Origin of the sequence: Burkholderia sp. BCC1644, assembly GCF_902833225.1 — a bacterium.
Lineage (GTDB): Bacteria > Pseudomonadota > Gammaproteobacteria > Burkholderiales > Burkholderiaceae > Burkholderia.
This window is the reverse complement of the sequence record NZ_CADFEI010000022.1, coordinates 56388-113008: the sequence shown is the minus strand read 5'-3', so window position 1 is coordinate 113008 and position 56621 is coordinate 56388. Positions and strand designations below refer to the sequence as shown.

General features: G+C 67.3%; 56 protein-coding genes (2 of these 56 cut by a window edge). 22 read left to right on the top strand and 34 right to left on the bottom strand.

All coding sequences use genetic code 11. From position 1 onward, the window contains the following. Positions 1–317, bottom strand: the beginning of a protein-coding gene (locus HWX87_RS32550; protein WP_176051048.1) for a sugar transporter. 880 nt of this gene lie to the left of the window's left edge; 317 of the gene's 1197 nt are visible here — the first part of the coding sequence; its start codon is at positions 315–317; its stop codon lies beyond the left edge, outside the window. Between the two features lie 228 nt (positions 318–545). On the opposite strand from HWX87_RS32550, the gene HWX87_RS32545 reads away from it, so the two are divergent. Beyond that, a complete protein-coding gene (locus HWX87_RS32545; protein ID WP_176051047.1) occupies positions 546–1220 on the top strand; it encodes an HAD family hydrolase in 675 nt (224 codons plus the stop codon). A 28-nt stretch (positions 1221–1248) separates the two neighbouring features. Here the strand turns inward: HWX87_RS32545 and HWX87_RS32540 are convergent, their stop codons facing one another. The 8 genes from HWX87_RS32540 to HWX87_RS32505 all read right to left on the bottom strand — a co-directional run bounded on the left by HWX87_RS32540 (position 1249) and on the right by HWX87_RS32505 (position 9364). Continuing rightward, positions 1249–1491, bottom strand: coding sequence for a DUF6566 family protein (locus HWX87_RS32540; RefSeq protein ID WP_176051046.1), 243 nt, complete (start codon positions 1489–1491; stop codon positions 1249–1251). 58 nt (positions 1492–1549) lie between these two features. Further along, positions 1550–1792, bottom strand: a complete 243-nt coding sequence (locus HWX87_RS32535) for a hypothetical protein (protein WP_176051045.1) — start codon at positions 1790–1792, stop codon at positions 1550–1552. Between the two features lie 119 nt (positions 1793–1911). Then, positions 1912–2073 (bottom strand): DUF1328 family protein, encoded by a 162-nt coding sequence (locus tag HWX87_RS32530; RefSeq protein WP_176051044.1) that lies wholly within the window; start codon positions 2071–2073, stop codon positions 1912–1914. Between the two features lie 161 nt (positions 2074–2234). Next, positions 2235–3668 (bottom strand): RNA polymerase factor sigma-54, encoded by a 1434-nt coding sequence (gene rpoN / locus HWX87_RS32525; RefSeq protein ID WP_176051043.1) that lies wholly within the window; start codon positions 3666–3668, stop codon positions 2235–2237. Positions 3669–3955: 287 nt separating this feature from the next. After that, entirely contained in the window at positions 3956–6262 is a 2307-nt protein-coding gene (locus HWX87_RS32520; RefSeq protein ID WP_176051042.1) for an ATP-binding protein, read from the bottom strand. A gap of 36 nt (positions 6263–6298) precedes the next feature. After that, the gene (locus tag HWX87_RS32515; protein ID WP_176051041.1) at positions 6299–7666 is read right to left on the bottom strand and encodes a sigma-54 dependent transcriptional regulator; all 1368 of its coding nucleotides are present in this window, start codon (positions 7664–7666) and stop codon (positions 6299–6301) included. Positions 7667–8215: 549 nt separating this feature from the next. Beyond that, on the bottom strand, positions 8216–8680 hold the full coding sequence (locus HWX87_RS32510) for a DUF1269 domain-containing protein (RefSeq protein WP_176051040.1): 465 nt from the start codon (positions 8678–8680) through the stop codon (positions 8216–8218). A 45-nt stretch (positions 8681–8725) separates the two neighbouring features. After that, positions 8726–9364, bottom strand: a complete 639-nt coding sequence (locus HWX87_RS32505; protein ID WP_176051039.1) for an NAAT family transporter — start codon at positions 9362–9364, stop codon at positions 8726–8728. Positions 9365–9486: 122 nt separating this feature from the next. Here HWX87_RS32505 and HWX87_RS32500 point away from each other — a divergent pair, with 122 nt between their 5' ends. Further along, complete coding sequence (locus HWX87_RS32500; protein WP_027792503.1) at positions 9487–9705, top strand: DUF6566 family protein; 219 nt, start codon at positions 9487–9489, stop codon at positions 9703–9705. Positions 9706–9754: 49 nt separating this feature from the next. On the opposite strand, the gene HWX87_RS32495 is transcribed toward HWX87_RS32500, so the two are convergent. Then, positions 9755–10132: a DUF5594 family protein gene (locus HWX87_RS32495; protein ID WP_176051038.1), complete on the bottom strand. Its 378-nt coding sequence runs from the start codon at positions 10130–10132 to the stop codon at positions 9755–9757. A 42-nt stretch (positions 10133–10174) separates the two neighbouring features. Beyond that, the gene (locus HWX87_RS32490) at positions 10175–11707 is read right to left on the bottom strand and encodes an FAD-dependent oxidoreductase (RefSeq protein WP_176051037.1); all 1533 of its coding nucleotides are present in this window, start codon (positions 11705–11707) and stop codon (positions 10175–10177) included. 233 nt (positions 11708–11940) lie between these two features. On the opposite strand from HWX87_RS32490, the gene HWX87_RS32485 reads away from it, so the two are divergent. Continuing rightward, complete coding sequence (locus tag HWX87_RS32485; RefSeq protein WP_176051036.1) at positions 11941–13101, top strand: NAD-dependent formate dehydrogenase; 1161 nt, start codon at positions 11941–11943, stop codon at positions 13099–13101. A gap of 34 nt (positions 13102–13135) precedes the next feature. On the opposite strand, the gene HWX87_RS32480 is transcribed toward HWX87_RS32485, so the two are convergent. From HWX87_RS32480 to HWX87_RS32455, 6 genes are all read right to left on the bottom strand, one after another. Further along, complete coding sequence (locus HWX87_RS32480; RefSeq protein ID WP_176051035.1) at positions 13136–14560, bottom strand: PLP-dependent aminotransferase family protein; 1425 nt, start codon at positions 14558–14560, stop codon at positions 13136–13138. Positions 14561–14850: 290 nt separating this feature from the next. Beyond that, a complete protein-coding gene (locus tag HWX87_RS32475; RefSeq protein ID WP_176051034.1) occupies positions 14851–15105 on the bottom strand; it encodes a hypothetical protein in 255 nt (84 codons plus the stop codon). Between the two features lie 35 nt (positions 15106–15140). Beyond that, complete coding sequence (locus tag HWX87_RS32470) at positions 15141–15596, bottom strand: DUF1269 domain-containing protein (protein WP_175844718.1); 456 nt, start codon at positions 15594–15596, stop codon at positions 15141–15143. A gap of 69 nt (positions 15597–15665) precedes the next feature. Next, positions 15666–15863 carry a hypothetical protein gene (locus HWX87_RS32465; RefSeq protein WP_176051033.1) on the bottom strand — a complete coding sequence of 66 codons (198 nt, stop codon included), beginning with the start codon at positions 15861–15863 and terminating at the stop codon, positions 15666–15668. Positions 15864–15915: 52 nt separating this feature from the next. Then, positions 15916–16365 carry a phosphate-starvation-inducible PsiE family protein gene (locus HWX87_RS32460; protein WP_176051032.1) on the bottom strand — a complete coding sequence of 150 codons (450 nt, stop codon included), beginning with the start codon at positions 16363–16365 and terminating at the stop codon, positions 15916–15918. Beyond that, positions 16362–16709, bottom strand: a complete 348-nt coding sequence (locus HWX87_RS32455; RefSeq protein WP_176051031.1) for a LysR family transcriptional regulator — start codon at positions 16707–16709, stop codon at positions 16362–16364. The genes HWX87_RS32460 and HWX87_RS32455 overlap by 4 nt, the downstream gene beginning before the upstream one ends. A gap of 376 nt (positions 16710–17085) precedes the next feature. Between HWX87_RS32455 and HWX87_RS32450 the strand changes: the two genes are divergently transcribed. The 5 genes from HWX87_RS32450 (at position 17086) to HWX87_RS32430 (ending at position 25207) form a co-directional block, all read left to right on the top strand. After that, the gene (locus tag HWX87_RS32450; RefSeq protein ID WP_176051030.1) at positions 17086–18153 is read left to right on the top strand and encodes a Dyp-type peroxidase; all 1068 of its coding nucleotides are present in this window, start codon (positions 17086–17088) and stop codon (positions 18151–18153) included. Further along, positions 18146–18961: a family 1 encapsulin nanocompartment shell protein gene (locus HWX87_RS32445; protein WP_176051029.1), complete on the top strand. Its 816-nt coding sequence runs from the start codon at positions 18146–18148 to the stop codon at positions 18959–18961. Before HWX87_RS32450 ends, HWX87_RS32445 begins: the two co-directional genes overlap by 8 nt. A gap of 110 nt (positions 18962–19071) precedes the next feature. Next, the gene (locus tag HWX87_RS32440) at positions 19072–19341 is read left to right on the top strand and encodes a hypothetical protein (protein WP_176051028.1); all 270 of its coding nucleotides are present in this window, start codon (positions 19072–19074) and stop codon (positions 19339–19341) included. Positions 19342–19964: 623 nt separating this feature from the next. Further along, positions 19965–22805, top strand: coding sequence for an AAA family ATPase (locus HWX87_RS32435; RefSeq protein ID WP_176051027.1), 2841 nt, complete (start codon positions 19965–19967; stop codon positions 22803–22805). Positions 22806–22927: 122 nt separating this feature from the next. Then, complete coding sequence (locus tag HWX87_RS32430) at positions 22928–25207, top strand: FdhF/YdeP family oxidoreductase (RefSeq protein ID WP_176051026.1); 2280 nt, start codon at positions 22928–22930, stop codon at positions 25205–25207. A 101-nt stretch (positions 25208–25308) separates the two neighbouring features. On the opposite strand, the gene HWX87_RS32425 is transcribed toward HWX87_RS32430, so the two are convergent. Further along, positions 25309–26730, bottom strand: coding sequence for a cytosine permease (locus HWX87_RS32425; RefSeq protein ID WP_176051025.1), 1422 nt, complete (start codon positions 26728–26730; stop codon positions 25309–25311). Between the two features lie 401 nt (positions 26731–27131). Between HWX87_RS32425 and HWX87_RS32420 the strand changes: the two genes are divergently transcribed. Then, positions 27132–28055: a LysR substrate-binding domain-containing protein gene (locus HWX87_RS32420; protein ID WP_059241999.1), complete on the top strand. Its 924-nt coding sequence runs from the start codon at positions 27132–27134 to the stop codon at positions 28053–28055. 57 nt (positions 28056–28112) lie between these two features. On the opposite strand, the gene argE is transcribed toward HWX87_RS32420, so the two are convergent. The 6 genes from argE to HWX87_RS32390 form a co-directional block, all read right to left on the bottom strand. After that, the gene (gene argE / locus HWX87_RS32415; RefSeq protein WP_176051024.1) at positions 28113–29276 is read right to left on the bottom strand and encodes an acetylornithine deacetylase; all 1164 of its coding nucleotides are present in this window, start codon (positions 29274–29276) and stop codon (positions 28113–28115) included. Next, the gene (locus tag HWX87_RS32410; RefSeq protein WP_176051023.1) at positions 29269–29946 is read right to left on the bottom strand and encodes a DUF1028 domain-containing protein; all 678 of its coding nucleotides are present in this window, start codon (positions 29944–29946) and stop codon (positions 29269–29271) included. Before HWX87_RS32410 ends, argE begins: the two co-directional genes overlap by 8 nt. 8 nt (positions 29947–29954) lie before the next feature. Continuing rightward, the gene (locus HWX87_RS32405; RefSeq protein ID WP_176051022.1) at positions 29955–30392 is read right to left on the bottom strand and encodes a RidA family protein; all 438 of its coding nucleotides are present in this window, start codon (positions 30390–30392) and stop codon (positions 29955–29957) included. Positions 30393–30476: 84 nt separating this feature from the next. Next, a complete protein-coding gene (locus HWX87_RS32400) occupies positions 30477–31799 on the bottom strand; it encodes an NAD(P)/FAD-dependent oxidoreductase (RefSeq protein ID WP_176051021.1) in 1323 nt (440 codons plus the stop codon). Positions 31800–32022: 223 nt separating this feature from the next. Next, positions 32023–33072 carry a DUF6396 domain-containing protein gene (locus tag HWX87_RS32395; RefSeq protein WP_244137800.1) on the bottom strand — a complete coding sequence of 350 codons (1050 nt, stop codon included), beginning with the start codon at positions 33070–33072 and terminating at the stop codon, positions 32023–32025. 189 nt (positions 33073–33261) lie between these two features. After that, entirely contained in the window at positions 33262–33912 is a 651-nt protein-coding gene (locus HWX87_RS32390) for a hypothetical protein (RefSeq protein WP_176051020.1), read from the bottom strand. A 579-nt stretch (positions 33913–34491) separates the two neighbouring features. On the opposite strand from HWX87_RS32390, the gene HWX87_RS32385 reads away from it, so the two are divergent. Then, complete coding sequence (locus HWX87_RS32385; RefSeq protein ID WP_162838121.1) at positions 34492–34647, top strand: hypothetical protein; 156 nt, start codon at positions 34492–34494, stop codon at positions 34645–34647. Positions 34648–34856: 209 nt separating this feature from the next. After that, positions 34857–35870: a tryptophan--tRNA ligase gene (trpS, locus tag HWX87_RS32380; protein ID WP_176051019.1), complete on the top strand. Its 1014-nt coding sequence runs from the start codon at positions 34857–34859 to the stop codon at positions 35868–35870. A 9-nt stretch (positions 35871–35879) separates the two neighbouring features. On the opposite strand, the gene HWX87_RS32375 is transcribed toward trpS, so the two are convergent. Beyond that, positions 35880–36293 (bottom strand): VOC family protein, encoded by a 414-nt coding sequence (locus HWX87_RS32375; RefSeq protein WP_176051018.1) that lies wholly within the window; start codon positions 36291–36293, stop codon positions 35880–35882. 159 nt (positions 36294–36452) lie between these two features. Here HWX87_RS32375 and HWX87_RS32370 point away from each other — a divergent pair, with 159 nt between their 5' ends. Further along, positions 36453–36893, top strand: coding sequence for a nuclear transport factor 2 family protein (locus HWX87_RS32370; RefSeq protein ID WP_176051017.1), 441 nt, complete (start codon positions 36453–36455; stop codon positions 36891–36893). A 17-nt stretch (positions 36894–36910) separates the two neighbouring features. Here the strand turns inward: HWX87_RS32370 and HWX87_RS32365 are convergent, their stop codons facing one another. The 5 genes from HWX87_RS32365 to HWX87_RS32345 form a co-directional block, all read right to left on the bottom strand. Continuing rightward, complete coding sequence (locus tag HWX87_RS32365) at positions 36911–37297, bottom strand: VOC family protein (protein WP_176051016.1); 387 nt, start codon at positions 37295–37297, stop codon at positions 36911–36913. 41 nt (positions 37298–37338) lie between these two features. After that, entirely contained in the window at positions 37339–37932 is a 594-nt protein-coding gene (locus HWX87_RS32360; RefSeq protein ID WP_176051015.1) for an SMI1/KNR4 family protein, read from the bottom strand. Between the two features lie 89 nt (positions 37933–38021). After that, positions 38022–38942, bottom strand: a complete 921-nt coding sequence (locus tag HWX87_RS32355) for a bestrophin (protein WP_176051014.1) — start codon at positions 38940–38942, stop codon at positions 38022–38024. A 163-nt stretch (positions 38943–39105) separates the two neighbouring features. Continuing rightward, a complete protein-coding gene (gene cydB, locus HWX87_RS32350; protein WP_176051013.1) occupies positions 39106–40113 on the bottom strand; it encodes a cytochrome d ubiquinol oxidase subunit II in 1008 nt (335 codons plus the stop codon). Between the two features lie 3 nt (positions 40114–40116). Continuing rightward, positions 40117–41517 carry a cytochrome ubiquinol oxidase subunit I gene (locus HWX87_RS32345; protein WP_124456324.1) on the bottom strand — a complete coding sequence of 467 codons (1401 nt, stop codon included), beginning with the start codon at positions 41515–41517 and terminating at the stop codon, positions 40117–40119. A 405-nt stretch (positions 41518–41922) separates the two neighbouring features. Here HWX87_RS32345 and fdhD point away from each other — a divergent pair, with 405 nt between their 5' ends. The 5 genes from fdhD to moaD all read left to right on the top strand — a co-directional run bounded on the left by fdhD (position 41923) and on the right by moaD (position 46260). Beyond that, positions 41923–42795, top strand: coding sequence for a formate dehydrogenase accessory sulfurtransferase FdhD (gene fdhD, locus HWX87_RS32340; RefSeq protein WP_176051012.1), 873 nt, complete (start codon positions 41923–41925; stop codon positions 42793–42795). Further along, positions 42792–44006 (top strand): gephyrin-like molybdotransferase Glp, encoded by a 1215-nt coding sequence (glp, locus tag HWX87_RS32335; protein WP_176051011.1) that lies wholly within the window; start codon positions 42792–42794, stop codon positions 44004–44006. The genes fdhD and glp overlap by 4 nt, the downstream gene beginning before the upstream one ends. 199 nt (positions 44007–44205) lie before the next feature. Then, complete coding sequence (moaA, locus tag HWX87_RS32330; protein ID WP_176051010.1) at positions 44206–45330, top strand: GTP 3',8-cyclase MoaA; 1125 nt, start codon at positions 44206–44208, stop codon at positions 45328–45330. A gap of 47 nt (positions 45331–45377) precedes the next feature. Beyond that, positions 45378–45950, top strand: a complete 573-nt coding sequence (locus HWX87_RS32325) for a molybdenum cofactor biosynthesis protein MoaE (protein ID WP_176051009.1) — start codon at positions 45378–45380, stop codon at positions 45948–45950. Between the two features lie 52 nt (positions 45951–46002). Further along, complete coding sequence (gene moaD / locus HWX87_RS32320) at positions 46003–46260, top strand: molybdopterin converting factor subunit 1 (protein WP_176051008.1); 258 nt, start codon at positions 46003–46005, stop codon at positions 46258–46260. Positions 46261–46430: 170 nt separating this feature from the next. Here moaD and HWX87_RS32315 read toward each other — a convergent pair whose 3' ends face one another. Continuing rightward, a complete protein-coding gene (locus HWX87_RS32315; protein WP_176051007.1) occupies positions 46431–47855 on the bottom strand; it encodes a PLP-dependent aminotransferase family protein in 1425 nt (474 codons plus the stop codon). Positions 47856–48303: 448 nt separating this feature from the next. Here HWX87_RS32315 and HWX87_RS32310 point away from each other — a divergent pair, with 448 nt between their 5' ends. Beyond that, positions 48304–48444, top strand: coding sequence for a hypothetical protein (locus HWX87_RS32310; protein WP_176051006.1), 141 nt, complete (start codon positions 48304–48306; stop codon positions 48442–48444). Continuing rightward, positions 48437–50611, top strand: a complete 2175-nt coding sequence (locus HWX87_RS32305) for a DUF4132 domain-containing protein (protein WP_176051005.1) — start codon at positions 48437–48439, stop codon at positions 50609–50611. The genes HWX87_RS32310 and HWX87_RS32305 overlap by 8 nt, the downstream gene beginning before the upstream one ends. A 221-nt stretch (positions 50612–50832) precedes the next feature. Here HWX87_RS32305 and HWX87_RS32300 read toward each other — a convergent pair whose 3' ends face one another. After that, on the bottom strand, positions 50833–52245 hold the full coding sequence (locus HWX87_RS32300) for a PLP-dependent aminotransferase family protein (protein WP_176051004.1): 1413 nt from the start codon (positions 52243–52245) through the stop codon (positions 50833–50835). A gap of 231 nt (positions 52246–52476) precedes the next feature. On the opposite strand from HWX87_RS32300, the gene HWX87_RS32295 reads away from it, so the two are divergent. Both HWX87_RS32295 and HWX87_RS32290 read left to right on the top strand, forming a co-directional pair. Beyond that, positions 52477–53706, top strand: coding sequence for an FAD-dependent oxidoreductase (locus HWX87_RS32295; RefSeq protein WP_176051003.1), 1230 nt, complete (start codon positions 52477–52479; stop codon positions 53704–53706). Between the two features lie 38 nt (positions 53707–53744). Next, on the top strand, positions 53745–54896 hold the full coding sequence (locus HWX87_RS32290) for a branched-chain amino acid ABC transporter substrate-binding protein (RefSeq protein ID WP_176051002.1): 1152 nt from the start codon (positions 53745–53747) through the stop codon (positions 54894–54896). A gap of 31 nt (positions 54897–54927) precedes the next feature. Here the strand turns inward: HWX87_RS32290 and HWX87_RS32285 are convergent, their stop codons facing one another. Further along, positions 54928–55845 carry a hypothetical protein gene (locus tag HWX87_RS32285; RefSeq protein ID WP_176051001.1) on the bottom strand — a complete coding sequence of 306 codons (918 nt, stop codon included), beginning with the start codon at positions 55843–55845 and terminating at the stop codon, positions 54928–54930. Positions 55846–55914: 69 nt separating this feature from the next. Then, positions 55915–56238, bottom strand: a complete 324-nt coding sequence (locus HWX87_RS32280) for a TfoX/Sxy family protein (protein WP_176051000.1) — start codon at positions 56236–56238, stop codon at positions 55915–55917. Between the two features lie 286 nt (positions 56239–56524). Here HWX87_RS32280 and HWX87_RS32275 point away from each other — a divergent pair, with 286 nt between their 5' ends. Next, a protein-coding gene (locus HWX87_RS32275; protein ID WP_176050999.1) for an SMI1/KNR4 family protein crosses the window boundary here: on the top strand, positions 56525–56621 show its beginning. It continues 1934 nt past the right edge of the window; the window shows 97 of its 2031 coding nt (coding positions 1–97); the start codon lies at positions 56525–56527; the stop codon falls past the right edge of the window.

Below are 56621 nucleotides of genomic sequence, written 5' to 3'. Positions count from 1 at the left end.
ATCAGTACCGTGAAATTCCATGCGACGCCGGTCACGATGTGGCTGCCGATGAACACCAGCAGCGCGCCGACCAGCAGCTTGCGGCGTTCGACGTGACGCGTGACGAACGTCAGCGGCAGCGATACGACGGCAACGGCCCACGCGTAGATCGTCAGCATCAGGCCGACGGCGGTCGGCTGCATCTGCAGGCTGTCGCCGATCGCGCTGAGCAGCGCGACCGGCACGAATTCGGTGGTGTTGAAGATGAAGGCGGTGAGTGCCAGGGCCAGTACGCCCCACCACGAGTGCCTGGAACTGATGGCGTCCGGTGTTGCCATGCGTGGAATCGACGAGACGAGGGTTGGGGGCGCATACGGTACATGTGGCTCGGACCCGATGAGGAAGGCCCGGCGCGGCACATCGGCGCGATTGTACCAGCGGCACATGACACGACGCGGCAGGGCCCGGCGGCGGGACATGGCGATGACACGGCCGTGCGCCGATAATGTGTCGACCAGCATTCTTGCGGGCGCTTCGCCCGATTGTCACCGGACCAGGAGAATCACATGCGCATTGAAACGTCATTTCTGTTCGATCTCGACGGCACGCTCGTCGATAGCGTCTATCAGCACGTGCTCGCATGGAAGGAGGCGCTCGATGCCGAGGGCATCGAACTGTCGGTGTGGCGCATCCACCGCAAGATCGGGATGAGCGGCGGCCTGTTCCTGAATCAGCTGCTGCGCGAGACGGCGGGCGACATCGACGCCGAGCGCGTCGAGCGGCTCGCGCGGCTGCATGCGGCCGCCTACCAGCGGCTGCGCGCGCAGGTGCGTCCGCTGCCCGGTGCGCGCGAGTTGCTGGCCGCGCTGTCGAGCGCGGGCATCCGCTGGGCGATCGCCACCAGCGGGCGGATGGAAACGGCCGCCATCAATCTCGAGGCACTCGGCGTCGATCCGGCGAAGCAGGTGGTCGTCACGCGCGACCAGGTCAAGTATGCGAAGCCGGACCCCGACCTGTTCCTGACCGCGGCCGCGCAGCTGAACGTGCCGATCGAACACACGGTCGTGGTCGGCGACAGCATCTGGGACATGCTCGCCGCGGCCCGCTGCCGCGCGCTCGGCGTCGGGCTGCTGTCTGGCGGCTACGGCAGCGACGAACTGGAACGCGCGGGCGCACTGCGCGTGTATGACGACCCGGCCGACTTGCTGTGGCATCTCGACGAGATTGCCGCGCGGCCCTGAGCCATCGGGTTCGGCGAAACCCGTCCGGTCAGTCGTCGTCGATGCGCTTGTCGATCAGGTAGCGGCCACGCTCGACACCCGCGAGCAGCGCCTCGTTCTCGGTCAGCCACTCGGGCCCGGCGGCCGGCGGCGCGGCCAGCTCGATGCGCTCGCCGCGGACAAACACCTGCACCTCGTCGCGCCACGCGCCGCTGTCGTTGCGCCGTGCCCACACGCGGATCTCGTGGCCGCGATACGGGTCGCGAATCTGTGCGTCCTGTTGCTGTTGCATGATGGCCCCCAGTGCCTGTCCGAGACGACAAGGCAAAAATGCGCGCCGCTTGCGTGCGTCATGCGTCGGTGATGTCGGCCCCGGACTCGCTCTCGTCGTGCCGCTGCACGCGCTGCACACGCCTCACGACCGACAGCCCGCTGGCCGTCAGCGCGGGCCGGCGTTCGCCCGACGCATGGTCGCGTTGCATCACGATCAGATGCTGCTCGACCAGCGCGACAACGTCCTCGCGGTCGATCTGGATCTGTTCCGGCGCGCGATACGCGAGGAACAGCGTGGCAAGTTCATGGGCAGTCAGCATGTTCGTTTCCCCGTTGACGGCTTCGCGCGACGCGGCAACGGCGCAGCATCGACGTGCAGCGCCATGCGTGCGTGCGTGCTAGCATTCCGCGACGCGCTGCGAGCGGTCGGGCGTCCGGCTCATCGTCGCACGACGCCCAGCAGCAGCGTGACCACGAAGATCACGACGAAGATGTAGAACAGGATCTTCGCGATCTCGGCCGCACCGGCCGCGATGCCGCCGAAGCCGAATACGCCCGCGACAATCGCGATGATGAAAAAGATGATCGCGTATCGAAGCATGGATACCTCCTGGATGACCGCGCTCGTCACCGCACGTCGTCTTCGGTCACGCATCGTGCGGGTGTCCCGGTGTGCCGCGCACCGGCGCGGCGGCGATTGTCCCCGGCTCGTTCCTGCTCATCGAGCCGATCGGCTGTTTCTTCTGCATGGCGGCACGCCAGTCACGCGGCGTCGCGCCGACGCAGATCCGCCGGCGGAATCTTCATCGCCTGGCGATACTTCGTCACGGTGCGGCGCGCCAGCAGAATGCCGCGGCCCTCGAGGTTGTGCGTGAGCGCGACGTCGGACAACGGATCGGTATGCCGCTCGGCCGCGATCATGTCGCGGATCAGCACCTTCGCGGCCGCGGCCGAGCACACGCCCTTGCCGGCCGCCTCGAGCTTGCGCGGGAAGAAATGCTTGAACTCGAACGTGCCGTGCGGCGTGGCCATGTACTTGTTGCCGGTCGCGCGCGACACGGTCGATTCGTGCAAATCGAGTGCTTCCGCGATGTCGCGCAACACGAGCGGCTTCAGCGCGATCTCGCCGTAGCGGAAGAAGTCGCGTTGCCGCGCGACGATGCATTCGCCGACGCGCTGGATCGTGTCGAAGCGCTTCTGCACGTTGCGGATCAACCAGCGCGCCTCCTGCAATTGCTGGCCGAGCGGCGAATCGCGCTCGCCGCTCGACTGCGCGAAGAGCGTCGCGTAGCGCTCGTGCAGGCGCGCGTGCGGCAACACGGCCGGGTTGATCGTCACGATCCAGTCGTCGCGCACCTGGCGCACGATCACGTCGGGCACCACGTAGTCGCCGCGCGTACTGCCGTAGTGATCGCCGGGGCGCGGGTCGAGCCCGCGCACCAGTGCGCAGGCCGCCTGCATCGTCTGCTGGGTGCAGCCGATGCGCCGCTGGATCTCGGCGGTCTCGCGGCGTGCAAGCCGTTCGAGATGCTCGGATGCGATCGCTTTCGCTTCCGCGAGCGCCGGCGTGCCGGCCGCCATCGCGTCGAGCTGCAGCACGAGACATTCGGACAGCGACCGCGCGGCCATGCCCGGGCGGTCGAGCATCTGCACGAGGCGCAGCGCGATCGCGAGATCCTGCTCAGACAGCAACAGCGCCGGGTCGGCCGCAATCAGCAGTTCAGGCAACGTCTGCCGCAGGTAACCGTCGTCGTCGAGCGCATCGATCACGATGCGCGCGGCTTCGCGATCGCGCTTGTTCAGCGGGTAAAGACGGAGCGCATCGTGCAGTTGCTGATGCAGAGACGGCTCGGCGGCCATCCATTCGCCGGGAGACAGGCCCTCCGCGTCGTCGCCCTGGCGGCCCGAGCCGCGCGGCGCGGGTGCGGCCGTCAACGGGACCTCGCCGTCCGGCGGGCGGACTTCGCCGGATTCGGGCGCCGCTTCGGGCGCGGCTGCTTCGGTCGGCTGCACGGTTGCATCGGCACGGGTTTCCTCGTCGCCCTGGCCGTCTTCGAGAAACGGATTCATGTCGAGCGCCTGCCGCAATTCCTGTTGAAATTCGAGCGACGACAACTGCAGCAGCCGCAGCGACTGCTGAAGCCTCGGCGTAAGTGCCAGATGCTGACGCACCTGTAGCGCAAGCGTGATGGACATCGAAAGTCCTCCTGACGGTTCGTTCGCGATATTTCGTCTACAGGATTCACGCAGCTTTCGTGCCAATCCGGCCAAGCACGTCGTGTCGCGGCTCTCGCGGGTTCGTACCCCGTCGCGCAACGTATCAGGGCCGCTTTTTTACAAGTCGTCGGCAAGTTTTGGGCACGCATTTCGCGCGTCGGCTGATTCTCGTTTCGACACGCACACGCTCGAACGCGTGTCGCAATCGAAGCGGACGTGAGGACCATGTGCCGCCTCGGCACGCGATCGGCCGAACGACCGCGGCATCACGCGTCGTGCCGCGTCACGCGCACGATCTTGTCCGCCAGCGCCCGCACGTCGACCGGCTTGCACAGATAGCCGTCGAACCCGGCGTCGAGCGCGCGGCGTTCGTCGGCGAGGCCGGCATGAGCGGTGACGGCCAGCACGCGCACGTCGGGCGAACCACCGTTGCCGTTCGTGCCCTTGCGCCGCAACGCATCGAGCAGCCAGAAGCCGTCGCCGTCCGGCATCGCGAGATCCGACAGCACGACCGTCGGTTGCATGCCCGCGGCCACGGCGAGCGCCTCGCGGCCCGTCGACGCGATCGCGACGGCCGCACCGAACGTCGTCAGCGCGGCCGTGAGGCTTTCGCGTGTCGTCGCATCGTCGTCGACGATCAGGATGCGTTGCGTGTCGAGCAGCGGCGCATCGCGGTGACCGTCCGCACGGGCGATCCCCCACGCTGTCGCGCCGTTCGCGTGCCAGCCGGCCGGCAGCGTCACCGTAAACGTCGCACCGCGATTGCGGCCCGCGCTCCTGGCGGTCACGCTGCCGCCATGCAGCTCCGCGATATGCCGCACGATCGACAGGCCGAGGCCCAGCCCGCGCCGCGGCGACGCCGGCGAATCGTCCGCGCGGCGGAACATGTCGAACACGTACGGCAGGAATGCCGGCACGATGCCCTGCCCCGTGTCGGCCACGGTCAGCACGGCCTGCGTGCCCTCGCGCACGAGCCTGACCGTCACGCGACCGCTGCCCGGCGTGAACTTGAGCGCATTCGACACGAGGTTCGACAGCATCTGCCGCAGCCGCTCGGCATCGCCCGACACGACGCAGGTCGTTGCCGCGCAGTCGAACTCGAGCGCGATGCCGGCCGACGACGCGGCCGTCTGGAACGCGCCGACCGAATCGGAGAACAATTTCACGAGATCCACCGGCATCGCGTCGAGCTGCAGCTTGCCGGTCGCGAGCGACGATGCATCGAGGATGTCGCCGACCATCCGCGTGAGCGAACGGGCGCTACGGTCGATCGCATCGATGGCCTGCTGCTGCAGCGCGCTGTCGCCCGAATTGCGCAGCACCTCGACCCAGCCGTAGATCACGTTCAGCGGCGTGCGCAGTTCGTGCGACACCGTCGCCAGCAGTTCGTCCTTCAGGCGGTTCGACGTAGCGGCCTGGTCGCGCGCATCGCGCGCACCCTGCAGCGAACGTTGCGCACGCAAGTCGCGGCGGCGTTGCGCACCGGCTTCGCGCAGCGTCAACGACAGCGCGACGCGTGCGCGCGCGTCGCCGTGCACCGGGCCCGCCGACACCGTCGCGCGAAAACGCCGGCCGTCACGCCGCACGCACAGCAGGTCGATCGGCCCGACCGCTTCGCGCATGTCGTCGAGCGCTTCTGCAAACGGCTTGCGCTTCAGCCAGCGCATCGCGACCAGCGATTCGAATGCGCGCCCGCGCGCATCGCCTTCCTTGTAGCCGAACATGCGCTGTGCGGCCGGGTTCCAGCTGACGACGCAGCCGTCGATGTCGATGCCGACGATCGCGTCCGGCGATGCGTCGACGACGGCGCGCTGCAACCGCGCCGCGTCGGCACGCGCGCGATCGGCGCCGGCGTTGCGCAGCAGCAGCACGGCGCCGTCGACGTTGCCGTCCGCATCGCCGAGCGGCGACGCGACCTCGACGACCGGCACGGGCTCGCCGCCGTCCGCCAGCAGCCAGTGGCGATCCGACACGACACCCGCGCCGCCGAGCGCAAGATCGAGCGGCGTCGCGCCGACGCGCCGGCCATCGCGATCCACGATCCGCAACACGTCGCGCGCGGCGCGGCCGATCGCGTCCTCCGGCCGGCAACCGACGAGCGCCGCAGCCGCCGCGTTGAGGTAACTGAGCCGCCCGTTCGTGTCGGTGGCGATCACGCCGTGCGGCAGCGCCTGCAGCACGGCATCGAGCCGCCGGCGCGAAGCCGCTTCACGCCGGCTGGCGGCGTCGTTGGTGAGTCGCGCGTGACGCAGCATCGACGCGATCGCACACGCGAGCGCGCAAACCAGCACGAAGGTGCCGAGGCGCACGAGCCGCTCGGGCAGCGGCTGCGTATAAGCGGCGGGATCGGACAGGAACAGCGTCCAGACGAGCAGGCCGCTGACCACGGTCGCGACCATGCCGAACAGGAACGACGTCGCCCATGCGACGCCCGCAAGCAGCGGGTAATACAGCACGAGCGGCAGGTTGACGCCGCCGAAGCGGATCGCGAGCGCCTGCAGCACGGTCGCGATCGCGACCAGCATCACGGGCGTCACGTAGTTGCCGGCGCGTGTCCGCGAGAGATCAGTCATCGGTCGCGCTCCTGCCGGCCGGTTCGGTGGGCGGCATCAGGAATCCGGCTTGTCCGCTTCGTCTTCGAGCTGCGCGAGCCGGTTGTAGATCGTCTTCAGGCTGACGTCGAGCACCTCGGCCGCCTGCGCCTTCACGCCGCCGCATTGCGCGATCGTACCGAGAATCAGCCGCCGGTCGACCTCCTCGAGCGGCGTGCCGAACGGCACGGTCACGCGATCCTCGTGCGAATCGGCCATGCTCGACAGTTCGTCCATGATCGGCGGCGGCAGCGTGTCGATCACGTCGCCGTCGCTGAAGATGCTCGCACGCTGTACGAAGTTGCGCAGTTCGCGCACGTTGCCGGGCCATGCATGGGTTTTCAGTGCGTCGCGCGCGGCCGGTGCGAAACGCAGGTGCCGGCCGCTTTCCTCGTTGAACTGCTGCAGGAACGCATCGGCCAGCATCGGGATGTCGTCGCCGCGATCGCGCAGCGACGGCAGCGGGATCGGAAACACGTTGATCCGGTGGAACAGGTCGGGCCGCAGCTTGCCGTCGGCCATCGCGGCTTCCGGATCGCGGTTCGTCGCGGCGACGATGCGCACGTCGACGTCGATCTCGCGCGTCGAACCGAGCCGCGTGAGGCGCCCCGTCTCCAGCACACGCAGCAGCTTGACCTGCGATTCGGGCGGCATCTCGGTGATCTCGTCGAGAAACAGCGTGCCGCCGTCCGCGCGTTCGAAAAAGCCCTTGTGCTGCCGCTCGGCGCCGGTGAAGCTGCCGCGATCGTGGCCGAACATCTCGCTCTCGACGAGGTTCGCGGCGATCGCACCGCAGTTCACCGCGAGAAACGGGCCACGGCGGCGCAGGCTCAGGTCGTGCACGGTTTGCGCGGCCAGCTCCTTGCCGGTGCCCGATTCGCCGGTGAGCAACACCGATGCCTCGGTACGCGCGACACGGCCGATCGCGTCGTAGACGGCCTGCATGGCAGGCGAGCTGCCGAGCATGCGGCCGAAGCGGCCGAGACGCATCAGTTCCGAGCGCAGTTCGGCGATTTCCTCATGCAGTGCGGTCGTGCGCGGCACACGTGCGAAGATGCTGTTCAGCCGCTGCATGTTCAGCGGCTTCACCAGGTAGTCGGTCGCCCCGCGCCGCAGTGCGTCGATCGCGGTTTCGAGGCTCGCGTGGCCGGTGGTCAACACCATTTCGCAGTGCGAACGCTTCGGCAACGCATCGAACAGATCCATCCCGTTGCCGTCCGGCAGCACGAGATCGCACAGCACGAGGTCGGGGGGGTGCGTCGTGACGAGCGTGCGCGCTTCTTCGAGCGTCGCGGCCGTATCGCACGCGAGTTGCTGCGTGCGTGCAAGCGCCGCAAGCATCGTGCGCGTGTCGGCGTCGTCTTCGACGATCAGGACATAAGGCATCGTCGCTCCTTGTGAGGCGGCCCGGCGCGCAGATCGGCCGGGACCGCGGCCGGTTGCAGCGCGGTCCGGCCGCCGCTTGCGCGACGACACTTCACGATCGATGCGCTCGTGCGGACTGGCTGTCCTCCCGTGAAAAGCGGTCCTTGTCAGTATAGAAGAGGCATGTCGCGCATTCGCCGATCATCGAATAAATCTATCCATGCGGGCGGCCTGCATTGCCAGAATCAATGCGTCACGATCGGTAAGAACGTCGTCGTCGTTGAACGAATCATGCGGTGTTTAGCCAGTTCCGATGCCGCGTTTACGTGTTTCGTCGCGCCGTCAGGTCAAACTTTCCGGCGTGGCATTTCGCATGTCGAGAGCGCGCGGGGCGCGTTTTCGTTCGATTCCGACCCTGCGCTTCGGACATCACACGCGTCGGCCTGCTCGAATCGCCGATGAGCGTCGCCGTCGTGGCCGCGACCGGCAGCCGCGCGATCGGCGTCGGAATCGGCGTCCGAATCGGCGTGCAGCCGAGCCGCTGTTCGGCGCGTCGAAGGGTTCGGCGCGTCAGCCGCTCGCAGCGCCGCTGCCGCCGTCGCGCGCGTTCGAGATCGCTTCGACGAGTTTCAGTTCGTCGTCGATCGACAGCGTCGTATCGATCACCTCGCCGCCGAACGGCGCGAGCGCCGCACTCAGCGCGTAGATGTCGAGTTGCGTCGCGGCGAGCCCGAGCGATACGGTGCCGGGGCGCGCCTTGCGCGCGACGCGGTCGGTCAGCGCGTCGTCCACCGGCCGCTCGCGCCACGCGTCGAGCGACGATTCGATGTGCTCGACCACACTGTCGAGCAGCGATCCGGACGGCACGCGGCCGGGATCGACCGAATGCGTGCGCAACTGTCCGTCGGTCGTGCACTCGACGATCACGACGCCCGACAGCGCGACGACGTGCCGGTCGCGCAACGTCCCGAGTTCGGCCATCACGCGGCGGGCCGCGTCGAGATCGGGATAGGACAACACGATCAGCGTGTTCATCAGCGACTCCATGCAATCGAATGGCCGCGTTCCGCCACGCCGCGCTCAATGCGGCAGCCCGAACGCGGCCTTCAGGCTCGCGACGATCATCTGCATCGCGATCGCCGCGAGAATCATCCCCATCAGCCGCTGCGTGACGGCCGTCACGCGCGGCGACAGGTAGTGGCCGATCACCGGCGCCGACAGCAGCGAGACGGCCAGCAGCACGAGAAACGCGGCCAGCCCGAGCGCGAACGCAAGTTCCTGCCCGGTCGAGAACGCACTGTGCCCGAGCACGATCATCGTCGCGATCGTGCCGGGTCCGACCAGCAACGGGATCGTCAGCGGATAGATCGCGACGCTCTCGGCCGCCGCCGGATCGGCGCCCTCGTCGTCGCCCGGCGCATGCTGGCGGCTCGGCGAACCATGCAGCATCGACAGCGCGATCAGCAGCACCAGCAGCCCGCCCGCGAGGCGGAAGTCGTCGATCGTCAGGCCGAACACGTGCAGGATCGCGCCGCCCGCGACGGCCGACACGATGCAGCCGACCGACACGCCGATCGAGGCCGTCAGCGCGACCTTGCGGCGCACGCCGTCCGCCGCGCCTTCGGTCAGCGACAGGAACACCGGAATGTTCGCGATCGGGTTCATGATCGCGAACAGCGCCGCGAACACCTTGATGGAGAAGGTCAGGTCGAAGGCCACAAGGTCGCTCCCGTATCGTGCGGCAGGTCGAGGACGGATTCGGGCCGGTTTCCGGTGCGCGGCGCGCGCCGTGCTGATACGATCGACGCACCGCGTTCACGCACGACGGAGGGCCCCGACCGATGCAAGCCACCGACACTTTCATGGATCACGAGATTCGCGTCGAAGCGACGCGCAACGCGAACGGCGCGTGGGTCGCGCAGGTGCGGATCTTCCGCGACGGCGCGCCGGTCGACCTGCCCGCGCCCGAGCTCGTCACGCCCGAATGGCTCACGTGCGACGAGGCGCTGCGCGGCGGCATCGACCAGGGCCGCGTGATCATCAAGACGCGCGACCGGTAACGTCGCGCGGTTCATCGCCGCATCGTCGGCCGGCATCGCACCGTGCGTTTCATGCATCGAAATCGAGGTCGCCGATCAGGATCTCGCGGTCGCGCTGGGTCCGTGAGCTGAAATCCACCGGCAATTCCATCTGCCAGCGCTCGATCGTGACCGGCAGCGCCGCGAGATAGCGGTCGAAGCGGCTGCGATCGGGCTCGGCCAGCAGATCGGCGATCGCATCGTCGCGCCACGCGAGCCGGGCATTCAGCCGGTTCGGCAGCCCGACCGTCGACGTGAGGCCGATGACGTCGACGCAGGTCGGGCTGCCCTGCCCGTCGTGCGGCACGACGTCGACCTTCACGTCGCCGGGTTGGTACAGGCCGAGCAGGCGCGCCGCGATGCGCGGCGCGAACTCGGTTTCGAAACGGGCACGGACGTCGGGGTTCATCGCTTCTCCACTCAAGATTCGGATCGTGTCGTCACGCCGCTGTCACGCGGCTGCAATCTGCTGCTCGAATGCCGCTTCCGCTTCCAGGCTGGCGCGATCGCGGCCAACCGTCACGACCGCGAGCCGCGTGTTGCCGCGCCAGTACGCGATCGAGCAGTCGTGCGCGCCGAGGTCGCCGTCGATCTCGACGCGATCCCATTGCTCCGCATGCCCGACATAGTTGATCGTCAGGTCGTAATGCTGGCTCCAGAAAAACGGCACCGCATCGAACGGCCGCTGCTGGCCGAGCATGTTGCGCGCCGCGACGATGCCCTGCCGCTCGGCGACGACCCAGTGCTCGACGCGAATCCGCTCGCCCGTCAGCGGATCGGGCCAGCGTGCGATGTCGCCGGCCGCGTAGATGCCGGGCGCGCTCGTCTGAAGGAAACGGTCGACCGTCACGCCGCGTTCGACGGCGAGCCCGGCGTCCTGTGCCAGCGCCACGTTCGGATGCACACCGATGCCGACCACCACGACATCGGCCGGCAGCACGTCGCCGGTCGACAGCGTCACGCCGTCCGGTGTGATTTGCGCGGGTGTCGCGCCGAGATGGAACACGACGCCGTGCGATTCATGCAGCGCCTTGATCGTATCGCCGAGCGCGTCGCCAAGCACGCGCGCCATCGGACGCTCGTCGGGCGCGACGACCTGCACGTCGAGCCCGCGCGTGCGCAACGCGGCGGCCGCCTCCAGGCCGATGAAGCTCGCGCCGACCACGACGCAGCGGCGCGCCGTTTTCAGCTTGCCGATCAGCGCGTCGCAATCGGCACGCGAGCGCAGTACGCATACGTGCGGCAGGTCGGCGCCAGGCACGGTCAGCCGGTTCGGCTCGGCGCCCGTCGCGAGCAGCAGCGCGCCGTATCCGACGCGGCTGCCGTCGGCCAGCTCGACCGCATGCTGCGCGGGATCGATCCGCACGACTCGAACGCCGCACCGGACGTCGATGTGCCGGTCGGTATAGAACGACGGCGCGCGCAGCGGCAGCCAGTCGGCGTCAGCCGTACCCGCGAGGTAATCCTTCGACAGATTCGGCCGGTCGTACGGCGGATCGGCATCGGCGCTCAGCAGCGTAACGGGATGCGGATAACCTTCCTGCCGCAGCGTCACGGCCGCCGCGATCGCAGCGGCGCCGCCGCCGACAATCACGACCGACGCAGGCAGCCCGGCTGCTGTCAGCGCAGGCGGCACCGCGGCCGGCCGCGCATCGAGCACGACGGCGCGGCCATCGCGACGTTCGACGCGCCAGCACGTCAGGCCGTCGAGCGCCGGCGCGCGCTGCAGCTCGCCCGTGCGCAGGCAGAACGCCGCGTGATGCCACGGGCAGCGGATCGTGTCGCCGACCAGCAGGCCGTCGGCCAAGGGGGCGCCGTAGTGCGGGCAATTCGCGCCCACGGCGAACAGTTCGTCGGCACGGCGCACGAGCAGCACCGCTGCCTCGCCGACATGGCCCTCGATCATCGCGCCGTCGGCGATATCGTCGAGCGCAATGCCGGCCGCGAGATCGGGGCGCGAAGACGAATCGTCGCTTGCAGTCATGACGTGGCTCCCGGAAAGTCAGGTAACGATCCCATTATCGACATCCCTCCTGAAAAGAACAGGTACAGACGCCCCGCAGCGCACGCAAACACGGACTGTAGCTTGCATGCGATCCATGACGGGCGTAGAACGTCATCAACGTTGCGGCGCAACACGCCCGCCGCCCGCGGGGCACGTCGCGTGTCCCGCGCAATCCGCGTGCCGCCTTCATACCCTCATCAGGAGCGCTCCCGATGGCCACCGTCCTGTGCGTGCTCTACCCCGATCCCGTCGACGGCTATCCGCCGCGCTACGTGCGCGACGCGATTCCGGTCATCACCCGGTATGCGGACGGCCAGACCGCGCCGACGCCGGCCGGCCCGCTCGGCTTCCGGCCCGGCGAACTCGTCGGCTCGGTGTCCGGCGCGCTCGGGTTGCGCGGCTACATGGAAACGCACGGCCACACGCTGATCGTGACGAGCGACAAGGACGGCCCCGATTCCGAATTCGAGCGCCGGCTGCCCGAAGCCGACGTGGTGATTTCGCAGCCGTTCTGGCCCGCGTACCTGACGGCCGACCGGATCGCCCGCGCGCCGAAGCTGAAACTCGCGCTGACGGCCGGGATCGGCTCCGATCACGTCGACCTGGACGCCGCGGCGCGCGCGCACATCACCGTCGCCGAAGTCACCGGCTCGAACAGCATCAGCGTCGCCGAACATGTGGTGATGACGACGCTCGCGCTGGTGCGCAACTACCTGCCGTCGCATGCGGTCGCGCAGCAAGGCGGCTGGAACATCGCCGATTGCGTGGCGCGCAGCTATGACGTCGAAGGGATGCATTTCGGCACGGTCGGCGCCGGGCGCATCGGGCTCGCGGTACTGCGCCGGTTGAAGCCGTTCGGCCTGCAGCTGCACTACACGCAGCGCCACCGGCTCGACGCCGCCGTCGAGCAGGAGCTCGCGCTCACGTATCACGCCGACGCCGCGTCGCTGGCGAGCGCCGTCGACATCGTCAATCTGCAGATCCCGCTGTACCCGTCGACCGAGCACCTGTTCGACGCGGCGATGATCGCGCGGATGAAGCGCGGCGCGTACCTGATCAACACCGCGCGTGCGAAGCTGGTCGACCGCGATGCTGTCGTGAATGCCGTCACGTCAGGGCATCTCGCGGGCTACGGCGGCGACGTGTGGTTTCCGCAGCCGGCGCCGGCCGATCATCCGTGGCGCTCGATGCCGTTCAACGGGATGACGCCGCACATCTCGGGCACGTCGCTGTCCGCGCAGGCGCGCTATGCGGCCGGCACGCTGGAGATCCTGCAATGCTGGTTCGACGGCAAGCCGATCCGCAATGAATACCTGATCGTCGACGGCGGCACGCTCGCGGGAACGGGCGCGCAATCGTACCGGCTGACTTGACGCGACGCGCTACGCGCGGCGCACGACGGTACGTTCAGTCGAGACAGTGCGCGGCGAGCTTGCCGACGGTCACGACCGCCTGCTCGATCTCCGGCGACCACGGGCTGCTGTAGTTCAGCCGGATGAAGTTCCGGTAGCTGTCCGCGATCGAGAACATGTAGCCGGGCCCGATCGTGATGCCCCGTTCCAGCGCGAGCTGGTACAGCCGCATCGCGTCGACCTGCGCGGGCAGCTCGATCCACAGCACGTAGCCGCCCGCCGGGCTCGAAATGCGCGTGCCTTCCGGGAAGAACCGCGACACCATCGTCCGCATCAGGTTCGCCTGCTGCGCGTACGCCTTGCGAATCCGCCGCAGATGATGCTCGTAGCCGTCGCGCTCCAGAAACTCCGCGATCGCCAGTTGCGGCAGCGACGGTGTCGCGAGCGTGTTCAGGAATTTCAGCTTCTCGACCTGCTCCCGATAGCGGCCCGGCAACGCCCAGCCGATCCGGTAGGCGGCCGTCAGGCTCTTCGAGAACGACGAGCAGTGCAGCACGATATCGTGGCGGTCGAACGACTTCAGCGTGCTCGGATGCATGTTGCCGAAGTACAGTTCGTTGTACACGCCGTTCTCGATGATCGGCAGGTCGGCTTTCGTTGCGAACGCGACCAGTTCGCGCTTGCGCTCGTCGGGCATCTGGAAACCGAGCGGGTTCTGGAAGTTCGGCATCACCATGCACGCGGCGATCGGCTGCGACTTCGCGATCGCGGCCAGCGCCGCGATGTCGATCCCGTATTCCGGATGCGTCGCAACCTCGATCGCCTTCATCCCCATCCGCTCGATCGCGTGCAGCATCGCATAGAACGTCGGCGACTCCACCGCGATCGTGTCGCCCGGCTTCGCAACGGCCTGCAGGCACAGGTTGATCGCCTCCGTCGCGCCGACCGTCACGATGATCTCGTTCGGATCCACCGACATCCCGTTTTCCAGGTAGCGGCGCGCAATTTGGCGAATCAGGCGCGGATGGCCCGGCGGCAAGCCGTCCGTCACGCCCCACAGCGACTTGTCGCGGCCGGCTGCGTACGCATAGCGGTTCAGCTTCTCGAACGGAAACAGGCTCGGGTCCGGATACGGCGAGCCGAGCGGCACCGCGTCGTCCGTGCCGATCGAACGCAGCGTCGACAGCACGAGCCGGCTCACGTCGACCGACGACGAGATCGCGATCGGCTTCGACGGCCGCAGCTCGCGCACCGGCGCGTGACCGTCGTCGCGACGCAGGTTCACGAAATAGCCCGACTGCGGCCGGCTTTCGAGCAGCCCGCGGCTTTCCAGCAGCAGGTAGGCATGCAGCACGGTCGTGATGCTGATCCGGTGCTGCTGGCTCGCCTGCCGCACCGAGGGCACACGATCGCCGTGTCGATATACGCGTTGCCGGATGAGTCTCTCTATGTCGTTTGCAAATTTCTCGTAGAGCTTCATCCGCCTCGCCCCGCCAGCGGTGAACTGGCCTGCGATGCATGGGCGGCACGGCCGCGCCGACACACGAAGCCGGGTAGCCGTGCCCGGGCGCGGGCGTCCCGGTTCGAACCTCGTCCGTTACCGAAATTGAAGGCGGGTAGCAATGCGAATCTCATCAAGACAAGGTTCGGCATCCTACTGCGTCATTTCGACGAATGTAAGTGACAGTTTGGCGAGGAAACCTCAAATCCGGCGCGCGTGGTGAACAGATTCGCACGCGACGGCGCGGGCCTGCACCGGCCCGCATGCACTCACGCGTCGTCGACGTTGTCCGCGTAGTGGTCGATCGCGACCTTGCACTCGTCGAACACCACCGTCAGCAGCGCGACGTCGTTCGACTCGACCCACTTGCGAATCTGCAGGAACTGGCCGGTGCCGAGATCGGCGAGGCGGCCCGGATCGTCGGTCGTCACGTCGACGGTCGCGATCGCGCGGTTGCCGTTGCCGGGCAGCGGCGCCAGCGTCGCCGCGATGTCGAAGCGGCGGTACGATTGATCGATGCGCATGCGGTTCTCCCGAATCAGTTCGAAAAAATGTGTGCTCAACCGAGCGCCTGGCGGAACACCTTGCCGCCGAATCCCGTCACGACGTTGTCGACCGAGAACGGCGTGTCCTCCTTCGCCTCGACGATGACGGCGACGCTGCCGGGTGCGAGCCGCGCGGCCACTGCCTCGACGAAGCTGCCGTCGAGCAGCGCATTGCCGGCCGCATCCGCGAGGATGCCGGCGCCCGCGCCTGCCGCCATGCCGGTGACCACGCCGAGCGGCCCCGCCAGCAGGCCGAGCAGGCCACCCGCGATCGCGCCGATCACGCCGCCCTTGAACGGCCGCGATTCGGCCGCGAGCACCGCGAGCTTGCCGGCCGCGTCCTTCTCGACGACGACACCGTTCTCGATGTGGAATCCTTCATTCTTCTCCGACAGCGCCTCGAAATCGTTCACGGCCTGATGGGCCGTGTCGACGCTGCCGAACACGGCGACGATCAGTTGCTTGGTCATTCGACACCTCGCTCGGTTGGATGATCAGGTGTGGCGGCCACAACGCATGCGGCGCGCCGGGGTTCGCATTCAGATGCCCGTTGCCGCGACGCGTGCGCGGGCCGCATCGGCATGCGTATGCGCGGCCGCCTGCTGCAACCCGGCGACCGATGGCGCACGTGCGCGCGCGGCATCGGCGTCGTACGCGTCACGTGCCTGCCGGTAGGCGTCCGACGATGCGCGCTGCAATTCGATGGCCCGTGCCGTTGCGACGGATTGCGGTTTCATGCAACACCTCCTGCGGAAACATGGTGGGCGCAAGCGTCATGCCGCTTGCCGTTTACCTGCGCGCGTGCGCATCTTCCTCGACATCGTCGACGTCCGCCGGAAAGCGATGCTGGCCGAAACTGAGGATCAGCACGCCGACCGCGAGCAGCACGATCCCGAAGGTCGTCATCAGCATCCGCTCGGGGCTGTCGGTCGCGCCGCGCAGGATCAGGTCGCGTGCAAGCGACGTCATCGCAATGAACAGAGGAAACCGCACCGGCAGCCGGCCGAGCCGCAAGTAGCGCACGTCCATCGCGAGCACTTCCAGATACAGGAACATCAGCAGCAGGTCGGTCAGCGACACCTCGCCCGCGAGCACGACCTTCCACGCTTCCTGCGTCATCGCGAACGCGGTCGCGAGCCCGATCACGATCAACCCGGCCAGCTCGGCCGCATGAAGGAAGTGACCGAAACGGCGACGGATGCGCTCGGCCGGCGAACAGGAAATGGTAGACGTATTCAAGGCGACAGTCGGTGTGAGGGGGCGTAAGCGGCGCCGGGCGGCGGGAAATCGGGGCAATGCGCGGCATCGCAGGCATCCGGCGCAGGCACATGAGCGGCACCGGTCGCCTGCTCGACCGCGGACAGCGTGCGGCGGCAGCACACGTGGAACGCGTCGCCCGCATCGGTGCAGGCCACGTCGTCGTGCTCGCGGCACAGCAGCAGGCGGCAGCCGAGATAGCGTTCGAGCGAATCGATCCGGTCGCTCACCTGCGCCTCGCCGAGCTTCAGTTCCGCCGCGGCGCCGGACAGGCCGCCGTGCTCGACCACCGCGACAAACACGCGCATCGCTTCCAGCAGGTTCATGGTGACGCTCCTCGTCGGCGGCACAGCGGGACCTAATCTACTGCACGCGGCACGCACGCTCAAGAGCACAGCGCCGCAGGCGCCAGGAGTACAGCTGCGCGGGCCCCGCGCAAAATCCGGCCCCGTTTGACGCAATCGAATGACAGTTTGCCGATACGTGTTCCAAAGACCCGCTGAAGCTGCTAGATTGCATGCTCGACGACGTTACGCGGTGCGCGCAGGTCACGCGCCGGGCGGCCGGCCGCCGCTGCTGCGGCCCGTTGCGCGATGCCCGCGCAACGTCCTTCATCCGCATGTCACAAAGAGAACAGTCGCATGACACAGTTCAACCGAACGCCCTCGCGCGCCGCGGCAGCCACGGCCCGTCCGTCCCGACATGACTGACCGGCAGGCCGCGATGCAGACTCCTCCCCCGCTCTCCCAGGCCGTTCACAGCACGATCACGCGCAGCGCGATCTTCCTCGTGGCGACGATCAATCCCGGTGCCGATCACGCTGACACGATTCGTTCATGGTGCGGCGACATCGCCGCGCTCGTGCGCTCGGTCGGCAAGCGCGTGCCGGGCGGCAACCTCACGTGCGTGTGCGGCTTCGGCGCCGACGCGTGGGATGCGCTGTTCGGCGATCCGCGCCCCGCGTCGCTGCATCCGTTCCGCGAATTCGGCGCCGGCCAGCGCGTCGCGGTCGCGACGCCCGGCGACATCCTGCTGCATATCCGCGCCGAAGCGATGGACCTGTGCTTCGAACTCGCGACGCAACTGCTCGGCGCGCTCGGCGATGCGGTGACCGTCGTCGACGAGGTGCACGGCTTCCGCAATTTCGACCAGCGCGCGATGATCGGCTTCGTCGACGGCACCGAGAACCCGGAAGGCCGCGAGGCGGTCGACTTCACGGTGATCGGCGACGAGGACGCCGAGTTCACGGGCGGCAGCTACGTGATCGTGCAGAAGTACCTGCACGACATGGCCGGCTGGAACGCGCTCGCGGTCGAGACGCAGGAACGCATCATCGGCCGCACCAAGCTGTCCGACATCGAACTCGCGCCGGACGTGAAGCCGTCGTGCTCGCACAGCTCGCTGACCACGCTCGACGAAGGCGGCCAGGAAGTGAAGATCCTGCGCGACAACATGCCGTTCGGGCGCCCGGGCGCCGGCGAGTTCGGCACCTTTTTCATCGGCTATGCGCGCTCGCCGGCGCCGATCGAGCAAATGCTCGAGAACATGTTCGTCGGCCGCCCGCCGGGCAACTACGACCGCCTGCTCGACTACAGCCGCGCAGTCACCGGCTCGCTGTTCTTCGTGCCGTCGGCCGACCTGCTCGAAGCGCTCGCCGACCGCGCGGCGCCGGCTGCACACGCCGCCCCGCCGGAATCCTCGTCGTCCGCGCCGCATCGCGACGGCTCGCTGAAAATCGGCTCGCTGAAAGGAACCAAAACCCATGAATAACCTGCACCGCGAACTCGCCCCGATCTCGTCGTCCGCCTGGGAACAAATCGAGGAGGAAGTGGCGCGCACCTTCAAGCGTTCGGTGGCCGGCCGCCGCGTCGTCGACGTCGATGGCCCCGAGGGCCCCGAACTGTCGGCCGTCGGCACGGGGCACCTGACTGAGGTCGCCGCGCCGCGCGAGCACGTGAGCGCACGGCTGCGCGAAGTCCGCACGATCGTCGAGCTGACGGTGCCGTTCGAACTGAGCCGCGAGGCGATCGACAGCGTCGAGCGCGGCGCACGCGACGCCGACTGGCAACCGGCGAAGGAAGCCGCGCAGCGGCTCGCATTCGCCGAGGACAACGCGATTTTCGACGGCTACCAGGCGGCCGGCATCGTCGGCATCCGCGAAGGCACGTCGAACCGCAAACTCACGCTGCCGGCAGACGTCAGCGCGTATTCGGACGCGATCAGCGACGCGCTCGAGGCACTGCGCCTCGCCGGCGTCGACGGTCCGTACTCGGTCGTACTCGGCTCGGACGCCTACACCGCGCTCAGCGAAGCGCGCGACCAGGGCTATCCGGTCCTCGGCCATATCAAGCGCATCGTCAGCGGCGAGATCATCTGGGCGCCGGCGATCAGCGGCGGCTGCGTGCTGTCCATGCGCGGCGGCGACTACGAGCTGCACCTCGGGGAAGACGTATCGATCGGCTACACGAGCCATGGCGACAAGGCCGTGCGCCTGTACCTGCGCGAGACGTTCACGTTCCTGATGCTGACGAGCGAAGCATCGGTGACCGTGGCGCCGCAGGGCAACACGGCGGCCTGACCCCGGTTGCCCGCGCGCGATGCCCGAGCCCGGGCGTCGCGCGCGACCGGCCGCGCTGCCGCGCCGCATGTTCGTCGCCGATCGAGCCCATCCTGCATGGAGAGATTGTCATGAGCGATACGAATGATGCACTGCAGACGCTGCGGGCGTCGGTCGACACGTTGAAGCAGACCGTCGACGCGAACGCGGGCAGCCAGGCCGGCGACACCGCCGTGCTGTTTACCGTCGTGTCGCTGATGCTGGCCGAGCTGCCGCCCGACACGCGCAACCTGATCGAGGATTCGTTCTCCGTCTGGGCCAATGGTCTGCCGAATGCGGCATTGTCGACCGACGTGAAACAGATCGCCCGGCAACGGCTCGCGATGAAACTCTCCGACTGATCGCGGTTCCCCACGGTTGCGCCATGTCCGGCCCGATCCGTGCAACCCGCCCTCTCCTTCGCCGGCCCCACGGCGCGCACCGGCTGCGGCGCGTGCGCGGCCGGACGTAACCGGTTCGCCCACGCCACCGGTGCGCGCGTCATGCCGCGCGCGACCCTCCGCTTCGCCGTCCGAGCGCCGGCGGCCGGCCCCCTGCGCGCCGATGTCGCACCGCGCGCCGTTCGCGTTCCGCTTGCCCCCGCTTCCGGGCACCGCGTGCCCCGTCTCCCGCACACGCCCGCGCCGTCGCGTGCGCGCCCGTCTGTACTCCCTGGCACCCGCGCGTGCATCGATGTGAGGGTGCAATTCACGGCCGGTCCGGCGTGGAACTGTGTCTTGGATGGCCCCCGCCGATTCGCTATTTTGAACGCAGTCGAAGCGATGCCGTGGGCTCCTCGCAGCACTCGCGCTTCCCGCCCCGACCGCGACCGTGCGCCACGCCGGCGCGCGCTGCGCGACCGCACCGGCGCGGCACGCGCGCCGCCGCGCCGCGCGTCGCGTGTGCGCGGTCGGGACGCGCGAGCGCCGCACCGCATCGGGACTTCACCCTTCGACCCACCTTCACAGACAGGAGCCAGACCACCATGCCCGCACTTTGCGATATCTGCCACGCCCGGCCGGCCGTCGCGCGCGCAACCGTGATGCAGGACGGCGAGCGCAAGACGATCTCGATCTGCGATTACCACTTCCGTCAGCTGATGCGGCATCAGAGCATGCTGAACCCGTTCGATTCGCTGCTCGGCGGCGGTGGCTCGTCGTCGCTGTTCGGCGAGCTCGGCGACGAATCGCCGCTCTCCGCCGAGATTCCGCGCGAATCGGTCGACCCGACCGACGCGTTCAGCGAACAGACGCTCGAACTGCTGCAGCGCGCGGCCGAGAAGGCGCACGAGCTCCGCCGCAGCGAGCTCGACTCCGAACACCTGCTGTACGCGCTCGCGGACACCGACGTGTGCGCTGCATTGCTGAAGGAACTGAAGCTGTCGCCGCAGGACATCAAGGCGTACATCGACGAGCATGCGCACACCGGCACGGCCGACCCCGATGCGCCGCTCGACAAGCTGTCGATCTCGCCGCGCGTGAAGAAGGCCGTGCAGTACGCGTTCCAGGCGTCGCGCGATCTCGGCCACTCGTACATCGGCCCCGAGCACCTGCTGATCGGGCTCGCCTCGGTGCCGGACAGCATCGCCGGCACGCTGCTGAAGAAATACGGCGTGACGCCCGAGGCGCTGCGCCAGAAAGTCGTGAAGGTGGTCGGCAAGGGCGCCGAGGACGGCCGCGTCGATGCGCCGACCGGCACGCCGAACCTCGACAAGTTCGGCCGCGACCTCACCGCGATCGCGCGCCAGGGCAAGCTCGACCCGGTGCTCGGCCGCGCACAGGAAATCGAGAGCACGATCGAGGTGCTCGCGCGCCGCAAGAAGAACAACCCGGTGCTGATCGGTGAACCGGGCGTCGGCAAGACGGCGATCGTCGAAGGGCTCGCCCAGCGGATCGTGAACGGCGACGTGCCCGAGGTGCTGCGCGACAAGCGGCTCGTCGAAGTCAACATCAACTCGATGGTGGCCGGCGCGAAGTATCGCGGCGAATTCGAGGAGCGCGCGAAGCAGCTGATCGACGAAGTGACTGCGAAGCAGGACGAACTGATCCTGTTCATCGACGAGCTGCACACGATCGTCGGCGCGGGCCAGGGCGGCGGCGAAGGCGGCCTCGACATCGCGAACGTGCTGAAGCCCGCGCTCGCTCGCGGCGAGCTGAGCCTGATCGGCGCGACGACGCTCAACGAATACCAGAAGTACATCGAGAAGGATGCCGCGCTCGAACGGCGCTTCCAGCCGGTGTTCGTGCCGGAGCCGAGCGTCGAGCAGACGATCGTGATCCTGCGCGGGCTGCGCGACAGCCTCGAGGCGCACCACCAGGTGACGTTCTCCGACGACGCGTTCGTCGCGGCCGCCGAGTTCGCCGACCGCTACATCACGTCGCGCTTCCTGCCCGACAAGGCGATCGACCTGATCGACCAGGCCGCCGCGCGCGTGCGGATCGGCGCGACGTCGCGCCCGGTCGACATTCAGGAAGGCGAAGCGCAGATCGCGCAACTGAAGCGCGAGCAGGATTATGCAACGTCGCGCAAGCGCTTCGACCAGGCGAAGCAGTTCGAGGAGCAGATCAACGAGAAGCAGAAAGCCGTCGACGAGATGATGGAAGCGTGGCAGCGCAAGACCGGCTCCGAGACGCTCGAAGTGACCGTCGAATCGGTGGCCGAGGTCGTGTCGCGGCTGACCGGCATCCCGGTCTCCGAGCTCACGCAGGAAGAGCGCCAGAAGCTGCTGCAGATGGAAGAGCAACTGCGCGAGCGCGTGGTCGGCCAGAGCGACGCGGTGGTCGCGGTCAGCGATGCCGTGCGGCTGTCGCGCGCGGGGCTCGGCCAGACGCACCGGCCGATCGCGACCTTCCTGTTCCTCGGGCCGACGGGCGTCGGCAAGACCGAGCTCGCGAAGGCGCTGGCCGAGACCGTGTTCGGCGACGAGCAGGCGATCATCCGCATCGACATGTCCGAGTACATGGAGCGGCACGCGGTTGCGCGGCTGATCGGCGCGCCGCCCGGCTACGTCGGCTACGACGAAGGCGGCCAGCTCACCGAGCGCGTGCGGCGCCGCCCGTACAGCGTGATCCTGCTCGACGAGATCGAGAAAGCGCATCCGGACGTCTACAACGTGCTGCTGCAGGTGTTCGACGACGGCCGGCTGACCGACGGCAAGGGCCGCGTGGTCGACTTCAGCAACACGATCATCATCGCGACGAGCAACCTCGGCGCGGCGATCATCATGGACAACCTGACGCAGCCCGAAGCCGCGCGCAAGACCGACAAGGCGGTCCGCGAGGAGCTGATGCAGGTGCTGAAGGGCCATTTCCGCCCCGAGTTCCTGAACCGGATCGACGAGGTGATCGTCTTCCACGCGCTGTCGAAGAACAACATCCGCTCGATCGTGCAGATCCAGCTCGACCGCGTGGTGCGTACGGCCGCCGCGCAGGACATCACGCTCGTGATGGGTGGCTCGCTCGTCGATCACCTGACCGAAGTCGGCTACCAGCCGGAGTTCGGCGCACGCGAGCTGAAGCGCCAGATCCGCCAGACCATCGAGACGCGGCTCGCGAAGGAGATTCTTGCCGACCGGCTGAAATCGGGCGACCGGTGCGAAGTCGACTTCGACACGGACAGCGACGAAGTGAAGTTCAACAAGCTCGCCGCTCCGGAAGCGAAAGAGCCGAAGGACGCAAAGAAGGACGCCGACGGCAAGGCCAGGCCGAACGGCAAGGCCGCCAAGGCATCGGGCGACACGAAGGCGGACGACGCGCCCGCCGACGCACCGCCGCCCGCGGCGAAGTCCGGCAAGAAGTCGTCCGGCGCGAAGAAGGACGCTCATTAAAAAACGCGTGCCCTGCCATCCGGGGCACGCATGACCGGCTCCGTCCGCCGGACGGAGCCGCCCCACGCCGCGACATGGCGCAACCGAGCCACCCGAACCGGGCCCGGCTCATGGAGATTCACATGACAAATCGACGCGAAGTGCCAGGCATCAGGAAGTACGATGGGCCCGCCGGCGGTTGGGGCGCGCTTCGCGCGACAGCCGATGCGGTGCGCACGCAGATGGAAACCATCGAGGCGCCGATCGTGCTGATGCGGACCAACCAGCCCGACGGCTTCGACTGCCCCGGCTGTGCGTGGCCCGACAAGGAACACAAGTCGACGTTCCAGTTCTGCGAAAACGGCGCGAAGGCCGTCACGTGGGAAGCGACGACCAAGCGCGTGACGCCCGAGTTCTTCGCGGCGAACACCGTGTCGTCGCTGCTGCGCATGTCGGACTACGAACTGGAGAACATGGGCCGGCTCACGCATCCGCTCGTCTACGACCGCGCGAGCGACACGTTCCGCCCGATCGAATGGGACGACGCATTCGCGCGCATCGGCGAAGCGCTGCGCGCGCTGCCGCCCGAGCAGGTCGAGTTCTACACGTCGGGCCGCGCGTCGAACGAAGCCGCGTACCTGTACCAGCTGTTCGCGCGCGAGCTCGGCACGAACAACTTCCCCGACTGCTCGAACATGTGCCACGAGCCGACCAGCGTCGGCCTGCCGCAGTCGATCGGCATCGGCAAGGGCACCGTCTCGCTGGAGGATTTCGACCACTGCGAGCTGATCATCTCGATCGGCCACAACCCCGGCACGAACCACCCGCGGATGATGGGCACGCTGCACGAGTGCTCGCGCCGCAACGTGCCGATCATCGTGTTCAACCCGCTGCGCGAACGCGCGCTCGAACGCTTCGCCGATCCGCAGGACATGATCGAGATGGCGTCGTTCGGCTCGACGCGCATCGCATCGACGTACTACCAGGTCGACGCGGGCGGCGACGCGGCCGCGCTGAAGGGCATCATGAAGGCGCTGCTGCAGCTCGAAGCCGAGCGCGGCGACGTGCTCGACCGCGACTTCATCGCGCAGCACACCAACGGCTTCGACGCGTTCTCGGCCGACCTCGAAGCGACGTCGTGGGACGACATCGAACGCGCGAGCGGCCTCAGCCAGGCGCAGCTCGAACAGGTCGCGCTCGCGTACGCGAAGTCGAACGCGACCATCATCACGTACGGGATGGGCGTCACGCAGCACAACAAGGGCACGGCAACCGTGCGCCTGATCGCCGACCTGCTGCTGATGCGCGGCAACATCGGCAAGCCCGGCGCCGGCGTGTGCCCGCTGCGCGGCCATTCGAACGTGCAGGGCAACCGCACGGTCGGCATCACCGAGAAGCCGTCGGCCGAGTTCCTGAAGAAGATCGAGGACGTGTGCGGCTTCACGCCGCCCGCGCATCACGGGCACGACGCCGTGCAGGCGATGCAGGCGATGATCGACGGCACCGCGAAGGCGCTGCTGTGCCTCGGCGGCAACTTCGCGGTCGCCCTGCCCGATCCCGAGCTGTCGTTCCCGGCGATGGCGAAGCTCGACCTGAGCGTGCATCTCGGCACGAAGCTGAACCGCTCGCATCTGCTGGTCGGCAAGGAAACCTTCATCCTGCCCGTGCTCGGCCGCACCGAGCTCGACATGCAGGCCACCGGCCGGCAGTCGATCACCGTCGAGGATTCGATGTCGATGGTCCATGCGTCGGCCGGCAAGCTCAAGCCGGCGTCCGACCAGTTGCGCTCGGAGCCCGCGATCGTCGCGGGGATCGCGCATGCGACGCTGCCGAACAGCAAGGTCGCATGGCTCGACCTGATCGCCGACTACGACCGTATCCGCGACCTGATCGACCGTACGGTGTCCGGCTTCGAGGCGTTCAACGAGCGCATCCGCACGCCGGGCGGCTTCCGGCTGCCGCTGCCGCCCACCGAGCGCGTGTGGCCCACGCCGACCGGCAAGGCGATGTTCTCGGTCTACAAGGGCGTGAAGGAAGACGCGGACGTACTCGGCGCCGAGCAGGTATTGCGGCTGATCACGCTGCGCAGCCACGACCAGTACAACACGACGATCTACGGGCTCGACGACCGCTATCGCGGCGTGTTCGGGCGACGTGACGTGCTGTTCATGAACACCGCCGATCTCGCGAAGTACGGGCTCGAGCACGGCGACCTCGTCGACATCGAGACGATCACCGCGTCGGGCCGCACGCTGCGCCTCGAGAAGATCACCGCGATCGAGTACGACATCGCGCCGGGGTCGGTCGGCGCGTACTACCCGGAAGCGAACGTGCTCGTGCCGCTCGACTACATCGACAAGGAAAGCGGCACGCCGTCGTACAAGTCGGTACCGGTGCGCGTCGCACGCTCGGCGGTCGTCTGACCGACGGGCAGGCGCGCGGTGTGTTGTCCACCGCGCGCCTGCCCGACGCCTTCCCTCGGCCGCCGCCACGCCACAACCAACGCGGCGGCCCTTCCCTTCCTTTAACGCGCCGCCGTCGGCGGCAGATGGGCGCCGCCCTGCCGGCGCCGATACGCGCTGTCGCGCGACGCGAGCCAGTAGTACAGCGGCGACGTCAGCAGCAATCCCACGAGCCACGACAGGTCCGCGCCGCCCAGATGCGCGGGAATCGGGCCCGCGTACATCGGCGTGTTCATGAACGGAATCTGCACGAGGATGCCGATCGCATACGCGAGCAGCGCCTGCGGATTGAAGCGGCCGTAGATCCCGCCGTCCACCATGAAGATCGACTTGATGTCGTACTTGCCCTTGTGGATCACGTAGAAGTCGATCAGGTTGATCGCCGTCCACGGCACCAGCACGACCAGCAGCGCGAGCACCAGATCGACGAGGTTGCCGATGAAGTTCGTCGATGCGCCGATCGCCGCGTAGCAGCAACCGACGAAGATCACGACCGACACCACCGCACGCGCCTTCGCGGTCGGAATCCACTTGTACGCGAAGGTCTGCACCGACGTGATCACCGCGAGCACCGCGCCGTACAGATTCAGCGCGTTGTGGCTGATCACGCTCAGCAGGAACAGCACGAGCATCAACGGGCCGAGCGGGCCCGTCGCCTGCTTGACGGCATCCATCGTGTCGGTGCCGGCCGGCACCGCGAGCACCGCGACCGCGCCGAAGATGAACGCAAGCGTCGAGCCGATCGTGCAGCCGAGATAGGTCGCCCAGAACGTCGACGCGACGCCGACGTTTTCCGGCAGATAGCGTGAATAGTCCGACACGTACGGTGCGAACGCGATCTGCCACAACGCCGACAGCGACACCGTCGCGAGCCAGCCCGCGAAGTTGAAGCCGCCGCGCGTCAGGAAATCGTCGGTCGTCACGTGCGTGAGGATCATCCAGAAGCCGACGAAGATGCCGATGCCGAGCACCCACGTACCGATGCGGTTCAGGATGTGGATGAACCGGTAGCCGACGATCCCGATCAGCCCCGAGCCCACCGCGCCGATCACGATGCCGACGGGCACCGGCACCGACGATGCGATGCCGTGCACCGACTTGCCGGCGAGCACGATGTTCGACGCGAAGAAGCCGACGTACATCACGGCCGCGATCACCGTGACGAGCAGCGCGCCCCACGAGCCGAACTGCGCGCGGCTCTGGATCATCTGCGGGATGCCCATCTGCGGGCCCTGCGCGGAATGCAGCGCCATCAGCACGCCGCCGACGGCCTGGCCGACGACGATCGCGACGATACCCCACATCAGGTTCAGGTGAAACATCTGCACGCCCAGCGCGCCGGTCACGATCGGCAGCGGCGCGATGTTGCCGCCGAACCAGAGCGTGAACAGGTCGCGCACCTTGCCGTGGCGCTCTGCGGGCGGCACATAGCCGATCGTGTGCTTCTCTATCATCGGGGACGCATTGCGTTCCGCGTTCGTCATGGTGATGTCTCCTGTCCTGCGCGGCGATGCGCGCTTGCCGTTTCCGCCGGCGCGCGTCGGAGTGCGCGCCTGCAATCGGGTCCGGATACGCGAGCGACGACGCGCCGCGTGCGCGCGCGGCGGTGTCGAACGAAGCGGACGACGTGCATGCGGGGACGGATGACATGTCCCGCCGGTGCGTGCGCGGCCGCTTCGCGGTCTTCGTGATCCAGGTTGGAGACGATGGTGCGCCACGACTATCGCGGCCGGAAAATACTAAAAATATTTCCGCGACATACGAAAAAGCTCTGCAGCGGAAATTCCGGCGCCGATCGACTTCAGGTAAGGTGCCAGGGTCTGTTTCCACATGGAACGCGCATGCGCCCGCGGCGGCACGCCGGGGCCGGGTATCAGAGGTGCTTGTGGCTCACTACACTTTGCGGCAACTGAAATACTTCATCACGACGGTCGAATCCGGCAGCGTTGCCGAGGCCTCGCGTCAGCTCTTCATCGCGCAACCGTCGATCTCCAGCGCGATCAAGGGGCTGGAGGAAAGCTTCGGCGTGAAGCTGTTCATCCGTCATCACGCACAGGGCGTGTCGCTGACGCCGAGCGGCACGCGCTTCTACCGGAAAGCGCAGGAGCTGCTGCGCATCGCGCACGAGTTCGAACAGAACGCGCTCGCCGACAACGACGTGATCACCGGGCAGATCGACATCGGCTGCTTCGAGACGGTCGCGCCGCTCTACCTGCCGCAACTGATCGCCGGGTTTCGCGAGCGCTACCCGGGCGTGAACATCCGGCTGCGCGACGGCGACCAGCAGGAGCTCGTGCAGGGCCTGACGTCGGGCACGTTCGATCTCGCGCTCATGTACGACCACGATCTCGACGGCACGATCGAAACCGAGCCGCTGATGCCGCCGCAGCAGCCGTACGTGCTGCTGCCGGAGAACCACCGGTTCGCGGGCCAGTCGCACGTGTCGCTGCGCGACCTGTGCGTCGAGCCGATGATCCTGCTCGACGTGCAGCCGAGCCGCACCTACTTCGTCAGCCTCTTTCACGAACTCGGGCTCACGCCGAACATCGTGTTCGGCTCGCCGTCGATCGAGATGGTGCGCGGCATGGTCGGCCAGGGATTCGGTTTCTCGCTACTCGTCACGCGCCCGCATTCCGAATACACGTACGATGGTCAGCGTGTCGTGACGATCGGCCTCAGCGAAACGGTGAGCCCGTCGGGGCTCGTGAGCGCACGGCTGAAGCGCGGCCAGCTCACGAAGCAGGCGCAGTCGTTCGTCGATTTCTGCCGCGAACGGCTTGCGCAGATCGTTGCGGAATCCGCACGATAGTGAAAAGGGAGAAACGCACGCGCCGCAGGGTGCGGTGCGTGCGTTTCACTTGCAGGTTCAGGCCGCCGATGAAAGATGCGCGGCCAGGCGACCCAGCATCGCGTCGCATCCATGCAGCTGTTCGAGCGTGACGAACTCGTCGGGCTTGTGCCCCTGATCCATGCTGCCGGGCCCGCACACCGCGGTCGGAATCCCGGCCTGACCGAACAGCCCGCCCTCGGTGCCGAATGCGACCGTGCCGAACGCATCGGAACCGCTCAGCATCGCGAGCAGGCGCGCGGCTTCGCTGTCCGGTGCGGTGGCCAGCCCCGGATACGCGCCCAGCGGCTGCAATTGAATGTCGGTATCGGGCTGCACCGCGCGCATCTTCGGCAACAGTTCGGATTCCGCATAGTCCTGCAGCTTTCTCGGCACGTCGTGCGCGTCGAAATCCGGCAGCGCGCGCACCTCGAAATCGAACTCGCATTCGGCCGGCACGATGTTCAGCGCGCGGCCGCCCTTGATCAATCCCGTCTGCACGGTCGAGAACGGCGGATCGAAACGGCTGTCGTGCCGCTCGGGCCGCGCGAGCGCCGCACCGATCTCGCCGAGCCGGCCGATCAGCTTCGCCGCATAGTCGATCGCGTTGACGCCCGACGGCGCATACGCCGAGTGGCATGCCGCGCCCTTCACATGGCAGCGCATCGCGAGCTTGCCCTTGTGTCCGAGCACCGGTTTCAGCTCGGTCGGCTCGCCGATCAGGCACAGGCGCGGCCGGTGCTCGCGCGCGGCCAGTGCTTCGAGCATCGGCCGCACGCCGAGGCAGCCGACTTCCTCGTCGTACGAGAAAGCAAGATGCACGGGTATGCTCAGCGGCCGCGCAACGAACGCCGGAACCACCGCGAGCGCCGACGCGATGAAGCCCTTCATGTCGGCCGTGCCCCGGCCGTACAGGCGGCCGTCGCGCTCGGTCAGCCGGAACGGCTCGACCGTCCACGCCTGCCCGTCCACCGGCACCACGTCGGTATGGCCCGACAGCGCGATGCCGCCGCGATCGCGCGGCCCGATCGTCGCGTACAGGCTCGCCTTCGTGCGTTCCGCGTTGTAGAACAGCTCGCTTTCCACGCCGAAGCCCGCGAGATAGTCGCGGATGAAGCCGATCATCTCGAGGTTCGACTCGCGGCTGACCGTCGCGAAACCGATCAGCCGTTCGAGCAGCGCACGGCTCGACGTATCACTCATCGCCCGGCACTCCGTAGCTCGGCGCGGCGGTCGGGTTCAGCGCGCGCGTCTGGTAGTCCTGCATCTGCGGCCGATACGCACGCCAGAGCGTCTCGAGCTGCCCGATCGGATCGGTATCGGCCCAGTCGACGCGCAGGTCGACGATCGGCCAGGTCACGTCGCCGGCCACCTTCAGCGCGGCCGAATGCACCGGCCCGGCTTCGCCGCCGGCCGCCATCGCCGCGTGCATCGCGGCCAGCAGGCGATCGGCGAGCAGGCCGGGCGCCTGTTCGAAGGCCCGCACCATCGCGTCGATCACGGCAGGCGCGGCCAGCAAGTTGCCGGCCGCCGCGCACTGCTCGCCCTGCACCGCGTGATGCGTGCCGAGCGCCTCCTTGCCGGTGAAGCACGCCGTGTGCCCCTGCCCGTCGATCACCGTGACCTGACGATACTGGCTCCAGCCGTTCGCGCTGAGCGCGCGGTCGAGCGCCGCGGCGGGCGCGAGCTGATCGTGCTCGATCAGGTCGAGGATCTGCGGACCGAGGGCCGGCAGCGTGATGTTCTGCGTCGCGACCGCACCGACGCCCGCGCGCACCCACGGGCAGCGCGCGCCGACGGCGATGCTCGACGAGCTGATCGCGATCCCGAGCTGGCCCGTCTCCGGGCAACGCCCGACGATGGAGAAAGTCATGTCGCCTCCTATGCGCGGTTCGGCTGCCAGTTGTCCGGGACCACCGCGATCACGTCGATCTCCATCAGCCACTGCGGCTGACCGAGCGCCGACACGACGAGCCCCGTCGAGATCGGATACACGCCCTTCAGCCACTTGCCGACTTCCTGGTAGACCGGCTCGCGATAACGCGGATCGATCAGGTAGGTCGTCGTCTTCACGATGTGCGTGATGTCGCTGCCGGCTTCCTCGAGCAGTTGCTTGACGTTCTTCATTGCCTGCTCGGCCTGTGCGCGCGGATCGCCGAGGCCGATCAGGTTGCCGTCGAAATCGGTGCCGACCTGGCCGCGCACGTAGACGGTGTTGCCGGCCCGCACGGCCTGGCACAGGTCGTTGTCGAGCGTCTGGTTCGGGTAGGTATCCTTGGTGTTGAACATGCGGATACGCGTATGGGTAGGCTGGCTCATCGAGATCCTTCGAGTGTCGGTGTGTTCGCCCGCCGCACCGGAAGCATTCGCGGCGCGGCGGGTTCATGTCTGTTCGTCAGGTGGTCAGCTCGTCGCTTCGGCGAGCGGGCGCGCGTCGGCCGGTGCCTGCGATGCGGCCGTGCGTTGTTGCGACGCGTCGTGGTACGCGAGGTACTTGCGCTGCGTGACGATGTGATCGGCGATGTGCTTCGCGTCGTGCCACACGCCCCAGATGAAGCTGGAGCCGCGCCGCGACAGCCACGGCAGGCCGAGGAAATAGATGCCGGGCTCCTTCGACACGCCGCGCTGGTGCTGCGGCTTGCCGTTCGGCGCGAACGCATCGACGTTGAGCCAGCCGTAGTCGACCGCGTAGCCGGTCGCCCAGACGATCGACGTGACGCCCGCACCGGCGAGGTCCAGCGCGAGGATCGGATGCGCGACGCATTCGGGGTTCGGCAGGATGCGGCGTGCTTCCGGCTCTTCCGGCAGGTCGAGGCCGTTGCGTGCCGCGTAGGCGTCGGCCGCGTCGAGCAGCGACAGGTAGTTTTCGTCGCCGCGGGCGAGATTGACCGCGAGATCGCGTTCGAACACCGCCACGCCGCCGTCGAACGACTTCGTCAGTCCGACGAGCGTCACGCCCTGGTTCGCGAGCGCGCGGAAATCGACCGTGTGACCGCCGCGCGCGCCGCTCACCGCGATCGTCACGTGTTCGCGGCCGGGCGTCGCGATTTCCTTGTCCCATTCGCCGAGCACGCCGAGCCACCAGCAGAAGTCGCGGCCGCGATACGCGCGCGGCGGGCGATCGTGCGGCCCGACCGACAGGTACACCTGCCGGCCCGCGCGCTGCAGTTCGTCGGCGATCTGCACGCCTGACGAACCGGCGCCGACCACCAGCACCGCGCCTTCCGGAAGCTGGCCCGGGTTGCGATAGTCGGCGGAATGGATCTGCATGAGGCGCGCGTCGTCCGGCGCGATCGGCGGAATGACCGGGCGCTGGAACGGCCCCGTCGCGACGACCACGCGATTCGCCTCGATCGTGCCGTCGGAGGTCTCGACGACGAAGCCCGGCTTGCCCGCGTTGCGCACGACGCTCTTCACTTCGACGCCCGTGCGGATCGGCGCGTTGAACTTGCGCGCGTACGCTTCGAAGTAGTCGGCGACCTGGTCTTTCGACGCGAACGCATCGGGATCGAGACCGTCGAATTCGAGCCCCGGGAAGCGGTCGTGCCACGCGGGGCCGTTCGCGACCAGCGAATCCCAGCGCCCGGTGCGCCAGCGTTCGGCGATGCGGCTGCGCTCCAGTACCAGATGGGGCACGCCCAGCTTGCCCAGGTGCTCGCTCATGGCCACGCCGGCCTGCCCGGCGCCGACGACGAGCGTATCGATTGAGGTTGTTTCGACTGCCACGGCTGTCTCCTTCGGAAGTGCGGCTCAGTGCGACGCTCGTGCTGTCGCGTGAGTTGGAATGGAGACATTCTGCGGACAGGCCGCTTACGGCGAAATGATGATTTTTGTTGGTGTTGACGAGCAAAAAGCTGGGGCGGGTGAGTGGCTCACCCGTCCGGCGCGCACATCACGCGATCTGGCGGTGACGTTTCGCCCGTTTCGGGCGTCATTCGGATTCGGGCACCTACGCGCGGCCGGTACGCAGCGACACGGGGTGCACCGAGAGTTTGGTCGGCGACACCGGCGCGGACGCCACGGCCTTCGCCGCGTCGATCAACGTCGCCTTGTTGCGGTCCCACTTGGGCAATCTGGCAGGCGGCAGCGGCACAACCTTGTCCAGGTTCGGCAAACGCAGGTCGGGGTCGCGCTCGAGGCGATCGGCAAGCACACTGTAACGCTCGGCCCGGGCACGATCCTTCACGTTGCCGACCACGGGATCACCGTCGTCGAACGCACCGAACAAATAGGCCGCACTCTTGGCGCTTCCGTATTTCACGCCTTCATGCAAGATCTTGAGAGCCTGCACATTGTCTTCGCCGAGCGATCGGTCGGAACCAACGAGCGTTGTTCCTAGCGCGTATGCGGCATCTCCGCTACCTTGGGCGAATCCACACTCGAGCATTTTGAGCGCAACCTTCCGATTGCCCCAAAAACCGGATTTCGGATCATCGTAAACCGCATCGAGCTTACTACCCAAGTAAGCCATGGCACTCGGGCTGCCCTTGTCCGCAGCAAGTTGCCAGAACGCATACGCACGGCTCGCATCCTGCTTTACCCCGACTCCGTTCATGTAGTAAGTACCCATCAGATCGTAGGCCGCCGGTATGCCCAGCTTCATTGCCTGCTCGGTGATCTGCACCGCGCGCTCGGTATTGCGATCGACACCCAGCCCTTGAGCGTAGGCATTTGCGAGGCTCAGCATCGCCTTCCAGTGCTTGCGCTCGGCAGCCTTGCCCCACAATGCGACGGCACCAGCATAGTCGCGCTGGTTCGGCCACAACAACGCGCTCGTCATCGTCATCGCCTGCCGATTCCAGCGGTCCGCGTCTGAATCAACGGCCGGAACTACGGCGGCTTCTTGCACGCAATCAAACGTCTCGCGATGCGGATTGAACGCGTCGAGCGACATATTTCGCGGAAGGGAATCGTTCATCGAGCAAGCAGTACAAGCAAGGAACAGGAAGAGGGAAAACACGCCCGACAGGCGCAAGCGTTCAGACGTTGTAGTACTCATCGGAACTCGCATAATCTGAAAGCGCGCCAGGCTAGCCGGACGCTGGACGTGCGATCGTCTTGAAATGCCATCAGGAAGCCCACCGGCTCCAGACCACGCTTCCTTTGACTGACATTCGATTCCATGAGTTTTTGCCACTTCATGAAGGTTTCCTTGATGACCAGGGGATTGCCGTCGCTGCCAGCGCGCTCAATATTTTTCAGTCGTAGGTCGTATACCGTCGTCCCGTAGCGTGCGGGTCAACCGGGCACAGGCCTGCAGAGGCGCGATTTCCCTCTTGACAGCATGCAGGTCGAATAGCTGAACAATTTGTCCGTCAGGATTTCCATGCTCCGGACCAACGCGCAGCAGGCGTCGCCCGTCGTTTGACACAAACAGGGAATCTCCCGACGGGGCAGGAACCACCGCCCTCAGTGGCATCGGGTAGTCAGCAACCGGTTTTAACGCACCGGGCGCAAATAGTCGCCTTACGTCCGGCACGGACATCCTGGAAGTCAAAACATAGAAAATTCCGACGACCGTGTCAGATCCCTCGAATCCCGAAATCATGATCCGTGCATGAGATTCGTTCCCCGGAATTTCGCAGTGTCCGCGCTGCCAATCCGACATCAAATTCAAATAGCCGTCAGGGCATCCGACGTCGTTCGGTGACCAATTCTCGCCGACAGCCTTCGACATGGTGTGCTTCGCTTCGTCAAACGATCGACCTAACACGTCTTCCGGCATCGGGCATGCCTGGGCGAAGGCACGTGGCAAACCACACAAAAGCAGAACGGAAACAATCAAGTGGCCCAGTTTCATATCGAACGGATTCTCGCGGGATTGAATGAGGTCAAGCAACGAGGCACCGCCAGCGCCTTCCTGGCAAAGCACTCGGACCCATGGTTCGTGACCGGCGTGCCGGAAGATTGTAATCGGAGCGTGTACTGTCGCCGGATCGACAAAACGACACGCCTGACACGCTTGCACCCGGGGTTTCATCCGCCATTCGACTGTCGCCATGGTTTCGACGAGCCAGACGCATGAACAACCGCCACCGGCCCGAGGCCCGCACCTCATTCGACGGCTGTGCGCGCTGCGCTCCCTCAGACGGGGCTTCGTTTCGATGAAGCGATCCCGCCCCATCAATGCCACGGTTATCCGGCGCAGCCTGATGCAGCCGCCCGCAGCCCCACAATTCTTGACTGTGCCCGTTGCGCCGAACTGGTAGGATGCCGGTCACCTCGACATGGAAAGCGGACGCGGACTATCCAATCGTCCCTTTTTATCGCCCGCGACCGGCCATCTCCTCCGTCGCCCCGGTCGACACGGTGCCGCAAAACGGCACGCCCGCCCCTGTAAAACCCGCAACACCCCGGCATCGCCCCCGTGCGACCCGTTGCAGTAACCGTTGGAGTGGCGCATCCCGCGCCTGCAAGCATGAAGAAATCGAAGCAGCCCACCCATCCCCCGCGCGACAAGGACCGTACGCCTTTGGTACGCGCCGGCGCGCTGCTGCTGATGGCCGGCCTGCTCTACCTGCTGTGGCCGTCCGCCGAAACCGCGTATCTCGCGATGGAGTCAGTGATCCGCTGACGCGCTCGATCGGCCGCCCACTGCGCTATACTTGCGCGATGGAAACCAAACCCGCCTCGCCGAACGTGCATTGCTGGTGGCGCGCCTGACCCAGGCGGCCCGTTTCCTTTTGCATGTCCCAAACGTGATGCCGCCAGCCATGGCGGCATTTGCGTTTCTGCGCCGACATCATGGCTGGCGGCTTCGATAACCCGGAACCAACGTCCACCATGACTCACCCGAACCGACCGATCATCCTCACCGGCGACCGCACGACCGGCCCGCTGCATCTCGGCCACTACATCGGCTCGCTGCGCGCGCGCGTGCAGATGCAGCACGACGCGAAGCAATTCCTGCTGCTCGCCGATACGCAGGCGCTGACCGACAACATGGGCCGTCGCCAGCGCGTCACCGAGAACGTGATCGAGGTCGCGCTCGACTATCTCGCCGTCGGCATCGATCCGGCGATCTCGACGATCGTCGTGCAGTCGCAAGTGCCCGAACTCGCCGAACTGTCGCAATACCTGCTCAACCTCGTCACGGTCGCGCGCCTCGAGCGCAATCCGACCATCAAGGAAGAGATCCGCCTGCGCGGGTTCGAGCGCGACATCCCGGCCGGTTTCCTGACCTACCCCGTGAGCCAGGCGGCCGACATCACCGCGTTCAAGGCGACCCACGTGCCCGTCGGCGACGATCAGCTCCCGATGATCGAACAGACCAACGAACTCGTGCGCCGCTTCAACGCGACCGTCGAGCAGCCCGTGCTGGTCGAATGCGAGGCTGTGCTGTCGTCGGTCACGCGGCTGCCGGGCATCGACGGCAAGGCGAAGATGAGCAAGTCGCTCGGCAACGCGATCACGCTCGGCTCGACGCCGGACGAGATCACGCAGGCCGTGAAGGACATGTACACGGACCCGAACCACCTGCGCGTGAGCGATCCCGGCCAGGTCGAGGGCAACGTCGTGTTCACGTTCCTCGATGCATTCGAGCCCGACGTCGCGAAAGTCGACGAGCTGAAGGCCCACTACCGCCGCGGCGGCCTCGGCGACAGCGTCGTCAAGCGCGTACTGAACGAGCGGCTGCAGGCGCTGATCGAGCCGATCCGCACGCGCCGCCGCGAGTTCGAGGCCGACAAGAGCGAGGTGATGGCGATCCTGAAGCGCGGCACGCTGCACGCGCGGGAGGTGGCAGGCGCGACGCTCGCGGAGGTGAAGGGTGCGATGGGGCTCACGTATTTCGATTGAGCGGCACCGTCACGGCCGCTCGCGCTCCGCCGGAGCGGCGTGACACACGGCCTCGATCCGGTTGCCGGCCGGGTCGACGAGAAAGGCCGCGTAGTAGTCGTCATGGTAGTGCGGCCTCAATCCGGGGTCGCCGTCAGACCGGCCGCCCGTTGACAGGCCGGCTTCGAAAAACGCGTGCACCTGCTCGCGCGAAGAAGCCTTGAAACACCAGTGCCGCTTGCTCGTCCCGACTTCGGCGGGATCCAGATACACCGCGAGGCAGGTCGATGCGATGTCGTTCGCGTTGCAACGCTCGCCATAGCCGAGTGCGGCGGGCCGGTCGTACACCTTGGATGCGCCCAGCGCAGCCATGACGGCATCGTAGAAAGGGCGCGCCCGGTCGATATCCGGCACGCCGATGGACACGTGATCGAGAAGTTGCATGGTGTGGGCTCCGTAGAACGTGCACGAGTCTACACAAGCGCCGCGTCATGCACCGATTCCCCCTCGCACATTGCGGCCAAGCCCTTAGTCCACTCCGCCGATGTCGCGCCCCTGCGCACCCGCTATCGTTTCCCCGTCATCCCCACATTTCACGACACCATGACGCCCCAGGAATCGATCGACCGGCTGGACATTCAGGATCTGCTGACGCGCTACTGCCACGCCGTCGACCGCCAGGACTGGCGCGAATTCGAGCGGCTCTTCGCCGCCAACGCACGGCTCGACTACGCGGCATTCGGCGGCCCGGTCGGCAGCCGCGCGGAAATCGCCACCTATCTGGAGCAGATGACCTCGACGATGCGCGGCACGCAGCACACGATCTCGACGTCGCTGCTGATCGTCGACGGCGATGCCGCAACCGCGCGAACGGCCGGCCAGGTGATGATGATCTCGGCCGATGAAGCCGGCGACGATCGCGTGTGCTTCGTCGGGCTGTGGTATCGCGACCTGCTGGTGCGGACCGAATGCGGGTGGCGCATCCAGAGCCGCATGCAGGAGCGCAGCTGGATGCACAACGCGCCGCCGGTCGCGGCGCGCTGAAAAGCCCGCGCGGCGCGTTACTTCATCTGCATCAGCTGAATCAGGTTCCCGCACGTATCGTCGACGATCGCGACGCGCACGGGCCCCGCATCCATCGGCTCCAGCGTGAACCGCACGCCGAGTGCCGCGAGCCGCGCGAACTCGTCGTCGAGATCGTCGACCTGGAACGACGCGGCCGGAATACCGTCCTCGTACAGCGCCTGCTTGTACGGCCCCACGGCGCGATGGCTGCTCGGCTCGAGCAGCAGCTCGGTGCCGTCCGGCTGGTCTTTCGACACGACGGTCAACCAGCGGTAGTCGCCCACCGGCACGTTGTTCTTCAGCTTGAAACCGAGCTTGTCGGTATAGAACGTCAACGCCTTGTCCTGGTCGTCGACAAAGATACTCGTCACGTAGATTCGCATGTCACTCTCCTGAGGCAGCTATCGGCACTCGGCGCCCGCCCCTATTCTTCGTCGAAATCGATGACAAACGCATAACCGTCGTCGATCAGCGTGCGCAGGTAGCCATCGAAGTCGTCGGCGATCACCGCGTAGCTGTCGGGATCGTGCAGGAAGCGCACGACCTGCCCCACCTTGCCGCCGGGCGCCGGCGCGAAATCGATGTAGAGCTGCGACGTGCCGCCGTTGTTCATGCAGTGCGAGAAGCACAGGCGCCGGCCCATCGGCAATGCGATGTCGATGCGCGGATCGACGAGTTCGCCATCATCGTTCGCGTCGTCGCCGTAGATCGCCGCGATGCTGTCGCGGTACTTCGCGCCTTCTTCGAGCATCTGCGCGGCCGACAGCAGGTAGTAGGGGTATTCGTAGACGTCCGAACCCAGCACGAGCACATTGATCGTCGTGCCGCCGTAGTCGCGCCAGTAAGTGCCGTCCAGCTTGCCGAGCAGTTCGAGCAGGCTGGCCGGGCACTGCGGATACGCCGCACGCAGCGCGTCGAGCTGCGCGGGCGTCGCGCCCATGGCGACGGCGAGCGCCGTATTGTCGGCCTCGGGCAGCGCGGCGCGCAGGCCGGCGAGATAGGTATCGACGAGGGTCATCGCGAAGGATCCTGATTCCGGGAAACGGACAAGCGCCATTCTAGCGCCGCCCGCCGCCCCGCATGATCGCCCCGCTTGCGCGAATCCGCTTACGTGATCTGGTACGTCGACGCCGGCACGAACTCCTCCGGCATCGGACGGTCGCCCAGTTCGAGCACCGATCGCTCGATCGTGCGCGTCATCGCATCGAGTGCGAGCGCATTCGGCGCGAGGCCGAACGGTTCGGCGACCTCGTTCGCGATCGCTTCGAGCGCGATCAGCGTGTACGAGATGAACACGCAGATCAGCGGCGTGAAGAACTCCGTCGAATCGACGAGCCCGAACGGCAGCAGCACGCAGTACGCATACACGGTGCGATGCAGCAGCACGCTGTACGAGAACGGGATCGGCGTCGACAGGATCCGCTCGCAACCACCCACCGACTTGCCAAGCTCGTCGAGCTGCGTCTCGAACATCCAGCAGGTCGCGTCGCTGCCGGGCGCGCGGCCCAGCGCACGGACGATGCCGCCGCGCAGCTCGTCGAGGATCGCAACCGGCTTGAAGCATTTGCCGCCAAGCTCGACCGTGCGCTCCGTGCCGAGAATGCGCTGGAGGTCCGCGGTCGGATCGGTATGGCGCAGCTGATGCTTCAGCGCATACGTGAATGCGATCAGCAGATCGGCGAGCCGGTTGCGCTCGACGGTGCTGACGCCGTCGGGCAGGTAGCGGTTCAGTTGGGACGTCACCGTGCGCGCGGCGATCAGCAGGTTGCCCCACAGATGGCGCGCCTCCTTGAAACGCTCGAAGCTCGCGTTGTTGCGAAACGCGAGGAAGATCGCGAGCGCGAGCCCGAACAGCGTGAACGGTGCGGTGTTGAGCGGAATCTTCTCGCCGAAGATGCGCCCGTTCGTGAAGACCGCCAGCGTGCTGACGATCGCCATGAACACGAGCTGCGGAATGATCGATTGCAGCACGGAGCCGTTCCATACGAACAGCATCCTGAGCCAGTTTTGTCGTGGTCTGACGATCATGGTGTTTTCTCGACTGCCAAAGGAATGCGCGGCGCGGCACACCCGCGCCCGATGCGCAACGGCCCGCGCGTGGCGGGCCGCTGTCGGTCGGGTGCGGTGCCGGAGGCGCGCTGCGCGTGATGATACGCCCGCGCACGCCGCGCCCCGTCACATCGCATGCCGCTCAGTGATAGCCGACGTCGCCCTCGCGCACCTTGCCGCGGAATACGCGGTACTGCATCGCGTTGTACACGAGGATGATCGGCAACACGATCACGGTGCCGACGAGCGCGAACAACTGGCTCGAATGGCTCGACGACGCTTCCCAGATCGTCAGCGAAGGCGGCACGATGTTCGGCCAGATGCTGATCACGAGCCCCGTGTAGCCGAGGAACACGAGCGCGAGCGTCAGCAGGAACGGCGTGGCCTCATGTGCGCGCTTCACCGTGTGGAAAATGCCCCACACGCATGCGACGACGAGGACCGGCACCGGCAGGAACCAGCCGAGGTTGCCGCTGCCGAACCAGCGGTGCGCGACGGCCGGCAGCCCGATCACGGTCCACAGGCTCACCACGCCCATCACGGCGAGCAACACGCCCGCGAGCGGCTTCATCAGCAGCCGCATCTTGCGCTGCAGTTCGCCGTCGACCTTCAGGATCAGCCAGCCGCAGCCGAGCGTCGCATACGTGACGAGCACGCCGATCCCGCAGAGCAGGCTGAATGGCGACAGCCAGTCGAACGGCCCGCCCGCGAACTGGTTGTTCTCGATCTTGATGCCCTGCAGCAGCGAACCGAGCACGATCCCCTGGCAGAACGCCGCAAGCGCGGAACCGCCGATGAACGCGAGATCCCACATGTGTTGCGTGCGGGTGGCCTTCGCGCGCAACTCGAACGCCGCACCGCGGAAGATCAGGCCGACCAGCATCAGCACCAGCGGCAGGTAGTTCGCGGGCAGCAGCGTCGAATACACGACCGGGAACGCGCCATAGAGGCCCGCGCCGCCGAGCACGAGGAACGTCTCGTTGCCGTCCCATACCGGCGCGACGGTGTCGAGCATCACCTGGCGCTCGGCCTTCGCATCGAAGAACGGAAACAGCAGGCCGATACCGAGATCGAAGCCGTCCAGCATCACGTAGATGAAGACGCCGAGGCCGATGATCGCGGCCCATACGACAGGAAGATCGATTTGCATGGCTTACTCCGCTTCGGTGACGTTCAGCGGCGTGGACAGCGCGCTCTTGCGCAGCCCCGGATGCCGGTGCAGCTCGATGTACCCGGCCTGGGCAGCCGGCCCACGCCTCATCAGTTTCATCATGTAGTAGATACCCGTCCCGAATACCAGGAAATAGACGACCACGAAGATCAGCAGCGACACGCCGACCTGTTGCGCGCTCAGCGGCGCAACCGAATCGATGGTGCGCAGCACGCCGTAGACGGTCCACGGCTGCCGCCCGACCTCGGTCGTGATCCAGCCGGCCAGCAGCGCGACGATGCCGGAAGGCCCCATGCAGACCACGAACCACTGGAACCAGCGCGTTTCATAGAGGCGCCCGCCCTTTCTCAGCAGCAGCCCGAGCAGCGCGGTGAGCAGCATCAGCATCCCGAGACCGGCCATGATCCGGAACGTCCAGAAGATGATCGGCGAGTACGGGCGATCCTGCGGCGGGAATTCCTTCAGCCCGCGAATCTCGCCGTCCCAGCTGTGCGTGAGGATCAGGCTGCCGAGGTGCGGCACCTGGATCGCATAGCGCGTGGTTTCGGCCTGCATGTCGGGCAGCCCGAAGAGATTCAGCGCGGTGCCGCCCTTCTCGGTTTCCCACAGCCCCTCGATCGCCGCGATCTTCGCCGGCTGGTATTCGCGCGTGTTCAGCCCGTGCGCATCGCCGACGACGATCTGGATCGGCGCGAGCACGAGCAGCATCCACAGCGCCATCGAGAAGCTGCGTTTCACCGGCTCGTCGCGGCGCCCCTTCAGCAGGTGCCATGCGCCGCACGCGGCAACGATGAAGCCCGCGACGATGAACGCCGCGATCGTCATGTGCACGAGACGGTACGGGAACGACGGATTGAAGACGATCTTGAACCAGTCGACCGGCACGACGAGGCCGTTCTCGATCTTGTAGCCCTGCGGGGTCTGCATGAAGCTGTTCGACGCGAGGATCCAGAACGTCGAGATCAGCGTGCCGACCGCGACCATCAGCGTCGCGAAGAAGTGCGCACGCGGGCTGACGCGCTGCCAGCCGAACAGCATCACGCCGAGGAAGCCGGCCTCGAGGAAGAACGCGGTCAGTACCTCATACGTAAGCAGCGGCCCCGTGATGTTGCCCGCGACGCGCGAGAAGCCGGCCCAGTTGGTGCCGAACTCGTACGCCATCACGACGCCGGAGACGACCCCCATCCCGAAGCCGATCGCGAAGATCTTCGACCAGAACTGGAACATGGATTTGTAGGCGGCGTCGCCGGTGACGAGATAACGCCACTCCAGCACCGCCAGGAAGCTCGCCATGCCGATGCTGATCGCGGGAAACACGATGTGGAACGACACCGTGAATGCGAATTGCAACCGGGCGAGATGGAACGCATCGAAGATTTCCATGACCGTAATTTGCTCGTGATTGTGAGGACGTACGCCCGAAGCAGGAAATCGCGCGACGGCTTGGCGACAACACATGCGAACACAAACGGTCACTCGCATGGCATCGAAGCGTGAATGACGATATCGCGTTTGCAACGATACTCGCAATCACTCGAACGTGCGCTGAAACTGTGCTGCTTCCGTCGCCGAAGATGTGTGTACGGAAAACACATTTCGTGCCCGCGGGATGGTCAGCTGTACTGCTTTCCGCGTTGCGGCGCTGTGCCTGCGGCGCGCTGTTCACTCCACTTAACATGTTATGCAACGCCTGCCCGAGGCGGCAGCGCCGCCCCCGGCGCCCGCCCGGCAGCATCGATTCCCGTCGTCCGGCGTACGCGCCGAACGATCCGCCTGGAGAAACACCGCATGGAGTCCCTCACCCGACTCGACGATCCGACCGGCAGCACCGCGTGTCACGTGACGCGTCATCGTGCCGGCGAAGCGCACGACACCGTCGATCGCGTCGTCGAGGAAACGCCGGTTGCACTCGTGTTCAACGGCATCTCGCACACGGTCATGATGGCGACGCCGATCGACCTCGACGCGTTCGGCCTCGGCTTCGCGCTGAGCGAAGGCATCGTCGAGCGTGCGTCGGACGTATTCGACATCGAAAGCGAATGCCGGCCCGGCAGCGCCGAAGTGCGGCTCACCGTGTCGCAGCAGGCGTTCATGGCGCTGAAGGCCCATCGGCGCGCGCTGGCCGGCCGCACGGGTTGCGGCGTCTGCGGGATCGAAAGCATCGCGCAGCTCGACCTGCACCCGCCGCGCATCGCGGCCGCCGGCGCCGCGGCCGGCATCGGCGCCGACGCGATTGCACGCGCCGCACACGCGCTGCCGGCCCACCAGACGCTGATGCGCGAGACGGGCGGCATCCATGCCGCCGCGTGGTGCGACCGCGACGGCACCGTGCGCGACGTGTTCGAGGACGTCGGCCGTCACAACGCGCTCGACAAGCTGATCGGGCATCTCGCGCGGCGCCGCGCCGACCTGCACGCGGGTTTCGTGTTCCTGTCGAGCCGCGCGAGCTACGAACTGGTGCGCAAGGCCGCGCGGGTCGGCATCCCGATGATCGCGACGATCTCGGCACCGACATCGCTCGCGATCGACGTTGCCCGCGAAGCCGGCGTGCGGCTGCTCGGCTTCTGCCGCAACGACGGCTTCGTCGAATACGTGTCGCCCGACGCCGTTCACCCCGACCATCCGGCGCTTGCGCCCGCGCACCCGGCCCGCTCGTCATGAAACACCTGTTCGATTTCGATACCGCGCAGCAGCAATTCGCCGGCGCGTTTGCCCCCCTTGCGGCCGCCGCCTCCCTGCCGGTCGCCGAAGCAGCCGGCCACGTGCTGGCCGCGCCGCTGACCGCCGTGCTCGACCAGCCGCCGGCCGACCAGAGCGCGATGGACGGTTATGCCGTGCGTCACGCGGATCTCTCGCATGGCGAGCCGCTGCGCGTCGCGCAACGCTGCTATGCGGGCGACACGCCGGCGCCGCTGGCCGCGCGTACGGCGGCACGCATCTTTACCGGCAGCGTGATTCCGCCCGGCGCGGACACCGTCGTGATGCAGGAGCATGCGCGCGAACAGGACGGCTGGGTCACGTTCGACGCGCCGCAGCGCAGCGGCTCGCACATCCGCCGCCGCGGCGAGGAGGTACGCGCCGGCGACCTGCTCGTGCCGGCCGGTGTGCGGATCGGCGCGATGCACGTCGGCGTGGCCGCCGCGCAAGGTTTCGCGCGCATCGATGTGCGTCCGGCGCTGCGCGTCGGCATCCTGACGACCGGCGACGAGCTCGTCGCGTGCGGCCAGCCGCGTGCGCCACAGCAGATCTACAACAGCAATGCGCCGATGCTCGCCGCGCTGGTGTCGGGAACCGGTGCCAGCGTGGCGATGAGCCTGCACGCGGCCGACACGGCGGCAGCCGTCGATCGTGCGCTGCGCGACCTGCACGCGGGTTGCGACCTGGTGATCTGCGTCGGCGGCGCATCGGTCGGCGACAAGGATCTGCTGCGCCCCGCGCTGACCGCGCTCGATGCGTCGTTCATCGTCACCGGCGTGCGGATGAAGCCCGGCAAGCCGGTTGCGCTCGCGCGGCTCGACACGCGGCCCGTCGTACTGCTGCCCGGCAACCCGGGCGCCGCGATGACGGCGTTCGCGCTGTTCGTCGCGCCGTTGATCCGCCGCCTGCAGGGGCGCGATGCGTGCCTGCCGGTCGTGCCGTCGCTGCCGATCGACACCGGCTTCGAGCCGGATGCGCAGCGCGAACGCTTCGTGCGGGTGCGCTGCACGGTCGGCGCCGATGGCGTACCGGTGCTCGATACGCTGCGCCAGCAAGGCGCCGGCACGCTGCAGTCGCTCGTACAGGCGAGCGGGCTTGCTCGGCTGCCTGCCGGGCGAGCCATCGCGCGCGGCGACGCGGTACCGTATTACGAATTCGCGCACTGGCTCGCATGAGCGCGACGCCGATCACGCGCCCGATGCAGGGCATGCGCCGCGCCCGCCGCGCGGTGAACTGTATTCCTGCAATTCGGGCGCGATTGTGCCTCTGCCGGCAAAACCCGGCGGACTATGCTCACGATGAGGCTCGTCACGACCTGTGCGCCGACACGTCGGCACCCGCACGGCCGACCGGCGACGCCCCTCCGCTTACTTCATGCAGGCCGACGAACCGATCGTGAACGCCATCGCTTCAGCCGCGCCGGCCGCCGCCGCTTCATCCGGCGGCGCATCGCCCGGCGCCTTTCCCCGCACGTCCGACACGCTCGGGCGCCCGCTGCGCGACCTGCGCCTGTCCGTGATCGACCAGTGCAACTTCCGCTGCGGCTACTGCATGCCGCGCGAAAGTTTCGGTTCCGACTATGCATTCATGCCGTCGTCCGAGCGGCTGTCGTTCGCGCAACTCGAAAAGATCGCACGCGCGTTCACGTCGCTCGGCGTCGAGAAGATCCGCATCACGGGCGGCGAGCCGCTGCTGCGCCGCAACCTCGAGGCGCTGATCGAGCGCCTCTCCGCACTGACGACCGTCGACGGCAAACCCGTCGAAATCGCGCTGACGACCAACGGCTCGCTGCTCGCCGCGAAGGCGCGCTCGCTGCGCGACGCCGGGTTGTCGCGCGTGACCGTGAGCCTCGACGCACTCGACGATGCCGTATTCCGCCGGATGAGCGACACCGACGTGCCCGTGTCGCGCGTGCTCGCCGGCATCGAAGCCGCACACACGGCCGGGCTCGCACCGGTCAAGGTCAACGCGGTGATCGAGCGCGGCGCGAACGACGACCAGATCCTGCCGCTCGTGCGCCACTTCCGGCATACCGGTGTGGCGGTGCGCTTCATCGAATACATGGACGTCGGCGGTGCGAGCTTCTGGTCCGGCGACAAGGTCGTGCCGGCCGCGCGAATGCGCGAACTGATCGACGAACACTATCCGCTCGTGCTCGTCGGCGAACCGGGGCACGACGCGACCGCGATCCGTTGCGCGCACATCGACGGCGCGGGCGAAGTCGGCTTCATCGCGAGCGTGTCGCATCCGTTCTGCGGCACCTGCTCGCGCGCCCGCGTGTCGGCCGACGGGCAGCTCTATACGTGCCTGTTCGCGACCCAAGGCACCGACCTGCGGCCGTGGCTCGACGAAACAGCGTCGACCGACGATCTCGCGGCCGCCGTCCGCGATCGCTGGATACGGCGCGACGACCGCTATTCCGAGCGCCGGGCCGCACGGCCGGCCCGCGCGCCGGGCAAGACCTATCCGACCGTGCGCATGTCGCTCGTCGGCGGCTGACCGGCCGCCGCGCGACACAGGACGCACCGCCTACAGGAGAACGTGTCATGACAACCTTCACCGAATCCCGCGCCGGGCTGCCGGACGATCCGTTGCGTGCCGGCGGTCACCCGCTTCCCGCCGACGCGGCCGACCCGCACACCGAACCGCCGCCCGCGATCGCCGCCGGCTTCGAAGTGCGCGTGCAGTACGCGCCGATCGATGCAGGCGCCGAGCTCGCGCCGATCGTTCGCAATCCGAATGTCGGTGCCGTCGTGAATTTCCTCGGTGTCGTGCGCAAGGAGGGCGACGTCGACGACGTCGTCGCGCTGGAAGTCGAGCACTACCCGACGATGACCGAACAGGCATTGTGGAGCATCGTCGAGGAAGCCAGCGCGCGCTGGCGGCTCGAAGCGGTCAAGATCGTGCACCGCGTCGGCCGCATTCCGCTCGGCCAGGCCGTCGTGCTGGTCGTGGTGGCCGCCGCGCATCGCGCGTCCGCGTTCGATGCATGCGAATTCCTGATGGACTTCCTGAAGACGCACGCGCCGTTCTGGAAGAAGGAAATCCGGCACGACGGCGAATCGGGCTGGGTCGAGGCGAAGACGCACGACGACCAGGCCATGCGGCGCTGGGGCTGACCGCATCCGCTGCGCGCTTTCCGATTCCGCCGACTCCATTCAAGACATCGCCATGAAACTGACGATCAAATACTTCGCGAGCATTCGCGAACAACTCGAACGCGACGAGGAAACCGTCGAGATCGATGCACGCGAACTCACCGTCGATGCGCTGCGCGGCACACTGGCCGCGCGCGACGCGCGCAGCGCGGACGCACTGCGGATGGACCGCCCCGTGCGGGCAGCCGTGAACCTCGAGATGGTGACCGGGGAATTCGTCGTGCGCGAGGATAGCGAGGTCGCGTTTTTTCCACCGGTGACGGGTGGGTGACGCAACGCGCTCGCCACCCGCCCACGAAAGCCGTCGACGATCGGGGGCTGCACCGCTCGGACGAGCCGTCGCACGAATGACGGCGCTCGTTGCGCGGCCGCTGACCGCTCAAAAAAAGCCGGCACAAGGCCGGCTTTGCCATCGAAATTCACAACGCCGCACGTCTGCGTTCACCGCATGCACGCCGCGGCGAGCTTCCCGACCGTGATCACCGCCTGTTCGATCTCCGGCGACCACGGGCTGCTGTAGTTCAGCCGGATGAAATTCCGGTAGTTGTCGGTGATCGAGAACATGTAGCCGGGGCCGATCGTGATGCCCTGTTCCAGCGCGAGCTGGTACAACCGCATCGCATCGACCTGCGCGGGCAACTCGACCCACAGCACGTACCCGCCCGCCGGGCTCGAAATGCGCGTGCCCTCCGGGAAGAACCGCGACACCATCGCCCGCATCAGGTTCGCCTGCTGTGCATACGCCTTGCGCAAGCGCCGCAGGTGATGCTCGTAGCCATCGCGTTCCAGAAACTCCGCGATCGCCAGCTGCGGCAGCGACGGCGTCGCGAGCGTATTCAGAAACTTCAGCTTCTCGACCTGATCGCGATAACGGCCCGGCAGCGCCCAGCCGATCCGGTACGCAGCCGTCAGGCTCTTCGAGAACGACGAGCAATGCAGCACGATCCCGGTCCGGTCGTAGGACTTCAGCGAACTCGGATGCGTATCGCCGAAATACAGTTCGTTGTACACGCCGTTCTCGATCAGCGGCATGCCCGTCTTCGTTGCGAACTCGACCAGCTCGCGCTTGCGCTCGTCGGGCATCTGGAAACCGAGCGGGTTCTGGAAGTTCGGCATCACCATGCACGCGGCGATCGGCTGCGACTTCGCGATCGCGGCCAGCGCCGCGATGTCGATTCCGTATTCCGGATGCGTCGCAACCTCGATCGCCTTCATCCCCATCCGCTCGATCGCGTGCAGCATCGCATAGAACGTCGGCGACTCCACCGCGATCGTGTCGCCCGGCTTCGCAACGGCCTGCAGGCACAGGTTGATCGCCTCCGTCGCGCCGACCGTCACGATGATCTCGTTCGGGTCCACCGACATCCCGTTTTCCAGGTAGCGGCGCGCAATCTGGCGAATCAGGCGCGGATGACCGGGCGGCAAGCCGTCCGTCACGCCCCACAACGACTTGTCGCGGCCGGCTGCGTACGCATAGCGGTTCAGCTTCTCGAACGGAAACAAGCTTGGGTCCGGATACGGCGAGCCGAGCGGCACCGCATCGTCCGTGCCGATCGAGCGCAGCGTCGACAGCACGAGCCGGCTCACGTCGACCGACGACGAGATCGCGATCGGCTTCGACGGCCGCAGCTCGCGCACCGGCGCGTGACCGTCGTCACGCCGCAGGTTCACGAAATAGCCCGACTGCGGCCGGCTTTCGAGCAGCCCGCGGCTTTCCAGCAGCAGGTAGGCATGCAGCACGGTCGTGATGCTGATCCGGTGCTGCTGGCTCGCCTGCCGCACCGAAGGAATCCGGTCGCCGTGCCGGTACACGCCCTGGCGGATCAGGCGCTCGATGTCGTCCGCGAGTTTTTCATAGAGTTTCATCGTGCGTCTCCCGCCGGCATGCGCAGCCGCGCCGCCATGCCGCGTGCGTCCGACACACACGTGTTTCGCCCGCCGGCCGGGCCGTCGTGATTCCTGATCTTTCCCTCCGGTTTTGCCTTTTCCATCGCACTGGCTCTCTCTCTTGAAGATGCGCCGACAGGGTTCCGGTACGACTGGATCTGCGGCACTGTGCACTTGATGATGGAATCTTAAGAGCAGAACAGTTGGCGGCGAGTACACACATCGACCACGCGAACAAGAGTACAGTTCGACGCGAATCGCGCATTGCGGGAGAACTGTACGTCTTATGAAATGGCCGGGCGGCCGGAAACCTGCGCAGCACGGCCGTATCGGCCCGGAAAGCCCGCCGCGCGGGCATTCGTCCGACTGTCTCGATGAGGGTGCAATACTGTGCGACCGCACGGTTTTCATTGCCGGAGTCAGACCCATGCCGCACACGATCGAACCCGCAGCCGGCCTCGGCGGCGCGATCCGCGCCGCCCGACCAGTACAGATGACGAAATGGTGTCAGAACGTAACGACCGACCGCGCATCGCGCGCCTCCGGCAAGGAAAGCGCCCATGACTGATCGCGCCCTCGCCGCGCTGCTCGTCGCGCGACTGACCGGCACGGCCGACCATCCGCGCTTCACCGGCGCGCCGATCGACCTGTCGACGCTCGATGCACATACGCTCGGTACGGTATGGCCGGCGCTGCGTCGCGCCGAGCACGGGATCATGCTGCGCGAGCACGCATACGACGATCCGCGCGCCGAATTCGCGCGCTGGCTGCGCGGGCAGATCGATGCGCTCGGCCTCGTGCCGCTCGTCGATGCCGATGCCGCACTCGAACTGTTCCGCGACATTCCGCCAGGCGGGTGGAAACGCGCGCTGGAAGACCTGCCCTGCCTCGACGCGCCGCCGTCGCCCGCGCTGCAGGCCGAGCTCGCGCGCATCGCGGGCGAGCCGGAAGACGGCGAGATCCGCGCGAAATCCGCCTATGGCGCGTACGCGCTCGACTGGTTCGCCGGCCGCCGCGACTTCTCCGCACGGCGCGATGCGTATGCGCAGGCGCTGGCGGAGTCGCCGTTTCGCGTACGCGAACTCGACGTGCTGCCCGAACTCGGCGCGGCCGCGCTGCTCGCACTGGCCTCGACGAACGACGGCTATTTCGCGCCGAAGCGGCTGTGGCTCGACCTCAACGACCCGGCCGTCACGCTCGCGGCAGACGCCGCCTATGTCGGATTCGCGCGCGACGCGCTGACCGAGGCCGCGCAACAGGTCGCCGCGCTTCACGCCGGCGCCGTGCCGTACGAAGCCGATCGTGCCTTCACGACCGACGACGCGCAGGTCGTCGCGCGCGCCGCGCGCGTGGCCGCCTATCGCGACGAAGCCTGGCTGCGCCCGCTGATCGGGCCGCTGCTGACCGGCGTATGCGTTGCGCCGACAACCGCGAAGACGGCGCCGTCGCAGTCGCTCGCGATCGCACTCGGCCACGCGGTCGAGACGATCCCGACGCCCGAGAGCGTGCGCGCGCTGCGCGACGCGCTGGCCGCGGTGCGTCACGCCGGTGTGCAGAAAAAGCTCGCGCGCAACCTGAAGCCGGCCGAGCGCGCACTCGGCGAGCGGCCGCACACCGCACTGCGCATGACGCTCGACGCGAAACCGGACAAGAAGCAGCTCGCGATGCTCGCCACGTGCATGGAAGCCGGCTTCTGGCAGCCGATGTCGCTCGGTCATGCCGAATGGCGCGAGCGGCTCGTCGATGCGCCGGCCGGCGCCGCGTTCTCCGCGCGGATGATCTGGCAAGCGCGCGGCCGTGATGGATCGACACAATCGTTCATCCCCGACATCGCGAAAGGCAAGATCGTGCTGCGCGACGCGACCGGGCGCGCATGCGACCTTGCCGACGACTGCGAGATCCGGCTCTGGCATCCGCTGCTGGCCGACGCGGACGAGCGGCTCGCGTGGCAGCGCGCGATCGTCGGCCGCACGCTCCGGCAACCCGTCAGGCAGGCGTTCCGCGAGTACTACATGCCGGCCGACGGCGACGCGTCGGCCAGCGAATCCGCGATGTTCGAAGGTCACGTGCTGTCGAGCCGGCCGCTGCTCGGCGTCGCGCGCCGCGAAGGCTGGTCGATCCGCGCGTACGACGACGGGCTCGCCCGCGAATTCGGCGACGTACGCGCAACCTTCCTCGTCGATGCGCGGCTCTTTCCCGGTACGGAGGGCCACGGCACATCGCGCCGGCTGCACTTCGAACGCCGGCACGACCGGCGCTGGGTGCCGCTGCCGATCGGCAAGATCGACGCTGTCGTGTTCTCCGAAGTGGCGCGCGCGGTCGACCTGCTCGTCAGCGTGGCCGCGTTCGCGCTCGACGACGACGCGACACGCGCGGCGACCGCTTCGCTTGCAACGGACCCGGCCCGCCTTCGCGACCTCGAATCCGAACGCTGTCAGCGCCTGAACCGGTTGTCAGATCTGCCGCTCGGCGTGATGGCGCGGCATCGCAAGCACGTGCTGTCGCTCGTGTTCGCCGAACCGGTTGCGCAAGGGAAGATCACGATCGACGAACGCCACGTGCGCGTCGGCGCGTGGTCGGTGCATTGCGCGACCGGCCGCGTGACGCGCGACGGCGAGCCTGTCGATGCCACGATCGAGCCGCCGCCGTCGCCGCTGCGCGCGGTGCCGTGGCTGCCCTACGACGAAGCGCTGCTGCAGCGGATCGTCGACGTCGTCGCGGATCTGCTCGACTAGCGCGTGTTCACGCTGATATCGGGCTGGCGAACATGCCTTTCGGCGCGTCCCCCAAGGGGCCTTCCTGCGGGGCGCGTGCAAGGAGCAAGGCACGCCGTTCGCGCCGTGCCAGACAAGCGACGCAAGGCGCCGCGATGTGGGCGGAAACGCGCGTTCCCCGGTGTGGAAAAATTCATTCGTGGGGCCGGCCCGTTATGAGCGTGAACAGGCCCTAGCCGCCGTCAGATCGAGCCGAACAGCGCGCGCGGCCGGTCCTTCAGCGTGCCGGACAGGATCCGCAGCCCGTTGACGAGCTCGTCGCGCGTGGCCGGGCACGCGAGATTGATGCGCACGCCGTGCTCGATTTCCGCGCGATCGACCGCGAACGTCGACGACGGCATCACGATCACGCCGCGCGCCTTCGCGTTCGCGGCGAAATCGTCGGCGCGCCATGGCGGCGGCAGCCGCAGCCACACGAACATGCACGCCGGGTCCGACTTCAGTTGCCCGGCCGGCAGCAGCTCCCGCGCGAGATCGACGCGTGCGCGGATCTCCGCGAGTTGCGCGGCCATGATCCGCTCGGCGGTGCCGTCCTCGATCCATACCGTCGCGATCAGCATCGACGTCGGCGCAGGCATCCATGCGGTCGTGCGCACGGCTTCCGCGCACAGTGCGACGCTGTCGCGCGGGCAGCTCAGGTAGCCGAGGCGCAGCCCCGGCGCGAGGATCTTGGACGTCGCGCCGATATGGAACGTCAACTCGGGACACAGCCCCGCGATCGCCGGCAGCCGGTCGCGCACGAGCGGCCCGTATACGTCGTCCTCGATGATCGTCACGTGATGGCGGCGGGCGATGTCGACGAGCGCCATCCGGCGCGCGAGGCTCATCGTCGTCACGGTCGGGTTCTGCAGGTTCGGCACGACGAAGATCGCCTTGACCGGCATGCGCTGGCAGATCCGTTCGATCTCGTCGGGCAGCAGGCCGTCGTCGTCGGCCGGCGCGCTGACGATCTCGAACTGGAATACCGGCGCGAGCGCCTTGAGGCCGTAGTACGTGAGGCGATCGGCGACGATCACGCCGTCGGTGCCGATCAGGCTGTTCAGCACCGCATACAGCCCGTGCTGCGCGCCGCTCGTGACGACCACCTGGTCGCGCGACGGCGTGAAGCCCGGCGCGGCGAGCCACTGCGCACCGGCCGCGCGCGCCCAGTCGGGGCCTTGCGGCGGCTGGTATTCCTGCAACGCGGCGAAACGCGGATCGTTCGGCAGCGTGCCGAACGTCTGCGCGAGGCTCGCGAGAAATTCGCCGGTGGCTGGCCGGTTGACGGTCAGGTCGATCACGCCGTTGCCGGCCGCGAGCGACGCGCGGGCCGGCTCGATGCTCGGCATCGCCCCGCCGGTCACGAGCGAGCCGCGCCGCTTGCTGCCGATCACGAGACCGCGCAGCTGCAGTTCCTTGTACGCACGCGACACGGTCGACACGTTGATGCCGAGCTCGGTCGCGAGCTGGCGCTGCGGCGGCAGGCGGCTGCCCGGCGGATACGTGCCGTTGCGGATTTCCTCCTCGATCGAGCTCGATACCTCGACATAAGTCGGCCGCTTCGCCTGCGCCGGCAGGCTGCTGTCGCGCTCGCCTGAAAGTTTGTCTGATGCCATTTGTCGCCTGTGACCACACAAAAAGCGTTTGTCTGCCGTTTTGACCTGCCCAGCGATTGTATATGACATCCCCGCCCCGTCAAACGCTTGCGGAAAAGTCTGTTGAATCAATGGATTGAAATCGGGTAAACACTAGCGCCACACAATCGCTTTTTGATTGCACACAAAAAATTACTGTGTGATTCTTAATCGCAACTTTGTGTGAATCGTGTGGACCGGAGGGGAAGCGTCATGGCGAATGTCGCCATCGTGGGTGCAGGCTTCATCGGGCTCGGCGCGGCGGCATGGCTGCAGCGCGACGGGCATCGCGTGACGCTGTTCGATCCGGCCGGCGTCGGCGAAGGCGCGTCGTTCGGCAATGCCGCGACGTTCGCGCCGTACGGCTGCGTGCCGGTAAACGGTCCGTCCGTGTTCCGCAACATGCCGCACTTCCTGTTCTCCGCCGACAGCCCGCTGCGCATCCGCTGGCCCTACCTGCTGCATGGCGCGCCGTGGCTCGCGCGGTTCCTGCTCGCATCGACGCCCGCGCGCCACGCACGCAGCGCGAGCGCGCTGGCCGCGCTGCTGTCGCGCGCCGACGACGGCTATGCGCCGCTGCTCGCTTCGCCGCGGCTCGCGGCGTTCGTGCGGCCGCGCGAATGCCTGTACCTGTACGCGCGGCAGGCGTCGTTCGATGCCGCACAGCCGTCGCTCGCGCTGCGGCGCCGGCTCGGCGTGCCGTTCGAGACGCTCGACGCGAGCGCGATCCGCGCGCTCGAACCCGCGCTCGCGCCGATCTTCACGCGCGGCGTGCTGTTCGTCGGCAGCTGGCATTTTTCCGATCCGCACGGCTTTCTCGGCGAACTGTTCGCGCAACTCGCCGGCGGCGGCGCGACGCTCGAACGCGTGCGCGTCGAGCGGATCGCGCCCGCCGGCGGCAGCGTGAACGTGCAGGCGGGCGGCACGATGCGCGCGTTCGATCACGTCGTCATCGCCGCGGGCGCCCGCTCGCGCGACTTCGCGGCCGCGTGCGGCGACGCGGTGCCGCTCGATACCGAGCGCGGCTATCACGTGCAGTTCGGCACGCACGAGCAGATCGTCACGCGGCCGGTCGGCTGGGCCGAACGCGGCTTCTACATGACGCCGCTCGACGAAGGGCTGCGCGCGGCCGGCACCGTCGAACTCGGCGGCTTCGACGCGCCGATGAACCCGTCGCTCGTCGCGCTGCTCACGCGTTCCGCACGCGAAGCCGTGCCGTCGCTCGGCACGCCGACGCGCAGCTGGCTCGGCTTCCGGCCGACGCTGCCCGACGGCGTGCCTGTCATCGGCCTCGCGCGTGGCAGCGCACGCGTGATCCATGCATTCGGTCATCAGCATCTCGGCGTGACGCTCGCCGGCATCACCGGGCAGATCGTCGCCGACCTCGTCGCCCAGCGCGCGCCGCCGCTGGACCTCACGCCATACCGGGCCGCGCGATTCTGACGCGCGCCGCGACTTCCACCAACGCAAGGAGAAGCATCATGAATCGTCGTCACTGGCTGGTATGGCTGGCCGTCTGCTCGATCGGCACGGTCGCGGGATCCGCGCAGGCGGCCGACCCGGAAACCGTCAAGATCGGCTTCGCCGGCCCGCTGACGGGACCGGTCGCACGCGTCGGCAAGGATCTGCAATACGGTGCGCAGCTCGCGCTCGACGAGGAGAACGCGAAGCATCCGACCATCGGCGGCAAGCCGGTGCGCTTCGTGCTCGACGTGCAGGACGACCAGGCCGATCCGCGCATCGCGATCCAGGTCGCGCAGAAGCTCGTCGACGACGGTGTGGTCGGCGTGATCGGCCACTACAACTCGGGCTGCAGCATTCCCGCGTCGGCCGTCTACAAGCAGGCGAACGTCGCGATGATCACGCCCGGCTCGACCAATCCGCAACTGACGATGCAGGGCTTCAAGAACGTGTTCCGCACGATGGGGCACGACGGTGTCGGCGGCGTGGTGGCCGGCCGCTTCGCGGTCGAGCAGTTGAAGGCGAAGCGGATCGGCATCATCGACGATCGCACCGCGTTCGGCCAGGGCCTCGCCGACGCGTTCGAGAAAGGCGTGAAGGACGCGCACGGCAGCATCGTCGGCCGCGAATACACGAACGACAAGGCCGTCGATTTCCGCGGCATCCTGACGACGATGAAGAGCAACAACGTCGACCTGCTGTTCTTCGGCGGGCTCGACGAACAGGGTGCGATGCTCGTCAAGCAGATGCGCTCGCTCGGCATCCGGGCCCAGTTGTTCGGCGCCGGCGCACTGAAAAGCAACGCATTCCTGAAGATCGCCGGCAACGCGGGCGAAGGCACGCAGGATCTCGAGCCCGGCCCCGCGCTCGACAAGCTGCCGTCCGCCGTCGCGTTCGCGCAGCGCTACAAGGCGCGCTTCAACCAGGACGTCGAGCTGTATGCGCCGTTCGCGTACGACGCGGCGCTCGCGATGATCGCGGCGGTCCGCAAGGCCGATTCGCCCGATCGCGCCAAGATCGTCGCGAGCCTGCCCGGCGTGTCGGTGACCGGCGTGACCGGCAAGATCTCGTTCGACGAGCGCGGCGACCTGATCAAGCCGCCGTACACGCTGTTCCGTGTCGAACAGGGGCAATGGCACAGCATCCGCACGGTCGGCGGCGCGTCGAACTGACGCCGGGCGGCGCGGCGGCGGATCGCACCGCCTACCGCGCCGCCTGCTGCCGCTGCACCTCCTGCGCTTTCATCTGCAGATACGCGCTCCGCTCGACTTCGTGCAGTTGCTGCGGATACTGCTCGGTTGCATCGAACCAGCGCGCGAGACGCTGGTCGAGCGGCTTGTCGAGCGTCGCGAGATACGTGTCGATCGCGAGGTAGTAACGCATCGTGTTGCGCTCCAGCAGCCCGCGCACGCCGCCGATGTACTGCGGCTGCGCGGCCGATGCGCCGACGTTCGTGAACCCGACCTTGTCGCTGCCGACCGTCGCGAGGTAGGTCTTCATCGCCATCCGGCCGACCGTGCCGAAACCATACGAATACGTGAGGTGCAGGAACGTGCGCGACGCGCCGACCGGCACGGCCTCCAGCGCGATCCGGTAATCCTTCGTGCCCATCGGGCCGCTGTCGGCGGTCAGGTCGACCTGGAAGTAGTCGGGCGTCGCGGCCGCCACGCGATAGCGGAACTGCACGCGATAGGTATCCGACAGCTTCTGCTGGATCTTGCGGCCGAGGTTCACGTCGAGCACCGGGCCGTTGCTGTCGCTCGACGCATGACAGTATTTCGTGTTCAGGTGCAGGATCAGCACCGCGCACCAGTTCGCCGGGCCCTGCGCGGGATCGTTGAGCTGGCCGTTCACGGCCGCGAACGGATGGTCGACCACGGCGTAGATGTCGCCCTTCAGCGACGATGACGCCTCCGCCGATTCAAGGACCAGCGGCCGGTGAAACGCGTTGTCCTTCAGTTGCGCGCCGAGGCCGTGAAAACGATCGAGCAGCGCGGCCGCGCCGTTCGTGCCATCGGCGCCGAACGACAGCACGCTCCAGCCGACACATACGGCCGCAACGAGCGCGTGCCAGACGCGGCGGGCACGCCGCGTGCCGCACGGATGTCCGGATGTCTCCATTCTTGTACTCCCTGCCGCGCGATGGTCGCGCGCATGTGTCACAGAATACGCCGGCATGTCGCGCTACCGCTATCGGCTCCGCTTCACCGGCATCGGCAACTGCGCGGCGGTGATCCGGATCAGCGCGGACAGCCATTCGCGGTCATCCCAGCGATCGCCGGCGATGACGAGGTGCGGTTTCGCCGTCGGATACGGCGGGCCTTCCTCGCAGGCGCCGAGATACGCGCGTCCTTCCGGTGTCGGCTTCACGAACAGCCGGTCGTCGCAGACGAGCGCGACCATCTTGCCGTCGCAATAGATGCCGTATTCTCCGAACATCTTGCGGGCCGATACCGTGCCGGCCGCCGCGATCTGTTCGACGATGAAACCGACCGTGCTCTGGCTCGATGCCATTCACTGCTCCTTGCAAAGAATTTATGACCGTCGCGTGCACCGACCGTTCCGCTCCATCGGCAGATACGCTGCAGCGCATCATCCTTTCGTCGACGCGAAGCCTATTCCAGCACAGGCGGGCCTCCCCGGCCAACAATCTCCTGACACACCTGACAGTTACGTCACGGCAAGATGAATCGTCCAATAGCGCTTCACAAAAATCCGGCTTCGATCGTGCGTCGGGCGCGACGCACGGACCGCCTGGCCCGACAATGGTGTGCCGCGAAGCATCACGACGAGGATTTCGATGAGCGAACCCGCCCACTTCCCTTCATGGCTCAGGCAAGCCTACGAACGATGCAGGCATCTCGTCCCCGGCGCGATGCTGAGCGAGACGATTCCGA

Bases quoted from the DNA above. Each gene is read 5' to 3' on its own strand.
- HWX87_RS32545 (WP_176051047.1), top strand. From the start codon at position 546: ATGCGCATTGAAACGTCATTTCTGTTCGATCTCGACGGCACGCTCGTC.
- HWX87_RS32540 (WP_176051046.1), bottom strand. From the start codon at position 1,491: ATGCAACAGCAACAGGACGCACAGATTCGCGACCCGTATCGCGGCCAC.
- HWX87_RS32535 (WP_176051045.1), bottom strand. From the start codon at position 1,792: ATGCTGACTGCCCATGAACTTGCCACGCTGTTCCTCGCGTATCGCGCG.
- HWX87_RS32530 (WP_176051044.1), bottom strand. From the start codon at position 2,073: ATGCTTCGATACGCGATCATCTTTTTCATCATCGCGATTGTCGCGGGC.
- rpoN (WP_176051043.1), bottom strand. From the start codon at position 3,668: ATGTCCATCACGCTTGCGCTACAGGTGCGTCAGCATCTGGCACTTACG.
- HWX87_RS32520 (WP_176051042.1), bottom strand. From the start codon at position 6,262: ATGACTGATCTCTCGCGGACACGCGCCGGCAACTACGTGACGCCCGTG.
- HWX87_RS32515 (WP_176051041.1), bottom strand. From the start codon at position 7,666: ATGCCTTATGTCCTGATCGTCGAAGACGACGCCGACACGCGCACGATG.
- HWX87_RS32510 (WP_176051040.1), bottom strand. From the start codon at position 8,680: ATGAACACGCTGATCGTGTTGTCCTATCCCGATCTCGACGCGGCCCGC.
- HWX87_RS32500 (WP_027792503.1), top strand. From the start codon at position 9,487: ATGCAAGCCACCGACACTTTCATGGATCACGAGATTCGCGTCGAAGCG.
- HWX87_RS32495 (WP_176051038.1), bottom strand. From the start codon at position 10,132: ATGAACCCCGACGTCCGTGCCCGTTTCGAAACCGAGTTCGCGCCGCGC.
- HWX87_RS32490 (WP_176051037.1), bottom strand. From the start codon at position 11,707: ATGACTGCAAGCGACGATTCGTCTTCGCGCCCCGATCTCGCGGCCGGC.
- HWX87_RS32485 (WP_176051036.1), top strand. From the start codon at position 11,941: ATGGCCACCGTCCTGTGCGTGCTCTACCCCGATCCCGTCGACGGCTAT.
- HWX87_RS32480 (WP_176051035.1), bottom strand. From the start codon at position 14,560: ATGAAGCTCTACGAGAAATTTGCAAACGACATAGAGAGACTCATCCGG.
- HWX87_RS32475 (WP_176051034.1), bottom strand. From the start codon at position 15,105: ATGCGCATCGATCAATCGTACCGCCGCTTCGACATCGCGGCGACGCTG.
- HWX87_RS32470 (WP_175844718.1), bottom strand. From the start codon at position 15,596: ATGACCAAGCAACTGATCGTCGCCGTGTTCGGCAGCGTCGACACGGCC.
- HWX87_RS32465 (WP_176051033.1), bottom strand. From the start codon at position 15,863: ATGAAACCGCAATCCGTCGCAACGGCACGGGCCATCGAATTGCAGCGC.
- HWX87_RS32455 (WP_176051031.1), bottom strand. From the start codon at position 16,709: ATGAACCTGCTGGAAGCGATGCGCGTGTTTGTCGCGGTGGTCGAGCAC.
- HWX87_RS32450 (WP_176051030.1), top strand. From the start codon at position 17,086: ATGACTGACCGGCAGGCCGCGATGCAGACTCCTCCCCCGCTCTCCCAG.
- HWX87_RS32445 (WP_176051029.1), top strand. From the start codon at position 18,146: ATGAATAACCTGCACCGCGAACTCGCCCCGATCTCGTCGTCCGCCTGG.
- HWX87_RS32440 (WP_176051028.1), top strand. From the start codon at position 19,072: ATGAGCGATACGAATGATGCACTGCAGACGCTGCGGGCGTCGGTCGAC.
- HWX87_RS32435 (WP_176051027.1), top strand. From the start codon at position 19,965: ATGCCCGCACTTTGCGATATCTGCCACGCCCGGCCGGCCGTCGCGCGC.
- HWX87_RS32430 (WP_176051026.1), top strand. From the start codon at position 22,928: ATGACAAATCGACGCGAAGTGCCAGGCATCAGGAAGTACGATGGGCCC.
- HWX87_RS32425 (WP_176051025.1), bottom strand. From the start codon at position 26,730: ATGACGAACGCGGAACGCAATGCGTCCCCGATGATAGAGAAGCACACG.
- argE (WP_176051024.1), bottom strand. From the start codon at position 29,276: ATGAGTGATACGTCGAGCCGTGCGCTGCTCGAACGGCTGATCGGTTTC.
- HWX87_RS32410 (WP_176051023.1), bottom strand. From the start codon at position 29,946: ATGACTTTCTCCATCGTCGGGCGTTGCCCGGAGACGGGCCAGCTCGGG.
- HWX87_RS32405 (WP_176051022.1), bottom strand. From the start codon at position 30,392: ATGAGCCAGCCTACCCATACGCGTATCCGCATGTTCAACACCAAGGAT.
- HWX87_RS32395 (WP_244137800.1), bottom strand. From the start codon at position 33,072: ATGAGTACTACAACGTCTGAACGCTTGCGCCTGTCGGGCGTGTTTTCC.
- HWX87_RS32385 (WP_162838121.1), top strand. From the start codon at position 34,492: ATGAAGAAATCGAAGCAGCCCACCCATCCCCCGCGCGACAAGGACCGT.
- trpS (WP_176051019.1), top strand. From the start codon at position 34,857: ATGACTCACCCGAACCGACCGATCATCCTCACCGGCGACCGCACGACC.
- HWX87_RS32375 (WP_176051018.1), bottom strand. From the start codon at position 36,293: ATGCAACTTCTCGATCACGTGTCCATCGGCGTGCCGGATATCGACCGG.
- HWX87_RS32370 (WP_176051017.1), top strand. From the start codon at position 36,453: ATGACGCCCCAGGAATCGATCGACCGGCTGGACATTCAGGATCTGCTG.
- HWX87_RS32365 (WP_176051016.1), bottom strand. From the start codon at position 37,297: ATGCGAATCTACGTGACGAGTATCTTTGTCGACGACCAGGACAAGGCG.
- HWX87_RS32360 (WP_176051015.1), bottom strand. From the start codon at position 37,932: ATGACCCTCGTCGATACCTATCTCGCCGGCCTGCGCGCCGCGCTGCCC.
- HWX87_RS32355 (WP_176051014.1), bottom strand. From the start codon at position 38,942: ATGATCGTCAGACCACGACAAAACTGGCTCAGGATGCTGTTCGTATGG.
- cydB (WP_176051013.1), bottom strand. From the start codon at position 40,113: ATGCAAATCGATCTTCCTGTCGTATGGGCCGCGATCATCGGCCTCGGC.
- HWX87_RS32345 (WP_124456324.1), bottom strand. From the start codon at position 41,517: ATGGAAATCTTCGATGCGTTCCATCTCGCCCGGTTGCAATTCGCATTC.
- fdhD (WP_176051012.1), top strand. From the start codon at position 41,923: ATGGAGTCCCTCACCCGACTCGACGATCCGACCGGCAGCACCGCGTGT.
- glp (WP_176051011.1), top strand. From the start codon at position 42,792: ATGAAACACCTGTTCGATTTCGATACCGCGCAGCAGCAATTCGCCGGC.
- moaA (WP_176051010.1), top strand. From the start codon at position 44,206: ATGCAGGCCGACGAACCGATCGTGAACGCCATCGCTTCAGCCGCGCCG.
- HWX87_RS32325 (WP_176051009.1), top strand. From the start codon at position 45,378: ATGACAACCTTCACCGAATCCCGCGCCGGGCTGCCGGACGATCCGTTG.
- moaD (WP_176051008.1), top strand. From the start codon at position 46,003: ATGAAACTGACGATCAAATACTTCGCGAGCATTCGCGAACAACTCGAA.
- HWX87_RS32315 (WP_176051007.1), bottom strand. From the start codon at position 47,855: ATGAAACTCTATGAAAAACTCGCGGACGACATCGAGCGCCTGATCCGC.
- HWX87_RS32310 (WP_176051006.1), top strand. From the start codon at position 48,304: ATGCCGCACACGATCGAACCCGCAGCCGGCCTCGGCGGCGCGATCCGC.
- HWX87_RS32305 (WP_176051005.1), top strand. From the start codon at position 48,437: ATGACTGATCGCGCCCTCGCCGCGCTGCTCGTCGCGCGACTGACCGGC.
- HWX87_RS32300 (WP_176051004.1), bottom strand. From the start codon at position 52,245: ATGGCATCAGACAAACTTTCAGGCGAGCGCGACAGCAGCCTGCCGGCG.
- HWX87_RS32295 (WP_176051003.1), top strand. From the start codon at position 52,477: ATGGCGAATGTCGCCATCGTGGGTGCAGGCTTCATCGGGCTCGGCGCG.
- HWX87_RS32290 (WP_176051002.1), top strand. From the start codon at position 53,745: ATGAATCGTCGTCACTGGCTGGTATGGCTGGCCGTCTGCTCGATCGGC.
- HWX87_RS32285 (WP_176051001.1), bottom strand. From the start codon at position 55,845: ATGGAGACATCCGGACATCCGTGCGGCACGCGGCGTGCCCGCCGCGTC.
- HWX87_RS32280 (WP_176051000.1), bottom strand. From the start codon at position 56,238: ATGGCATCGAGCCAGAGCACGGTCGGTTTCATCGTCGAACAGATCGCG.